Origin of the sequence: Geofilum rhodophaeum (assembly GCF_002210225.1) — a bacterium.
Classification (GTDB): Bacteria; Bacteroidota; Bacteroidia; order Bacteroidales; family Marinilabiliaceae; genus Geofilum; species Geofilum rhodophaeum.
The window spans coordinates 288,358-346,028 of sequence record NZ_MWUJ01000001.1; the positions used below are offsets into that span (position 1 = coordinate 288,358).

Consider the following 57,671-nt stretch of genomic DNA (forward strand, 5'->3'; position numbering starts at 1 on the left):
CATTGTCATTAATAAGCCTCCAGGCTTAGTGGTACACCCCGGATACGGCAACTATACCGGAACCTTGGTAAATGCCCTGGCCTGGCATTTTAAAGATCAGGAATGGTTCAATGCCGATGACCCCAGACCGGGACTGGTGCACCGAATCGACAAGGATACTTCAGGCCTACTGGTCGTGGCCAAAACCGAAACGGCTAAAATGAAACTGGCCCTGCAATTTTTCGAAAAGACCAGCACCCGTACTTACCAGGCCCTGGTATGGGGAACCCCCGACCCGGCAGAAGGGACCATAGAGGGACACATAGGACGCAGTCTTAAAGACCGCAAACAAATGACGGTATTTCCCCAGGGCGAATACGGTAAAGCGGCCATCACGCACTACCGAACACTCGAACAACTCGGCTATGTCAGTTTGGTCGAATGTCGCCTGGAGACCGGGCGCACCCATCAGATAAGAGCACATTTTAAATACCTGGGACACCCCCTTTTCAACGATGAGCGCTACGGCGGCCATCAAATCTTAAAAGGTACCACCTTCAGCAAATACAAGCAGTTTGTCGAAAACTGCTTCCAATTGTTGCCGCGACAAGCCCTGCACGCAAAAACGCTGGGCTTTACGCATCCCGACAGCGGTGCCTACATGGAATTCAATACCGATTTACCCCTTGATATGGCACAAGCCATTGAAAAATGGCGGGCCTATATTGTAGGCCGCGATCTCGAATAGAAGAACCCGTCAAAACGTCCCCACATGAGCAAAAAGAATATTGCAGTTGTATACGGAGGCTACTCCTCCGAAGAAGTTGTCAGCCGCAGAAGCGCCGAAGGCATTTGCAGCTTCCTGGACGCCGAACGCTACAACATTTACCCGCTTTATTTGGGCAGGGAGCACTGGGTGCTTAGAGTGGGGACTTCGGAATACCCGGTCAACAAGGCGGACTTCAGTGCAGAGGTCGACGGAAAAACCCTGCATTTTGACTGCGCCTACATCACCATTCACGGCACACCCGGAGAAGACGGTCTGCTCCAGGGCTATTTAAAGATGTTGAACATCCCCCACACCACCTGTGATGTACTGCCGGCCGCCCTCACCTTCAACAAATTTGCCTGCAACCACTACCTTAAAGGATTTGGTTTTCGCGTAGCCCAATCGGTTTTGCTTCACAAAGGAACAGCCTATGAACTGCAGGACATTGCTACCACCACCGGTTTCCCCTGCTTTGTTAAACCCAACGCAGGAGGCTCCAGTTTTGGCATCACCAAAGTCAAGGCCATGGAGCAACTGGAAGCGGCCATCCAAAAAGCCTTTTTAGAGAGTTCGGAAGTTGTTGTGGAACAATTTATAGAGGGAACAGAAGTGACTTGCGGACTGTTTAAGGCGGGAGGTAAAATAACCATTTTGCCTCTTACGGAAGTGATCAGTGCCAACGAATTTTTCGATTTTGAAGCCAAATACACCCCTGAAAAGGTGGAGGAAATCACTCCCGCCCGCATCAGTCAGGAATTGACTTCAGAAATACAGCAAAGCACCGCCTCCATTTACGAATTACTGGGTTGCAAGGGCATCGTCCGCATCGACTACATCATCAGCGACAACAAACCCTTTCTGCTCGAAGTAAATACAACGCCAGGGATGACTCCCACCAGTTTCATTCCTCAACAGATTGCCGCAGCAGGCCTTCAAATCAAGGATGTTTTCAGCCAAATACTGGAAGAAGCCATGTCGGCCAGCTGAGTACTGGGCACCAGGGCCACTCTTTAGGGTAAGACACAAAAAAAGTGTATCCTTTATTGGAGGGATACACTTTCTTTATAGTCGGCCCAAGGCCGAAGGTGCGCTTCACCATATTTACTTTCTAAATGCATAGCTGAATTCTTTGGACCCAGACACAATGTTTACTTTATACTCGCCGCGGGGCAATGCTTCCACATTGTACTTTCCTGAGTAAGTCAGGTTGGCAGGCAGATTTTGATTGTACAACACACGTCCATAGGAATCTTCCAAAGTAATCACAGCAGGGGATAAGGCGCGATTGAGGTGACTAACAAACAGATAATCCTCATTATTCCAGACTTTAAGCTCATTTTCAGATGCGGGAACCATCTCGCTTTTGGCTACATCAACAGTCCCGTTTTTAACAGCAAAGGGAAGCTCACTAACGACCCCGGCCTTACTACGCAAGCGCACTCTGTAGGTCCCATCAGTCAAGCGGGAAAAATCGAACACCTTACTGTAACGACCTGCCATGGCGTCCGGGCGACTCACATATACCGTCTCTCCCATATCATCCACAATAGCCAGTGACCGCACATTTGAATCCAATACCTCTGCGGCAACCAGGGTATAAGAGGTATTGTGATAAGGCAATACCACAATTTTACTGTCGGCACTTGCCGCTATACTGCCTGCGAAAAGTAATGCTCCAAGCATTACGCCTTTCAAACCAGTTTTCATTTTCATCTTCTTCTTTTTTTTAATTGATTAAATACAAAGTGCTTTTCCGGAATGCACAGTACAAATGTATAGGCAAAAACAAAGGTCCACAAACTTTAGGGGGCCACTTTAATTTTTATTGCACATACTTAACCAAGCCCCCTGTTTTATTAGGGGTTGTCAACAGTTTTTCACCAAATATTTTACAGGAACTTAACAATTGAAAGGGTTTTTCGGAGAACGACATACTTTTTAACTAAATCAGGACGCAATAGTCCTAATAACAAACAAAGCCCTGAGACTAAGCTTAAATGCGCTTCAAAGCGAACTGCTTAAACAATCTGACCTACCTGTGCGTTTAGCTTACATCAATCGTAAAACAACCCAAATAAATTAAGACATGGAAAAGAACAATGTAAATGTGACCTTCAAGGGCAATCCGGTAACCCTTTTGGGTAAAGCACCCAAAGTTGGCGATACCGCACCCGATTTTACCGCCCTCTCAGCATCCCTGGAGCCGGTTAAGCTGTCCGACTACGACGGCAAAGTAAAAGTCATTGCCGTATACCCTTCTATCGATACCGGCATCTGCGCCGCCCAAAACCGCCGCTTCAACAAGGAAGCCGACCAGCTCAAAGACGTGGTGGTGCTTTCTGTATCGGTGGACCTGCCCTTTGCCCAGGGCCGTTTTTGCGCGGCGGAAGGCCTGAACAACATCGTAACGCTGTCGGACCACAAAGACCTTGATTTCGGCAGCAAATACGGCTACCTCATCGAAGAACTGCGCCTGCTGGCTCGTGGCACCGTGATCATCGGCAAGGACAACAAGATTGCCTATGTAGAATACGTGCCCGAAATTGCTCAGGAGCCGGATTACGACAAAGCAATGGCTGTTGTAAAGGATTTGATGTAAGGCCTACAAGCAGCACCCCAATTCGGGGCCAACAAAACAAAAAGCACCCTTGTTTTTCAACAAGGGTGCTTTTTTATGTTGAACCGACAGTTGCCGGTTTCTGCTCTAGCGGGCAAACAACAACTCCCGGTACTTGGGCAAAGGCCACATTTCGTTGTCCACAATCAATTCCAACTTATCAATGTGGTAGCGCACATCCTCCAGATAGGGACGCACTTTGTTGCAGTAAAGCTCTGCCATTTTGTGCATATCCTCCTCCTTGTTGGCAACCTTGCGCTCATTCACCATTTCCGTAGTCTTCACCTTAATTTGGTGAATGTGGTCCGATATCTTCCGAATCAACTCCAGTCGATCGCCCACCAACTCCTGAAAATCTTCTCCCTCACCAAAAACATCTTTCAAACCCTGCACGTTTTTAATCAGGGTATTCATATAGGCCACACCGGTGGGCACAATGTGGTTGATGGAAATATCGCCCAGCACACGTGCTTCAATCTGAATCTTTTTGGTAAACTTTTCCAACTCCACCTCCACACGGGCTTCCAATTCTGTTTGATTAAACACATCATTATCGGAAAACACCTTAACGGCCTTCTTACTCAGATAGGCACTGAGCGCTTCGGGCACCGAGCTCACATTGCTGAGTCCGCGACGCGCCGCTTCTTCCACCCATTCCTGACTGTATCCATTGCCGTCGAAGCGAATATTCTTGGTCTCCTTAATGTATTTTTTAAGGGTCTGCAAAATGGCCTCGTCCTTTTTGGCACCCCGCTCAATCAGGGCATCCACCTCCTGCTTGAAGTCCTTCAACTGCTGCGCCACAACGGTATTCAACACAATCAAAGCCGAAGCACAGTTGGCCGAAGAACCTACGGCCCGGTACTCAAAGCGGTTGCCCGTAAAGGCAAAGGGTGAAGTCCGGTTGCGGTCGGTATTATCGAGCAAAATCTCAGGAATTTTACCAATATTCAATTTTATGGACGTCTTTTGATCCGGCGTCATTTTCTTGTCGGGTACCGACTCCTCCAACTCATCGAGTACCCGGTTGAGTTCGTGTCCCAGGAAAATGGAAATGATGGAAGGAGGCGCCTCGTTGGCCCCCAAACGGTGCGAGTTACTGGCCGTCATAATACTGGCCAAGAGCAAGTCCTGATGGGTATGCACGGCCTTCATCACATTCAAGAGAAAGGTAAGAAACTGCATATTGGTACGCGGGTTCTTACCGGGCGACAAGAGGTTGACGCCGGTATCGGTACTCAGCGACCAGTTGTTGTGCTTACCCGATCCGTTTACCCCCTTGTAAGGCTTCTCGTGGAAGAGCACCCGGAAATGGTGCTTGCGTGCCACCTTTTTCATCACATCCATCACCAGCTGGTTGTGGTCGTTGGCCAGGTTGGCCTCTTCAAATATTGGGGCTACCTCAAACTGGTTGGGGGCTACTTCGTTGTGGCGGGTCTTCAAGGGAATTCCCAACAAATAAGCCTCCCGCTCAAAATCTTCCATATAGGCAATCACCCTTTCGGGGATGGAGCTGAAGTAATGATCTTCGAGCTGCTGGTCCTTCGACGACGAGTGGCCCATCAGCGTCCGGTCGGTCAGCATAAGGTCGGGCCGCGCCATATACAAAGCCTCGTCCACCAAAAAATACTCCTGCTCCCAGCCCAGGTTGCTGCTCACCTTGGTCACGTTTTTATCGAAATACTGACAAACATCTACAGCAGCCTTATCCACGGCAGCCAAAGCCTTCAGCAAGGGCATTTTATAATCGAGCGCCTCACCGGTATAGGATACAAAAATGGTAGGCAGACAGAGGGTGGTACCCACAATAAAGGCAGGCGACGACACATCCCAGGCGGTATACCCCCGGGCCTCAAAGGTATTGCGGATACCACCCGAAGGGAAACTGGAAGCATCGGGCTCCTGCTGAACCAGTAATTTTCCAGAGAAACCTTCCACCACACCACCATTGCTGTCAATGTCGATAAAGGCATCGTGCTTTTCTGCCGTGGCATCGGTCAGTGGATGAAACCAGTGGGTGTAGTGCGTGGCGCCATTTTCAATGGCCCAGGCCTTCATTCCCAAAGCAATCTGATCGGCCATTTTCCGGTCGATGCGTGAGCCTTTTTCAATGGCCTCCATCACGTGCTCAAAAGCTTCCTTAGAAAGATATTTTTTCATCTTCCCCTTATCAAACACGTATTTTCCGAAATAGTCGGAAGTGAGTTTACCCAGCTCGTCAATGTACTTTGGCTTCCGGTTCAGAAGCTCCTTGAGTGCAAAAAATCTTAAAGTCGCCATACCTTGTTATTTTGAGAATTAGACAATACAAATATGCATATTTTTTAAAACACCCCTTCGTTTTTGATGTTAAAAAGTAAAAAATCATACATTTTTTACACCAACACCCCAAAAATTAAAGGGCAAAATAAAACAACACAAACAAAACTACTTTTTTACCAAAAAAGCATCCACCTGGGCAGCGGCCTCCCTGCCTTTAGCAATGGCGGTAACGACCAGACTGGCGCCATGGGCGGCATCACCGGCTGCAAAGACCCCTTTTCTGCTGGTGGCATAATCGGTACCTATCTTCACATTACCCCGGCCATCCAGCTCCAATCCCAGCTCCGTAATCAGGCCCTCATGCACCGGATGCACAAAACCCATCGAAAGCATCACCAGATCGGCTTCCAACACACGCACCGTGTCGGGGCGCTCCTCCATTTTCCACTGCCCGTCCACCTGCTTCCAGTCGACTTCAACGACTTCAACACCGGTGACTCTGCCCTGCTCGCCAACAAAGCGGCGGGTGGAGAGACTCCACATGCGCTCGCAGCCTTCATCGTGCGAGGAGGAAGTCTTCAGCACATTGGGCCAATAAGGCCAGGGATTACCCGAGCGACGCTTGGCCGGTGGCTGGGGCAAGATCTCGAGCTGCCCTACCCAGGCCGCCTTTTGCCGGTTGGCCGTACCCACACAATCGCTGCCGGTATCACCGCCACCAATCACCAGCACCCGCTTGCCCTTGGCATCAATGCGCTGTCCGTTGAAGCTCACCCCGCGGTTCACTTTATTCTGCTGCTTCAGGTATTCCATGGCAAAATGCACCCCACTCAGCTCACGTCCCTCTATGGCCAAATCGCGGGGCTGCATGGCACCAATGGCCACCACCACCGCATCGAACTGTTTTAAAAGAGCTTTCCCCGAAATCTGTTCGCCCACCGACGTATTGGTTTTAAAAACCACCCCCTCGGTCTCGAAAAGCCTTATGCGCCGATCAATCACCTTCTTGTTCAGTTTAAAATCAGGGATGCCGTAACGCAGCAAACCGCCCACAGCATCGTCGCGCTCAAAAACCGTTACACTATGCCCGGCCTGATTCAGACAATCGGCGGCAGAGAGTCCCGCCGGTCCCGATCCAATCACTGCCACCTTCTTACCACTGCGGGTTTTGGGCAAACGGGGCACAATGAGCCCCAAATCAAAAGCCTTTTCTACGGTGGATGCCTCGTTCTCGCGAATGGTTACGGCCTCATCATGAATGGCCAGCACACAGGACTTCTCGCAGGGAGCGGGACAAACTCGCCCGGTAAACTCGGGAAAGCTGTTGGTCGAGTGCAGAATTTTACTGGCCAGGGCATAATCCCCCTTGAACAAGGCATCTTGCCATTCGGGAATTTTACTGCCTACGGGACAGGCCCAGTGGCAGAAAGGAATGCCACAATCCATGCAACGTGAAGCCTGGTCGCGCCGATCCTGATCGTTCAAGACTTGTTCTACTTCTCCGTAATCGTCGACCCGCTCATTTACGGGACGGTTGCCGCTGACTTTGCGGGCCACTTCTATAAATCCTTTGGGATTTCCCATAACTCCTAGTTTTTTTTGATTAACACTACTTCCATGCGCAACAACGAACTACTCCCGCAAATAAGGGGCGTCTTCGGTCTCTGCCAGTTTCCGCTCCAAATCCTGCAACTTCTCCTGCTGCAACACCTTCTTATATTCCAGCGGAATCACCCGCACAAAGCGCGGCAGGTAGTAGTCCCAGTTCACCAATATCTCGCGGGCCTTTTCGCTGTTGGTATGCAGTAAATGCTTGCTCAACATGTGCTGCAACTCCTGCACGTCCTCATAGTCGTGCACCGGTCCAAGTTCCACCAGTCCCTTGTTGCAGAAATAATCGAAACGACCAAGTTCATCAAGAACGTAGGCGATGCCCCCACTCATGCCTGCAGCGAAGTTGCGGCCGGTGGGACCAATAACAGCTACCCGCCCACCGGTCATGTACTCACAACAATGGTCCCCCACGCCTTCCACCACGGCATGCGCTCCGGAGTTGCGCACGGCAAAACGTTCTCCGGCGACCCCATGCACATACAAATATCCACTGGTGGCGCCGTACAACACGGTATTACCAATAATGATGTTTTCATCGGGTTTGAAGCCCGAACCACGCGGCGGCACCACAATCAGCTTGCCTCCGGAAAGTCCCTTGCCAAGATAATCGTTGGCATCGCCCTCCAGGCGCAGGGTCACCCCCTTCACCACAAAAGCACCAAAACTTTGTCCCGCCGAACCCCGGAAGGTACAATTGATGGTGTCCTTGGGCAGGCCCTCCTCCCCGTAAACTTTGGAAACCTCTCCTGAGAGCATGGCCCCCACGGTGCGATCGGTATTGCCAATGGCGTGTGCCATCCACACCTTGGTCTTATTCTGCAAAGCAGGGCGCGCCTGCCTTATCAGTTCATGGTCGAGTACATTCTCCACAGCATGCTTTTGCAGAGTGGTTTGCCGCAAGGCAAACTTACGACCTTCCTTTGGAAAGTAGGTGAGGGCCGACAAGTCCAACCCACCGGTCTTCCAGTTCCCCACACTGGCATCCTGCTCCAACAGGTCGGCGCGACCAATGATTTCATCGAGCGACTTCACCCCCATGGCGGCCAGATGTTCCCTTACCTCCATGGCAATAAAAGTGAAGAAGTTAATCAGGTTCTTGTACTTGCCGATGAAACGCTTGCGCAGGGCCTCGTCCTGGGTGGCGATGCCGGCGGGACAGGTATTCAGGTGACACTTGCGCATCATTACGCAACCGAGCACCACCAGACCGGAGGTGGCGAAGCCGTACTCTTCGGCACCCATCAGGGCCATCTTTATCACATCCAGGCCGGTTTTCAGCTGACCGTCGGTTTGTATTTTAACGCGGCCCCGCAGGTTGTTCAGCACGAGGGTTTGCTGCACCTCGGTAAGGCCCAGTTCAACGGGCAGGCCGGCATGCTTAATGCTGCTGAGGGGACTGGCTCCGGTACCGCCTTCGGTGCCGCTGATTACAATCAAATCGGCATGGGCTTTGGCCACCCCGGCGGCCACAGTGCCCACCCCGCTCTCCGACACCAGCTTGACACTGATGCGGGCAGAGGGATTGGTGCATTTCAAGTCAAAAATCAGCTGCGCCAAATCCTCTATCGAATAAATATCGTGGTGGGGCGGTGGCGAAATCAGCGTAATACCCGGAGTAGAACTCCGCAAACGGGCAATGACCCCATCCACTTTGTAACCGGGCAGCTGTCCCCCCTCCCCGGGCTTAGCCCCCTGGGCAATTTTAATCTGCAACTCATCTGCATTCACCAGGTAATTGTTGGTCACCCCAAAGCGACCGCTGGCGACCTGCTTGATGGCACTGCGGGCCTTCGATTTGAAGCGACCGGCATCCTCTCCGCCCTCACCCGTATTGCTGCGACCACCAATGGCATTCATAGCCATAGCCAGGGCCTCATGCGCCTCCTTGGATATGGAACCGTAAGACATGGCTCCGGTGACAAAGCGCCGCATGATGGATTCCACAGGCTCCACCTCACTCAAATCAATGGGTTTGCCTTTTTTTACCTTCAAAAATCCACGCAGAAACAGCGGACCTCGATTGTCTTCATTCACCCGTTGCGCGTACTCCTTGTATTTGCCGTAATCGTTTTCCGAAGTGGACCATTGCAAGAGTCCAATGGTCTCGGGATTCCAGCCGTGCTTTTCACCATACTTACGGAAGGAATAAGCACCAAAACTTTCAAAAGGCCCCTCTTCCTGCAGCGGACTGTAGGCGGCTTCGTGGAAAAGGGCCGCCTCTCGGGCCAGCTCCTCAAAGCCTACCCCGCCAAGGCGCGAAGCGGTGCCCGTAAAATAGGGCGCGATGACCTCCCGGGCTACCCCGACAGCTTCAAAAATCTGGGCGCCATGATAACTGCGCACGGTGGAAATGCCCATTTTCGACAGCACTTTAAGCAAGCCCTTATTTACCGCCTTGATGTAGTTCTCACGCGCCACCTCATAATCCATCTTCAGTTTGCCCTGCTGCACCAATTCGTCGATGGCCGCAAAACACACATAGGGATTGATGACCGAAGCGCCATAACCGAGCAACAAAGCAAAATGCATCACCTCACGGACCTCTCCCGTCTCTACAATCAGACCGATTTGCATCCGCTTTTTAGCGCGTACCAAATGATGGTGTACCGCAGCCGTTGCCAACAAAGACGGTACTGGTGCCCGATCGGGCGCGATGTCGCGGTCGCTCAAAATCACATAATTATTACCTGCATCCACGGCAGCCTCAGCGGCCTTACACAAGCCATCCACGGCAGCCTTCAGCCCCTTGCCCCCTTCCTTCACCGCGAAGGTCATCGACAGGGTAACGTGAGTAAACTCCTCCCGTCTGAAATCCTTGATTTTGCCCAAGTCGGTGTTGGTCACCACGGGCGAAGCAAACTTAATGGAGCGGCACTGGTCGGGACTCTCAATAAGTAAATTCTTACTTACCGAACCAATGTAACTGGTCAGCGCCATCACCAGTCCCTCCCGAATGGGATCAATGGGGGGATTTGTTACCTGAGCAAACAACTGACGAAAATAAGAGAACAGGCGCTGGGGCTTTTCCGAGAGCGCGGCCATGGGCGTGTCGTTGCCCATCGAGCCCACCGGCTCGTTGGCCGCATTGGCCATAGGAAAAACAATCTGCTCCACATCCTCCTTATTGTAACCAAAAGTCTTCAGATAGGTGGTGAGTTCCTCACCGAGCGACGAGGACACTCTTTGCTTGACCGCAATATCGGCCATACTGATGCGGTTCTCCTTCAGCCAGTTCTCATAAGGATGGAGGCGCGACAACTGCGACTTGATTTCCTCATCGGGAATAATGATGCCCAGCTGGGTATCGACCAACAACAACTTCCCGGGGCGCAAACGCCCCTTGGTCACGATTTCCTCTGCCGGAAAGGTCTGCACCCCTACTTCCGACCCCATCACAATCATATCGTTGCGGGTAATCACGTAACGGGAGGGACGAAGACCGTTGCGATCAAGGGTGCCCCCAATGTAGCGCCCGTCTGAAAAAACAATGGAGGCGGGTCCGTCCCAAGGCTCCATAATGGTGCTGTGGTACTCGTAGTAGGCTTTGAGACTGGGGGGAATGGGGTTCTTGTCGTTCCACGACTCCGGAATGAGCATGGTCAGGGCATGCGGCAGCGTACGCCCGGTCATAAACAAAAACTCCAATACATTATCCAGCGAAGCCGAATCGCTCTTACCCGGCTCCACCACCGGAAAGAGCTTCTGCAAATCCTCCCCAAACAAATCGCTCTTAAGCAAACCTTCGCGGGCCTGCATCCACAAGCGGTTGCCCTTTATGGTGTTGATCTCTCCATTGTGGGCCATCATTCTGAAAGGCTGGGCCAAATCCCAGGTCGGGAAGGTATTGGTGCTGAAGCGTGAATGCACCAGCGCAATGGCACTCTGCAAGCCCGGCTCCTTCAAATCGAGGTAATACTCGCCCAACTGCTCCGGCGTGAGCATCCCCTTATATATGAATGTCTTGCTCGATAAGCTGGCAATATAAAAATGCTCCTTTTGCTTGAGCGTCGATTCGCGCACCTTACGCTCACAGACCTTACGGGCCACAAAAAGCTTGCGCTCCAACACATCCTGCTCGTAGTTGCCCTGTACAAACACCTGGCGGATCACCGGCTCATTGCTGCGGGCAATTTCGCCCAACACCTTGTTATTGACCGGCACGTCACGGTACCCTATTAACTCCAAACCTTCCTCTTCCAGTTGGGCATTAAACAGCGCAATGCAAGCCATACTTTCCCTTTCGGTCCTGGGCAAAAATATCAAACCCGAACCATATTTTCCGGGAGCTGGCAAATTAAAGCCAAAACCAGAAAAATAACTGTGGGGCAACTGCAGCAAAATACCGGCACCATCGCCCGACTTATTATCCGAACTCTCCGCCCCGCGGTGGGTCATATTCACCAACACCTCCAAGCCCCTTCTTACAATCTCATTGGAAGGCTGTCCCTTAATGTGGGCAACAAATCCAATTCCACAGTTGTCGTGCTCATTGGCCGGATCGTACATACCCTGCGCCTGGGGCAATCGTTGTCGCATCTTCATATTAAAATCGTTTACTGGCTCTGAAAACCTGGTTTAAAACTAAAACTCAATTCAAAAAACGAAAACGATACAAAATTACACAATTTTATTACACTTCATAACTTTTGGCTTTGGTTTTATGATGTTTTAAATATTATAACGTCAAATTTTCTTCAAAACACCAGACTGCTGTTACCCCAACCCACTTTTCTATACCGCATAAAACAAGGGCCTTGCACGGCAAAATGCAACAACAAATGCCTTCTTTCACCCCCCAACACAAAAGCATCAAAAAAAAATCAACACGAAAGCAAAAACAGATTTTTCAAAACATTTTATCGCTTTCACTTGTTTATTCATAACAATTCAATACTTTTGCCTTGTATTTGATTACTAAATAACATTTAAAACCAGTTTAAATCATCAAACCATGTGTGGATTTGCAGTTTATACAGGAGGGGATGTGAGTCAGAAACTCGACATGGCCCAGGATTTTACCAAAATTCAGTACCGCGGACCCGACAACACCCAAATCAAGGATTTTGGCCAACAAGGCTGGATGGGTTTTCACCGCTTAAAAATCATGGACCTCTCAGATGCCGGCAATCAACCCCTCAATTACCGTCATCTCCACCTGGTTTGCAACGGCGAAGTGTACAACTTCCGCAGCTTGAAGGATCGGTACAGCCCCAGCTTCCCCTTTCAATCAGAAAGCGATTGCGAAGTACTCCTGCCCCTGTTTCTTGAAAAAGGGATTGTGGGCATGGCGCGCGAACTCGATGCCGAATTTGTCTGCGTAATCTACGACAGTGAAGAAAAGAAATACTATGCGGCCCGCGATCCCATCGGCATCCGGCCTTTGTTTTATGGTTACGATGAGCGGGGACAAATCTGCTTTGCCAGCGAAATGAAGAGTCTGCACACCACCTGTGCCGAAGTACATCCCTTCCCGCCCGGGCACTGCTATGTAGAGGGACGCTTTGTGGCCTACTGCGATCCGGCTGAAGTGGAGACTTACCACAATGACGAACAGGGTGTCATTTTTGAGCGCATTCACGACCTTTTTACCCAGGCCGTGGCCAAGCGCATGGATGCGGATGCGCCGGTAGGTTTTTTATGCAGCGGGGGACTCGACTCCAGTCTGGTTTGCGCCATAGCTGCGCGCATGACGACAAAGCCTATAAAGACTTTTGCGGTGGGCATTGAAGATGGCCCCATCGACACCAAATACGCACGGATTGTAGCCGATTACCTTGGTACCGACCACACCGAAGTGCTTTTCAGCAAACAGCAAATTTTCGACGCGCTCAGCACACTCATCTACCGAACAGAAACCTGGGACATTACCACCATCAGGGCCTCGGTAGGCATGTATCTGCTCTGCGAATACATCGCACGGGAAACCGACATCAAAGTATTGCTTACCGGTGAAATCAGCGACGAACTCTTTGGCTATAAGTACACCGACTTCGCACCCAGTCCCACAGCTTTTCAGGAGGAAGCCCAAAAGCGCATTCGCGAACTGTACATGTACGACGTACTGCGGGCCGACCGATGCATATCTGCACACGGACTGGAGGCCAGGGTGCCCTTTGGCGATCTCGACTTCGTAAAATATGTCATGGCCATTGCTCCTGAAAAAAAGATGAACTACACCGGGATCGGAAAATACCTGCTGCGGAAAGCTTTTGAAGGGGACTACTTGCCGCACGACATCCTGTACCGCGAAAAAGCGGCTTTTTCGGATGCGGTTGGTCACAGCGTGGTCGACTACCTTAAAGCGCACGCAGAGGAACTTTACAGCGAAAAGGATCTGGCCGCAGCTGGAGAAAAATACCCGCACGCCACCCCCTTCTCCAAAGAAGCGCTGATGTACCGCGACATTTTTGAAAGCCACTTCCCCGGAAGGGGCGCATTGATTAAAGATTTTTGGATGCCAAACAAGAGCTGGGCCAACTGCAACGTCAACGACCCCAGCGCCCGTGTACTGCCCAACTACGGCAAAAGCGGAGAGTAAAAGCACGCCAAACCGTTCCTAAACCGAGAGGCCTGGAAAAGCGCACTTACCTGGTTGTGCGCCGCTCCGGGCCTCGCCTATTTTGTTCATCACCGGGGCAGCGTACATGCGTAGGAACAGCTGCTCCAAGACATGACGATCGCCTTCAATACCAGACAAACAAAGAGTTCTGTATCGCACAAAGTCTTCTGCCTGTGCCCCATTGTACTCCAGCCCCTTATACCTAGAGCTTGCGTGCAAGAGATCATAGGCCAAATAATTAAATGGAAACAAACGATAATCACGATAAACCTGCCGATCGATCTCCCGTGCGACCTTCTGCACCAACTCGTTGGCATCCTTTGCTCCTACAGCGCTTTCTTTTATAAAATTATTCAGGGGCTCACCAAAGGCCATGTGGATACGTCCCTTAGCCCCAATCAGTCCGGCAACTACACTCTCAAAATCTTCGCCGGGAGCCTTTTGGTAGTCCAGGCCACACGCCTTGTTGTACGTTTCCCGAACTTTTGTTCCGGCACAGGGCTCCAACTCATAGGAAACCGTTACCGGAACAATATTGAGTTGTTCCAGTCCCCGAGCCACCTCACCCTGGTGCATCGCAAACATCTTCAACAAGCCGGTTTGAGTTATGTCGTCGCCATCCTTTGTCCTTCCATCCCGTTGCGCAATCCAGATTGATTCTTTTTGATTTAAAATCACCTGATTAATGTAAGCCGAATGCAAGGCGGCATTTCGGTATTGCTGAATGCGTGAACCACCTCGGTAAAAGGTGAACATCTTGTTCAGCTTCCCCAGGTCGATGACAAACTGGCCCGACATCAGATTACTGCCAAAGGTTATTTGTGTGGTGGTATAGCCTTCACGAGAAAACACCCACTGCAGAAGGGCAGAGTCGAGCACTATATCCCGGTGATTGGCAACGAACAAATAGGCCTTGTCGCGGCGAAGGTGCTCCAAACCACTGAAAGTAAAGCCATCAGAAGTCTGCCGAATCAACTCGGAAACCACCCGGGCCGAGAACTGACGCTGAATTCCATCTACAGTGCGGATGTTCGCAAAGCGAGCCAACTCCTGCTCAAGAGCCTCTTCGCCAAACAAATAGCGATACATCCCGCGAAGCATAGGGTGCTTCATCAAACGCTCAACAGCCGGACGTACTTCGTCATCACAATACGGGCGGAGCGTCTCCATCATTTCGCTAATTTGAACCATGCTTTTTACGCTTATCGATGAAAGTAATTGGCTTGCGGCTCATTCCGGGGAAGCGCAGCTTCTCGAGCTCGGCAGGATCCAGTATTTCAATGGTTGGGGCCACCCGCAAGCGCGCACGAAACCGATCTTTAATGTGCTTAATAAAGTGCTCGTCGGGCTGGGCACAACCAATCTTCACACAAATATCGTCGGTGTCGATGCTGTTGGTCGACACTTCAATCAAATAATTCTGAACCCCTGGAATATCCATCAGGTTATCGTAAAGCGACTGAGGAAACAGGGTTGTTCCCTTGTACTTGATCATCTGATTTTTTCGACCAATGATGGGGCCCACACGAAGAGAATTACGACCGCAGGCGCAGGGCTCGGTGTAATGGTAACACATATCCCCGGTCTTGAAGCGAATCAGCGGCATCCCCTCCACACCAATGTTGGTAATGGTGACTTCGCCCAGCTCACCACTGGCCACATTCCTGCCTTGCTCATCCACAAATTCCACCACAATCATTTCAGGAATCAAATGCCCGCCCTTTCCTTCCGAACACTCGGTAAAGGCAGCACCCATTTCGGTGGAAGCATAGGTGGAATAAAGCTTCAGATCCCACTTTTCTTTTATTTGTCGACCCAGCTCGTTCAGATTCAAATCCTTATCACGAATGGGCTCGCCAATGCAAACCGCAGCCTTTACCGGTAGATCCTTATAAGCAATCTGATTTTCCTCCGCATAAGCAATCAAGCGAAGCAAAAAAGAAGGGATGGTTACCAGCACATTGGCCTGCGTTCTTTTAATGGTATCAAATTGCAGTTCGGGATTTCCTGGTCCAACACGCACAATGCCTGCACCCAACTTGCGCAAGCCCAAAAAATAAGCCAGACCGGCCATAAATCGGCGATCCAGGGTGACCATCAGCTGATAAATATCCTCGGGGTGTCCATCGGCACAGACAAAAGACAGGTATTCGTTAAGGGCCAAGCGATCCAGATCCTTATCGGTGGCCACAAAAGTCACCGGATCGCCCAAAGTACCCGATGTGGTAATGTAATCCACAATCTGCTCCGGCTTCACACATACAAAATCAAAATTTCGACGCTGCAAATCCTCCTTAGTGGTAAAGGGCAAGTACGCCAAATCCTCCACGGTAGTAATGTTGGACAAATCAATCCCGGAAAAGCGCTCCCGATAAAAGGCGGAATGCTGCATTACATAAGCTAAAATTTCGGGGATGCGGGCGTTCTGCCAGGCACTGATCTCTGCACGACTCCTTCTGGAAACTTCCTTGCACATTAGGGTAAAATGTTTTTATACTTAATTTGTTGATCTTCAAAATTATCAAAAATCCTGACAGCAGCACCGTCCTTAAGGTAGTGACTGAAGAAATCTTCGAGATAGGCATTAATGAGCCGAAGCGTCTCTGCTCCGTCGATGTCCCCAATCATCTTCTTTTTATCCTTCTCCTCAATCAAATCGAGCATAGAAACATCGCTGAAAGCAAAATGGCGTGCCCCCTTGATGGTGAGCTTATGGAAGGGCGCCGAAACTTGACTGTAAACCACAGAATTGCCAAGGTTCCATAAATGATAATGCTCGCTTTCCATCAACATAAACGGCTGCTCCAAAGGATGATCAATCAAATCGCCAAACTGAAAACAATCCAAATTGGCCCCGGCCTTTACTCGATCTGGGTTTTGAAGACTTACCTGACCGGCTACTGCTCCGCCCATGGAATGACCGAAAACCCCCAAACGTTGGGGATCTATTTGGGACAAAATACCGGGAGCGTCCGCCTGGCCTCCCACCGCCTTTAAATAATCAATCAACACTTCATTGTCCAGCGTCCAGCGCCGTATAACCCGATCAAAACGCTTTAATTTCCGCAAATTGTAGCGGGTAGCTGCTTCCACCTGCTCCTCAGTTTCTAAATCAAAACGCTTAAACTTTTCAATTAAGAAAAGCTGCAAATAAGCCAATTGCGCCTTTTTTCGTTTCAACCTGGCACTTTTTCGAATCGTTTGTTCTACATAGGGTTGCTCAAAGGGGTGATTGAGGGTACAAACCACAAAACCATGACTGGCCAGGTTCTCTACAATACTGGTATAGAAATCGGCCATCCCAAAATAAAAACCCGGATTAAAAATCACCACCGGGAAGGCCTCCTCGGCGTAAAGGGTGTGGGCCCCGGAATACGAATGGGTGATGGTTTTTTGCACCTGACCTACCAGCTCCCGATCCAATCCCACATCATGAAATATTCCGGAAATAACTTCGCTGGGAAAATCGCCCAAAAAATGATCATAGTTCGCAGCCTCAGCGCTGGCAACAGGATACCACAACTTGACATACAACTCTCTGGGTTTGCCGCCCAACACAAAAGTCTCCTTTCGTGTAGAATCGACCAAAAACAATTTGGTGGTGGCAATTTTGTAGCGACCTGTTGGTGCCGGCAGCAAGGATTCAAGGTCGTCTGCAACTACTGGAGGAATCCATACAAGCAAAAACACGAAAAACAACAATACTTTAAGCTTCATCCTATCAGGGTTCAGTTTTTTATACATCGCATTACTTGGTTTCATCATCCATCGCTGCAAGACGTGCTTCGATACGCTCCCGTTCGGACCTCCGGGCGACCTCTTTTTCAAGCGCCCTGAGGTAACATGCCCGTGCCTTGGCATGGTTTCCCCGGGCCCGCCAGAGTTCTCCCAACACAAACCAACTGTGATAATTTTCCGGGTTCAGTCGACTGTAGCGCTGCAACTGGTCCTCTGTCAGCAGTCCTGCCTCTCCCTGGCGCAAGCGCCTTTGAAAATCCCGGGTTTGGGCTTTGTAAGTTTGAAAGCGCTTAAAATCGGCACTGCCTAAAAAGGGATCCTCAGCCATAACTTCAAGCTTTTCGGGACTGCGCTGAAAATACCCGCCAGGATCGGAGAATAAGTCCCCCAAGTCGTAACACACATAAGCACCTAGTGCGTAGGGATTGGCAGCCACCCACATTTTTAGGGCTTCGGGTTGAAAAATCACGGAGTGATGGGCGATCAGCTGATTGACTGCCTTTTCGTTGCCCCAGCCCAAATTTAGTCCCTGCACCCCTTTCTGGTCGCGCAAAACAGCAGCAAAACTGGCGGGACTGTGTTGGGCCTTTTTGCCCAACAACTCCTTAACCCGCTCCATGCGGTAAGTACTGGACTCATCGGCCATCCCTTCCAAATTCAAGGCATTGTCTTTTAAGGCCTCGCTCTGAAAGTGATTGGTTAAGACAAGCTGATTGGTACCGCTTTCGTACAAGGCGGTTTCGTCGATGGACTTCTCAATGACCACTGCCTTGCGGTCCCTGGCCGAAACCACCAAAAAGGACTCCGCAACAAAGACCTCTGCCTCCTCAATGAGGGCATAGGCTTCGGCTATGGTGCCCGCATGCTGCAAGACCTCCCTGGCCAAAATGGAGACGGGTTTACGTGCAGCCAGTGGAATGCCCGAGTTGGCCGCATTCAAAGTTACCACCAGGCCCTCGCTGTTCATTCCAGAAATTACCCCAATCATACCAGCCCAGGAAATGGATGCAAAAGCATGGCCCGTTTCCGGAGCAAAAAAAGTCACCAACTTATTGGAAGCAAAATCGTCGCCCATCGAAAAATCCATATTTCGACCCACCAGCAAACTGCCGTCCTCTGAAGCCTCATCCTGAACAGCAAAGGCTGTGCAAGCCACCAGATTCATATTCTGAAGGGCATGACCAATATCGTGTGCGGCATGGTAATTCAACATACGCTCATAACCCGCTCCTATAAAATCAAAGGAGTCGGACGCAAAACGGGACACCCCGTAGATTTCCTGCTGCAAATCAAGGGGAATGTAGCTGTCTAGCTTGCGGTTGTACCAGGCCAGGAAGTACTTTAATTTATTGAGATAGGCATCAGAGGGAATCATTTCACGAATGCCCTCCACAAAGTACTGTTCTTGCAAGGCATTAAGACTGTCGGTCAGCAAGCCATTCTTATAGCCCATTTCAAAAGGCGCTCCCGCCACATAAAGCTCCCATATCCCATAGGCGTTCTTCTGCAGCCAACTGTCGCCATAGCGAAAGGCTTCCGGACCAAGCACTTCTTTATCACCAGAAAAGGCCCACTCCTCACCCATGAGGGGAGGATGCACCTTTGTAAGTCGATTAAAAACCACCATCAGCAACAAAACCGACAGAACCAGTCCCACCAAAACACGCAGTAAGCGTTTCAAGCTCTTTGGCCATTTCTTCATCTTATTCTTCCTTTCTTATTTCGGACAACAACAGGTTTACATCTACCTTGTTTGCACAAGCCAACAAGGCATTCATAGCCACCCCCATCACCCCGTGTATCCCAATACTCTGCCCACTTAAAAAGAAGTTGGGGACCCGGGTCACAGAAGGCATATAGGATCCAATTCCATTCTTATAATCCTTGGCAATACCGTACATCGAACCCTCCGGAATGCCGGTAAAATATCTGTAGGTAAGGGGACTGGAAGCAAACCAATCGTCAATGGCGGCCGGCAAATCAGAGAAAGCCATAGCTGCCAGGTCGAGCAGGCCTTCGCCCTTTTTCTGCTTAAAGTCCTTATACTCCGAATTGGTATTGTACGCACTTCCTGGCGTTTCCCATTGTGCCACCTCCTCATAATGCATAAAAGAAATGATGGTAGCACTCTCTGCAAAACCAGGACAATCAGGATCCTCCGTGGTATACATCATCAAGGACTTGGGCCAGTCCTCTTTCTGGTAAACGGCCCCCCAAACATCCCGTGTGCGGGAATAAAAGACATTGGAGTTCAGATGCCTGAATTCGCCCGGTTTCAGACTCGCATAGACGACAAAGGAGCCTATCGTATTGGGAAGCGACTTGAGGCGACGCACAAAAGGTGCTCGAAAAACGCCTGACTCAAAAAAATCAAGGGCTACCGAGGGGTGAATGGCTGCTATAAAATCTTCTGCAAAAAAACGTTGACCCTCCGAAGTTTGTGCATAACGCGCCCTGCCGTCCTCCATTTTAATATGCGCCACCTTACAATTGGTGACTACAGTCCCCTGCTGCTCCTCTATAATTTGCACCAGTGCGTTGGCCAGCTTAATGCTGCCGCCACGTATCTGCCAGGCACTCTGAATAAAAACACAAGATATTAAAGCATGGACGTAAAAGGGGGTTCGCCGAGGATCTCCGGCGTATAAACCGTTGTTCGAAAGCCAGACTGCCTTCAATTCCTCATTCTGGGTAAGTCCGTCAAGCACCTCCATCAGTCCGCGATCCGTAAAGGCACTTGGTGCCTGATCAGTCACTCCGCTTACCTCACGCAGGTTCAAAAAAGGATTGCTGTCCCAAACCGCCCTGATCTCCCGCACATAATTCACAACAGCCTCCCGCTCCGATGGGAAACGCCGCTCCAGCTCAGCCTGAAAGCCCTCAAAGCCCGAAACACTGCAATACCACTCCTTTCCCATACCGATGCGGTCAAAGCAGGCACGATCGAGGGAAACAAAATCAACCCGATCGATAACACCCAGGTACTTGAAAAGCTTATGGAGCACCTGACCCTTTTCCAAGGCCCCCACATAATGCAAGCCGGTATTAAACACCTTGCCGCCGCGCTCGAAGCTTTGAAGATTGCCCCCAACATGTTTTTGTTGCTCCAAAACCCCCACACGAAAGCCATGCTTCCCCAACAAAGCGGCACACATCAAGCCCGAAAAACCAGCGCCTATTACCACCACATCAAATTGCTTGTCAGCTGTTTTATCCATTCGTCCAATTCGTTATACAGGCTCACCTGCGCATTACAAAAGTCACATTGGAGGTGCCCAAATAAGCCTTATCCACAGCCGTGCACGACACCCCAAGTTTTTGTGCCAAGGCCATAATATCGCGGCCCGACAAATACGACAACTCGTTTTCGGTTCGGTTAAAGCGAAACAAGCGTGTCGACTGAAACTCCGTCCATCGGGTCATCAGCGTGCGCCGCTTCATATCTGTATCTGCATCACGCACCACCACCAGGCCGCCATCAGGAATCGCATTCAGGGCCTCCTCAATCAAGTCCAATTGCCGTTCCTTCGGAAGGTAGTGCAACACGTCGTTGAAAACATAGGCTTTGGCTGAAGGGAGCGGAGCTTTCGAGACATCAACTGCCCTATACTGAAGGCCCTCATCTCTTAATCCCAAATTTTGAGCAACTGCAATCTTTTCTTCATCGTAATCCAAACCCAGCACTTCTCTTTCCTTCGAGCGCAGGCGCAAAAGCTGACAAAGGAAACCATAACCACACCCCACATCCACAATCTTTCCCTCTTTTGGCAGCAACTGGTCGTAATAGGCGTAATCCTTTTCGAGCCCGATTTTAATTCGGGCATACCACTCTAAAACAGGCCCTTTGTATAAATACTGATTCAACAATAAGTTTCTAAAATAGGACGGACTGGCCCAGGCTTGCTCCAGCTCAGCCAAGGTGTCGCGATACTGTGCGCAAACCTTGCGAGACTGCTTTTTGTAGGTAACACCGGCAGAGGTTAGCTCGGGTTCGGGCCGTATCCGATCCAGCACCTGCAGTGTGATGGTACCCGGACGGAGCAGGAACTCTGTTTTGGGCAAACAATCGTAAGCCCCGTGCAATACCAAAGGCTGAATTTCTAGTCCCAGCTCATCGGCTACCCGAAAAGCACCTTGGTGAAAGCGTTGAATCCGGCCATCGGGGCTACGATGCCCCTCTGGAAAAATCAACACCGAATAGCCCTCTCGGACCTTTTGCTGAAGGCGGCCAAAACCCGCCTCCAGGCCCCGATAGGCGGGAAAATAATCGGCAAAACGAATCAAAGCGCCGTAAAACACATTATTGTAAACCCATTCATTGGTGAAAACAATGATCTTAGGATGCAACATTAAAAGCAAAACCAAGTCGAGGTGCGACTGGTGGTTGCTGATGAGCACCGACGGTTTTGAAAAATCCAGCTTTTCAAAACCCAGGTAGCGCTTTTTGATGGGAAAAACCAAGGTTACAATAGCCCTTGAGAACCGACTGATCAGCCAGGCCATAATGTACTTTTTACGACTCCGACTTAGGGGAAGCAACACAAGAAAAGGCAGCAGAGAGGTCATGATCAGGGCGCCCAATAAAAACACCACAAAAACCAAAAGAGAAAAGAGCAGATGCCGCAACACCACCGGCTGCTTTCGCTTTATTCCTTTTTTGGCAATCAGCCAGTTAAATAGAAAAGGCGTTAACACAAAGGTAATCACCAGGGCCGAACCAATTCCGATGATCGACACCAAGGCTATAGACCGAATGGCCGGGTGCTGGGCAAAGACCAACACGCCAAAACCACCCAAAGTGGTGAGTGCCGACATTAATACCGACAATTTGAATCGAACAAGAGGGACGGCGCCATACTTGTAATCATCGGCCAGTCCACTGACCAAAAATATGCTGTAGTCCAGGCCCAATCCAAAAATAAAACTGGAAATGATCACATTGAAAATATTGAAAGACAAACCCAGAAGTCCCATCCACCCCAAGGTCCATAACCAACTCAACAAAATTGGAATAAAAGTGACCAGCGCCAATTCAATGCGGCCGAAATAAAACAACAAAACCAAAAAAACCACGCCCATGGAGAGCAGGGACAGCTTGTTAAAATCTTCTTTTAGTATGTCGAGCAGCCTATTGATGAACAACTGCTGATCGTAAATTACCAGATCAGGTTCTGCTGCCAACCGCTCGAGCAACGCATGCTTTTCCCCTTCCGCCGCTTTTAATACGGTAGCCACATAATAGGTTTCGCCCGAGCGGGTTATGTAGTTACCGGTTAACTCGCCAAAGGCTTCCTGAAGAACTTCGGGTCGCTGCGTTTGGATGTCCCGTGCCACCAGGTCGGTAAAAGCAGTAAAGGCTTCGGACTTAATCTTATAGTGCCGGGCAGCCTCAGCCAAAGATGTTGTCAACTGCTGCTGTCGCAACGGGGTCCAAAAAGACCGCCATTGCGCCAATTTTTGAAGTTGAGTGGCCGTATCGGGAACCAGGCCCGCTACCGACACCAATGCCGTAGCGCTGCCTTCGGTTTGTAAAGCCTCAAAAAAAGCGGCCCGCTTACCTGCATGCTCCAGTGCTTCATTCAGGCTTTGACCATCAGAAAAAGCAAACACATTGCTGTTGGCCTGAGCACTGATGCGTTTTAAGGCCTGTTCGGCACGCCCCACCTCATCCGATTGATAATTAAGGGCAGCAATATCGCCATTGAAACGGAGCCGGGGGACAAAAACCGCCAGAAAAACACTGAAAATCAAGACTCCGAAAACCAAGTAAGGCCGAGTATGAAAAGGATAGGCGGCAACCCAACTGAAAAAGGAAGTCTTGGGCGTTTTTTGCTTTGGCTTAAGAAAGCGTGCCAGCTGCGGAAGAACAATTAAAGCGGCTGCTGCCGAGAACAAAATACCAAAGGTGGCGAAAAGACTCAACTGCTCCAGAGCCTCTGCCTTAAGAACAGAGATACAAAGCAAGGCCGAAGCCGTCGTTATACTGCTGATAACCACTGGAGCTGCGACCTTTCCCAAGGTCTCCTTAATCGACCCGGCCTCCTTAAAATGGGTAAAAACATGCAAGGCGTAATCGACCGAGATGCCCAACAAAATGGCCCCGACGCCCAACGAAATCACAGAAACCTCACCACGCAGCAGCGATAAGAAAAGTAAGCCTCCTACAGCCCCAATAACAACGGGCACAAATAAAAAGAGTAAAACCCGCAGCTGACGAAAATAAAACCAAAACAGTAAGGTTAAAAAGACCAGGGAAATGCCTACTGTAACAACAATATCGGTCTTCACTTGCCGGGCATTTTCCACAGCCACCACCGTACCTCCATAAACCTGAACCCCCACCGGCTCAAATTGCCCATCGACCAGCTCACCCAAGTCCAGGAGCCCCTGTACCAAAGTCGCATTTTCGCGCGTATTGGAGGCGGGATAAGCCGGATCTATAAAGAGCAGCAGATTTCGGTGATCACGGGTAAAGATGTGCCCGTTGTAGATTTCAAAATTCTCATCCACATTAAAAGCAGAAAGTTGCTTTACCTGTTGAGCCACTATCCCCAGAGGATCCTTAAAGAAGAAACGTCCGGTAGCAAAACCAGCCGGTGAAATCAGGCTTCGATAACCGGCCTCTACCCGGGCCATAATACTGGAGTCGTTCAACAAGCCCTCCAGATACACATAATCTTTGTCGGACAAATAAAAAGGCAAATGCGCCTGTACTACATCAAATACCGCCAGGGCTTGTTGCTGGTCCGCCGCAAACTCCACCCCCTCAATCAGCCCTTGAAAGTGCGACAGGGAATCAGAAAAGGCCCGTCCGGCTTCGAGCAACTTTAAAGGATCTGTCTTGGCCGAATCGCACAGCGAAAAAGTTACCACAATCCGATCGGCCAACTCCGAACTGTTAAAAACATCGCTGATGGCATTAATCCGCTCATCGCGAGGAATAATGGAACTGGCATCTTCTTTAAACCCCACCCGAAGCAGCAAAACGAGCGAAAACACCACCAGCAAAAACAGTCCCCCCACAAAAAAACGCAGACGTCCGGAAAGAAAGGTATATAAGCGAACAAACAAGGCTCCCATTTACTTAGACTTTCTTAAAATGAGCAACAAATAGGAAAAAAAAGCGGCTGCAGTTCCGGCCAGCACGGAAAACCCAACGGCACCAACTAAGTACTGCAGCAGGTTATCACCAATGGCAGCCAGAGACAAATCAAAATTAACTTGCCAGGAACCAGCACCGAGCATATAACTGCCCGTTACATAACTCAAATACAAAATAAGGGGAATCATGGGGGGAATACTGATGTTGGCAGCTACAAAGAAAAGCCCCTTGTGCAAAGAAAACCAATGTGCCAAAACAAAACCAACCAGCAACTGATAGCCCCAAATGGGGAAGATGCCCATAAAAACACCAAAGCCTACAGACAGGGCTGTTTTTTTGGGGGACAGCTGAGACAGCGATTGTCGCAGCTCCCGCCAAAGATCCCGCAAATTCTTTTTCCGGTAAACATTAAATACCCGACGCGGATGATGGTAAAAGAAGGCCATCAGCACCAATACGGTATTCAAAACACTGATTCTGAAAAAATCCTTAAAAGGCCTGAAGTGAGAAACACGCTCCTCTGCCACCGGATAGAAGACATCAATTGGGGCGGCCAATAACTCCACCCCCTTCCAGGCACTGCGCACCATTACTTCTATTTCAAACTCATAGCGACTGGTAAAAAAAGAAGTTTTGTGCAAGGCCTCCAGTGGGTAAAGACGGTAGCCCGACTGCGTATCGGGCAGGTCAAGACCGGTTTCTACCTTAAACCAAAAATTGGAGAATTTATTGGCAAAAGAGCTCTGCTTGTTCATATTCTCCTGGTTGAGGTTGCGCGCACCCACAATGAGGGCGTTGGGATGTTGCTCCAACATCTCCAGAAACACCGCCAGATCCTTGGCATAATGCTGGCCATCTGAATCAATGCTGATGGCGTAGCGGTAGCCCTTTTGCCAGGCAAAGCGAAAACCGCTCTTCAAGGCATGCCCCTTACCCCGATTTTTGGGATAACTGAGCACCTGCACCCCGGGGAATTGCGCCAAAACCGACAGGGTAGCATCGGTACTGCCGTCGTTAACCACTACAATGTCGTTGCAATAGCGGCCCACATCCTGCAAAACAGCCCCCAAAAACTGAGCGTTGTTGTAGGTAGGAATCAATACACAACATTGGTGTTGCACAAACAAGTTGGCCAGAGACCTAGTTGATTCGGTAACTTCCATTGAGCTTCAGCACTTTTCGTTGTTCAACCAATATTTCGGCATTTACTGCAAGGACTTCACCTTCCTGTTTTCCAAACTTTATCTTAACCACCAGCACCTTATCCTCCTCTGGATTGTGCATGGATAAAAATTTGACATCGCGCGCATGCTCCAGTTCCACCGGTCGCTGCAATACTTCGGACAATAAGTCGGCTACCAGAAGCATCTGGCAAACCCCGGGCGTAACAGGTGCCTGCGGAAAATGTCCCCTATATAAGGGGTGTGTGGCGTTAAAGACCACCTTCGCCTCTAAGTGCGTCTCCCCCACTGCGGTGAGTTCGTACGAATACAAATTCTTCGTCGTCATAATCCCTTATATTTAACCAAGTTCATTTCAACACGCAAAGGCAGGCCCCTGTGCCCGAAATGAATGTTTTGGACCTGTTGTGCCTCATTCCGCTCCAGCTTCATTCGTACGTGCGGAAACAAACCGCGTCGCCACACCGCCTCCTTCACCTCAAAACCCTGTTGAAAGCGATAAACGAAAGTGCCCCCATGGTGCCTGAACTTTAATTTTTCACCCAACACCCATTGCTGCGAATCGAGGCCGGGGACCTGAGAAAAATCCTGCAACAAGAGCCTGAAATCATTAAAAAGAACTTTTAACAAGCGTGGATCCTGAAGAAAATCCTTCCCGGAAACGACTGTAAACTCATCATCCCGGTAACGGACATCGAGCAGGGTTAAACCAAACTCCGACATAAATACAGTATGAATAGACCCGTCGGAAGGCAAGCGCTTAATCAGTATCAAGCCCGAAAAGCGATGCGCTTTAAAGCCTATGCGCGCCTGATACAAATAGGAATCGTAAGCCGCGCCCAAAACACCGGACGGACCGGCACTGAGGCTGTCGGGGGGACCGGCATGCAAGCTGAGCCAACAGGCACTAGCGAACATCAAAAACAGCATCCTCAATCGGCTCATTCATTTTTCGGTTTACAAATGAAATCTGGGTAAAATCCGTTTCGCTTTCCCTAATAATGACCTTTAGGGCCAAGAGGCTTTCCTTATCCAAATACACCTCGCTTTGCTGAATAAACTGTTTCAATTGCGCATCTCGGGGCTGCATCACCAGCAAATAATCCCGGGCGCCTTCATAAACCTGGAGATCAAAACGCTGATCACCCATAACACTGCCTTTAGCTATGCTGATGATCAAATCGTTTAAAAGCTTAAAGGCAGGATTGGATTTCACGTCGAACACCTTGACCTCTCCCTGATCCTTGATGAAGAACCGGCCGTCTTTGATCACAATAAGGTAATGAAAAGGACTGTCGTAAGCCCAACGCAGACTATTGTCGTCGCGGTACCAAAAAGCCCCCTTGCTCTCAACCACTTCATCGAGATAGGCCAACTTTTTTTCCTGAACAAAAGAACTGCTGATGGATCGAACCGTGGCGGCACTTCCACGAAATTCCTGCTCCAGAGCAGAGGCATCCTCCACCAGCGTATAGCCGGCTGGCTGAGCCGCCACCCGGCCTATTGCCAGAGAAAAGACGAAAACAAGACAGAGCAAACACTTCATATTGGCTGTTTTTTAGCACCCTCAGCCCAAAAGGCATCAAGGGTTAATGACTGTAAATTATGTTGTGCCAACCAGGGCAATAAAAGCTTAAGCACCGGCACCACTGGCACTGAGGTGTCGTGCAACAAAACCACATCGCCTCCTTTGAGGCGACGGGTAATCCGTTTAAAAACGACCTCAGGAGCTTCTCCTCGGGTGTCGAATGAACGTACCGACCATCCTGCAACATCCATACCACTGCCTTTTAAGGCCTTAGCCAAAAGAGGATTGGTCACTCCAAAAGGAGGTCTGAAAAAACGACAGGTCCGACCACTTACCCTTTCGATCTCGGTCTGGGTCTGCATGATTTCTTTCCTCATCTGTGCTGGTCGCAACAAGGGAAACCACGAACGGTGCGCCCAAGTGTGATTCCCCAATTGGTGCCCCTCTGCCAACAAGCGCAAAAGCAACTTGTACTGGCCTTCCATGCGACTGCCCACCACAAAAAAAGTAGCCTTTGCGCCATAGTCTTTCAGAAGGTCCAGCACCTCCTCACTTTGTGCACAGGGACCATCGTCAAAGGTCAGGGCCACAGCACCTGTTTGCCTGGAGTTGCTGCAATGAGCCTTTACGTAAATGCCCGAACAAATATCGGCCGAAGCCCACAGGGTAAAAGTCACAAAGGCCAAGCCCAGTACCCAACTGAGCACCGGCTGCAGAACTGCGGACCAGGGCCAAAAAACCAGGAACAAACCCACAGCCAGGAAGCCAAGAAGCCACCACAACCCTTTATGACTTATGCAACAGAACAAACGATGTGCCCTCCTTTTGTGTATGATTAAGTACTAATGCGTAATGCAGCTGCTTGTCGGCCACCGACGACAGCCCATCACCGGCCGGCACCCCCTGTGATTTCAACGCCCGCTCTGCGAAAAACAATCCCTGCGCAGCGGCGGTTTGTGCCTCCCCGGTCCATTGCTTGTAGCGCAAGACCAAGGCCTGCGGCAACATGGCTTCCACTTCTTTATAAACGCCCTGAGCAGGGGCACTTCCCCTTTCCCCGGAGACCAATACATCAATAGCCCCGGGTGCCACTTGCTGCTCTTCTAAAAAATCTTGCAGGTTCTGCGCCAATGCAGCGGCCTCCTCCTGGTCAAAAACCAATCTCATCCCGGCCAGCTCCACCGCTGCGTCTTGCGCCTGCGTATCCAGCAGAAAAAAGGTGGCCCCCTCTCCATAAAAGAAGCGGTCTGACAAGCAGCCTTCCTGCTGCATCAGGGCCCTGGTTTCGTCGTTGAACTCATCCACCCCGCCCACCAGCACCTGACGGACTTCCTGCTCCTTCATCAACATCCACGCGTCGAGCAAGGCCGTCTCAAAGGACAAGGCCTTTTGGGTAAAAGTCATGTTGTACCCCTTGCAGGACAACAACAAGGCAATTTGTCCCGCTATGGTATTGTGGGTCGATTGTATAAAAGGGGTCGGATTCAATAAACTCTCCTCATTTTCCACCAACTGACTCAAAAAACGGGTGGTATCTTCCAGACAGCCCCAGCCTGTACCCACCACTATGGCGTCCGGTCGATCCACCCCGCCACGCTGCAAGCAGGAAGCAGCGGAGGCTACCCCGGCACGCAACACCATACTCAGGCGCCGCAGCGAAGGTCCCTTAATGTACTGTTTGTAATCCGGATGGAGCATGGGGCGAACAGCATCTCCTTCATCGCGGAGTGTGCCCTCCCAAAAGCCCTTTTGATTAAAGGTCTCGCGACAGCTGATGGCTTCCGATGATTGAATGAATATCTGCATAGCTTATTTGGAGAAGATGAGGGTGGAACAATTGCCGCCAAATCCGAAGGAATTAGACAAAACGTGCTGTATGCCAGGGGAGGCTTTCAGCTCGGTAAGCGGCTGCAAGTCCAAATCTGGTATGGGCGTCTTAAAATTGAGTCCGGGAAACAAGAGGCCCTGCTCCAGCGCCAAAACAGAGCATACCGCCTCAATGCCTGCAGCTGCACCAAGGGTGTGTCCGGTATAAGCTTTGGTGGAAGCAAAGGGCGGGACTTGCGCCCCAAAAACCCGCTTCAAGGCCTTGCCTTCGGACAAGTCGTTGTTGGCTGTGCCTGTGCCGTGGGCATTGATGTAGTCGATGTCGCCGGCCTGCAAACCTGCTTTACGCAAGGCCGCTTCCATAGCGGCTGTGGCCCCATCACCCTCGGGCGAGGAGGCGGTCTGATGAAAAGCGTCGTTGCTGTTGGCAAAGCCGCTCAGGCGCCCATAAACTTTGGCCTTGCGTTCTGCCGCCGACTCGGCCGATTCCAGCACCAGAAAACCGGCCCCTTCACCAAGATTGAGTCCTTTGCGATGCTCGTCAAAGGGTCGACACCATTCCTGATCGAGTATCATCAAGGCATTAAAACCATTGAGGGTAAAAACGGAAAGAGCATCCACTCCACCGGCTACCACCTTATCGGCCAGCCCGTTTTGTATTAAACGAAAGCCATGCATCAGCGCATTGGCGGCCGAGGAGCAGGCTGTAGACAAAGTGGTGCGGTAACCCAGCAATTGCAGATAGGCGGCGACCAAATTGGTGGCGTCGCCACTGGGATGCGTGTGAATAAAGGAGGCATCCTGATCACGCCGGGCAAAACCGCGCTCGGTTTTATCCATTCCGCCCACCGTGGTTGCCGACACCAATGCCAGGCGACCTCGATCACCGTCCCACAGATCCAGACCGGCATCCCTGCAGGCTTCTCCTGCGGCTGCCAGCGCCAACAGACTGGTGCGACTGTGTTTAGAGGCCTCCTCAGGGTCCACCTCCAGCATTTTCATCAAATCCGCATTGCTCAGTTTCACCTCTCCCAGCATAAAGTCGCTTTTACGACGACTGGCCAGGTGTTCCGCTGGTCCTATACCCGATCGCCCGGCTTTGAGGGCGGCCAGGTTTTCGGCAACCGAGTTCCCGATGGCCGAGATAATCCCGAGTCCGCTTACCACAATCTGCTGCGCCATAAACCTTTTTCTGCTAATGGGTGTTTGCCTCGATAAAATCTGCCAAGGCAGCAATGGATTGCATCGCATCCTTGCCCTTGGCCGGATCGGCGATCTTAATACCGTATTCTTTTTCCAACAAAACAATGATTTCCAATGCATCAATGGAATCCAGTCCCAGTCCATCCCCAAAAAGGGGTGCAGCGCTGTCGATGTCGTCGGGTTCCACATCCTCCAGGTTCAGTTGCTCAATCAACTGCACTTTCAATTTTTCCTGTAGTTCTTTATTCATAGCATAATTATTAACGGTTATAAAACTTCTCGCTCCAACAAATTCAAACTGGCCAAATATTCGCCATCTGGCGCAAAATCGATCCAGCCACACAAACAACAATCTACCGTGCCTCCCTGCAACAACAAATCGGCATACGAGCGCAGGAAGGGCTCATTGTAATCTTCCTGAATCCACATCAATTCTTCCCCCTGAATTTTGTGTCGAATGCACAATTCGCCGGTTACAATATTGGGAAGGGTGTACACAAAAAGAGCGGGACTGGGAATTTCGGCCATACTTTCCTGATAAAGGCTGTCGGCCTGAAGAGAAGCCGAACGGCAAGCCAGCACAATGGCGGTGCGACCAGGGTCTGCGGGCAGCTTATGGTCTTGAAGCAAGACTTCGGCCGTTAAAAATCCCAACTTACACATATCCGACATCTTGTAAAACTTGGGATAGGCCATTGCTCTGTCGCGATACAGCGCCCGGGCAAAACCGGCAAAACCGTCCTCGCCTTCATAACGGAATACCACGTTCCCGTCGACCGATACAGTTTCCTTGGCCGTATGCACTTTCCTTAATGTTTTCACAAGCTCTCCTTTTTAAATAACACCGCGGCATTGCTGCCTCCGAAACCCGAAGCCAGCTTTAAAACCGTTTGCAAGGGCCGCTCAAAATTGACCGCAGCCACATTGATCGCCTCCGACACCCCGTGTTGCTCATAACCAAGTGTCCCCACCACCACATTGCGCTTCAAGGCCTCCAGAGAAACCATACTTTCAATTAAGCCAGCAGCACCCAGGGTGTGGCCGAAAAAACTTTTAAGGCTGTTGACCGGTACATGAGCCAATCCGGCCCGTGAGATGGCCACCGCCTCCATATTGTCGTTGTAAGGGGTAGCTGTTCCATGGGCCGAAATAAAATCGACTGTCTCTAACCCTACCGTATTGCGAATGGCCGCCAACAAGCCTTCGCCTGTTCGGGAGGGACCAGAAATGTGGTTGGCATCGTTGTGCATGGCACCACCCAACAAACAGATCCCTTCCTTTTGCCCTTTGGGCTTATCCACACTCAAAACCATTGCGGCTGCAGCCTCTCCCAAATTAAGCCCGTCGCGTCGGGCATCAAAGGGCCTGCATCGTTCGGGACTCAGCGACTTGAAGGACTGAAAGCCGGAAACGATGAAGCGCGAAAGCACATCGGCCCCCACCACAACAGCATGCCGGTAGGCACCGCTGAGCAGCATCCGCTGTGCGGCCACCATGGCAGCAACACCCGAAATACAGGCGTTAGAAATAATTAACGGGGCATTTGCGGCATTAAAATGATTGGCCACCAGACGGGCCGAATGCCAAAGATTCAGTTCAAGAGAAGCAGGGTCGCTTGCGTCCAGCAAATCAATATTCCCCTTGGTGCTGGAAAAAATAAGCAGGGTCGCCGGATCGCTCAGACGAACGGCACTGTTTTGCAGCGCCTGCTGCAAAGCCACCAGGAGCATCTTTTCAAAACGACTACCCACAAAGGCCGGAGCCACCTTTTCTGTCGCCTCCTCCAACCTGTTGGCATCGACCTTTGAAAGCATTACGGGTTCTGCTGAGTAAGGGCCCTCCACATCACAGGCCAGGCCCGATTGGCCTTGCCAAACCCGGGTAAAGACTTCCTCTACCGAAAACCCCAGTGCTGAGACAATGCTTCCGCTTTCCACATAAACTGCCATGTTTTCCTTTTCTATTTTAAACCAATCCCTTGCTTTCCTTCCATTGCTGGAAAAAAGCCGGAATGTTTAATTCCATATTGCCGTCCAGGTCAAGAAAAACCTGAACCGTGCGCGCCTTGAGCACCACTTCCTGGTCCGACTTTCTATAAATCCGATAATCAAAAATGAGCTTAGCGGCCTCGCTATTCACAAAGCGGGTCTCAATTTCCACCTCCTCTCCATACTTAACCGGCCGAAGATAACTCAACTCCATTTTAACAATGGGCGTTGTATATCCCATGGCGTAAATCTCGTTGTATCCTACCCCATGCTCCAGGCCAAAAGCCTCCCTGCCATCCTCCAGGTACTTCACGTAATTGCCGTGCCATACAATGGCCATAGCATCCACCTCGCTAAAGCGAACCCTTATTGTCGTTCTGTTTACCAGGGGGCTATTCTCCATTTTAAACTTCCTCCAGAAATATTTTCATTTCACACTCGGCGAGCGTCTGGCCATTTTGAACGATCTCCCCCCGAATGATGTCCACATTAAACACCTTGTCGACCACTGCCACATGGGTTTCAATGCGTGAACCTACCAAGGGCAGGGTCCCGACCTTAAAGTTTTTAACCGCGCCAATAAATCCACGCCTTACAGGCTCCTGTCTGCTCATGGCCTCATGACCACTTAATGCCGCTGCACTTTGTGCAATATTCTCCAACAGACCATAGGCCGTAAAACGGTCCCCGTGTACCAAGAGGTTATCGGCCCCGATAAGGGTGGAGGTGACAATGCCTTTTCCTGCTACTTCCACCACCTCGCCAACCATCACAAAAGGATCGGCTTGTGGAATCAGGGTCTTTATATCTGGGGCTTGCGCTTTCATGCTATCGTTGTTTTGTCCCCTTAAGCCTTCAGCTTACATTGGAAAAGTGTGTGACTAACCCCTACATCCTCAAAACTATTCACCACTTCCAATCCCGCCTTGTCAATTAAGGCGAGCATGTCGTCCGAATGGTACATTTGGCTGCAACCGTTGGCAATATTGGTAAAATAGAGCGAGGTGGCATGCAAACTGTAGGTCGAGGCCTCAAACTTTTGCTTGTCCCAGTAGGTTTCCATAATGAACAAGGAACCCTTCGCATCCAAAGCTGCCGCAGCTCTCCGGAGTAAGGCCAGCACATCTTCCTGCGAAAAACAATCCAGAAACTGACTCATCCAAATGACATCGGCCCCTTTCGGAAAGGGAATGGAATGATCCAGCAAATTGAGGGGCACGCCTGTGATCCTGTCCTGAAAACCATGCTGCGCTATGTTCTCATAAGCCTTTTTCAACTGACCCGGCAAATCAAGAATCTGCACCTCCACATCGGACTTAAATTCGGCACAACGTATGGAAAACTTACCGGTATTGCCGCCCACATCCAACACCTTCTTCACCCCTTCGGTAAGCACCAGGGGCAGCACCTCGGGAAAGGCATAGTCAGAATAGAAATGATCAAAGGCAAACCAGCTTTCCTGCGCCTTTTCGGGCAGTTCCGAAAGCGCCTCATAAACCGTATCCCAATCACCAAACACCTTTAAACCGGTAGGCTTGCCCTCCTTAATGGAGTCCTCCAAACTAAACATACCCAAATAGTTAACATCGTGGGTAAAATCCATATTGACCCGTGTCAGTTCATCGGAAAGAATGTGCCATCCGGTTTTGGTTATCTGGAAAAGGCCTTCTTCTACTTTAACCAGCTCGAGACTTAAACCCGCTTCCAGGAGCACTTTTACGCCATACACCGACAAATTCAGTTCTTTAGCCACATCGGCTATCCGGATGCCCTGCTTGCGTTTGCTTTTGATGAGCTCCAGTATCCCCAAGTCGCGCAAAGCCTTGGCCGCCTGAAACATAATGGGCCCAAAAGCTATCTTTTGGGCATCGTACTTGGCTTGCAAGGCCGTCTTATCGTCCGATCCGTAGGTCCATTCCATAATTATATTTTCAAGTTAAGTTTATCACAGGTTTTCCTCCTCTTCCCAAAAGGGAAAATAGTTGAACCATTGGTCCGGATACTTCCGCACCATGCGCTCCAGTTCATCGACATAGGTCCGAACCATGGCAGCCAGTTCAATCTGCCTTGTTTTAACACGTGCCGGATAGGCAAAAGTCCTGGGGCTCGAGGCATAAAAATGATAATGCGTGGAACCTTCCTTCATCGTAAAGACAAAGGATACCGGCACCTTAAATTTACTGGCCATATATAAGGGACCTACCGGAAAACGGGCTTCCTTACCTAAAAAAGGCAGACCAACCACCCCATTTCCCTCCACAAAACGATCGCCGTGCATGACCACCAGTTCATTGCGCCCCAGAGCAGCTTTAATGGCCTCCAGATGAGAGAAGTCAGAACTGATGGGTATAACCTGAAAGTTCCTTACCACATGGTGAGCTGCCAGTAGAGCTTTTATTCTTTCGTGTTCCGCATCCAACATGAGTACATTGACCTTGGTTTGCAAACGGTCCAGTAAGTTGCCGGCCACCTCCCAATTGCCCATATGTGCACCTATCAGCAAACCACCCTTTCCACCGGCCACCATGGTCCTCAGGTGCTCCTCCCCATCAAAATCAAAAGTAAAACCAGGTTGGGGCTTCACCAAAAAAGCAATCTTATCAATAAGCACCTGGCCCAAAAGCACATAATTACGAAAAACACTCCGCTGAAGCTTCCAGGTCCTTTGGTTTTGAATACGCTTGAAGTAATAAACAATGGATGGATTACGGGCAAAGAAAAAATAATAAAGGGCCACCAGCCGTAAAAAGCCATAGACCACCTTCCGGTGACTGTATTGGATCAATAGGATAAAGAACTTATAGCCAAAGGTTCCTCCTCGTGTTTTTCCAGACCATTTAGTCATGCCGGCGTATCAAAATACTGGTTTACACCCTGGATGCGATAAAATCATACATATCGTCCAGGGTCTTCACATTGAGCATATCTTCCCGCGTGGCCTTGAATCCAAACTCCTGCTCAATAATTACCACAATATCTACAAAATCGAGACTTTCAATCCCCAAATCCTGAATCAACAAGGCCTGCGGAACCAAAGCACTTTCCGAAATCTCAAACTCCTCAGCCAAAAACTGATTGATTATTCTTACAATCTCCGCTCTCTGCATATACTTCTATTTTCGAAATTTTGATACTATTAAGGTGGAATTGGTGCCGCCAAAACCAAAGGAATTGGACAGAACGGTATTCAACTCCATTTCAAGGGTTTCGGGAACCACATTAAGTTGAGCAAGGGCCTCATCGGGAGCAGAAAAATTCAGGTTGGGTGCAACAAAACCGCGCTCCATCATCAACAAAGAATAAATAATTTCACTGGCGCCCCCCATCCACATTTCATGGCCAGTCATCCCTTTGGTCGAACTGACGGGGGTATTACAGGCACCAAACACCTCCAAAAGAGCCTTCCCCTCGTTCAAATCACCCACCGGAGTAGAGGTTGCGTGGGCATTCACATAATCAATATCGGAAGCCTGCATTCCTGCGGCCTTCAATGCCTTAACCAGGGAGGCCTTAGGCCCCTCCACATTGGGAACTGAAATGTGTTCTCCGTTGGAAGAAAAACCGTAGCCTTTAATCTCCCCTAATATTGGCGCTCCCCGTTTCAGGGCCGACTCGAGACTTTCCACAACCACTGTGGCCGCACCACCACTGGGAACCAAACCGTCGCGTTCCCTGTCAAAAGGTCTGGAGGCTGCGGCAGGTTCATCCTGGCGAATAGAAAAGGCACCCAGTCCGTCGAAACTGCCCATCGATTCGGCATTGATCTCCTGGGCCCCGCCACAAATAATAATGTCCTGAAACCCTCCGGATATCAACAAATGGGCAAGACCAATAGCGTGCGAACTGCTGGCGCAGGCCCCACTAATGGTTAAATTTATACCGCGAAGTTTAAGGATGACCGACAAATTCATACTTACTGTAGAATTCATCGACTGGAAAATAGAGCCCGAACCAATCAGCGAAGTGTCGCGCTTATCACGCATGACATCAATGGCTTCTATTACAGGAATGGAGGAGCTGTCGTTTCCATATAGGATCCCGACTTCATGACTTTTCAGAAAATCCAGATCAATTTTGGCATTTCCGAGCGCCTCCATCGTAGCCATATAAGCATATTCGCCCTGAACAGGCAGGCCTACCCGCTCCCTCCTGGAAAGCAAGCCTTTTAAATTTGGCCTATCAAGCATCCCGCTTAGCGCTGAGCGAAAACCAAATTCTTTGCGCCGCTCATCAATACCAATCCCAGATCTCCCACTGTACAAAGAATCTGCAACACTGTTCAGGTCCAGTCCGATTGTGGAATAAATTCCAGCACCAGAAATAACAACTCTTCTCACTCTGAATTTTTAGGGTTTTCAAGTTTTTCATCAGGGGGCCTTCCTGTCTCACTCCCAATAAAAACGAGGCCGAAAGGCAGACAAAACTACTAATAAAAACCAATAATACAAACGATTTAAAAGCGAAAGACCGCCCCCACTTTGAGCCCAAAGGATGCGGGTAAAGACCCGGTTTCATTGGCATCCAAATGAGACAAACGATGAAAGGCCTCCACCCGGAAAAGCTGAAGGATGTTTTCGATTCCGTAAGACAGCTCCAAATAGGGGTGTTCCCAATCCAAAACCTGAAAACGACTGTAAGCTGTTCCCTCAGCATTAAAAGCAGGCAACAAACCTTCGGGATGAGTTTGCTCATCGTAAAACCCATTACTTTCGTTCGCGAGGCGCCCTGCTGCAAGGCTTAGCGTAGCCACCGTTCGCAAATGCAAACGCCTGACCAATGGCACTTTATCCAAAAAGAAACCATCCTGACGGAAGGTCAGAAAGAGGGTGGCCGACTCGTCGGCCACAAACTCTCCATAGCGCATCATATTAAAGGTCTTCTCGGTCCTGAAAACAGATTCATTTGCAGGCAACACCGTCAACAGGGGCCAGGGAAGTCGCCCGTGAATCTTGGTGAAACCCAGGTCGTAGGACAAACTGCCCAGGCTTCCCAACAAGATTTGCTGCTCTACACCCAGCGACCATCGGTGGTAACGAAAAGCTCCCCCGGTCCATCCCTCCAATCCCAAATCGTAAGCACCTCGCAAAGTCGGCAAATTGTTAAAAGCAACCGGAAGGCGCACATTCTTGTCGGTAAAAAAAGTGGCACCCGGCCGATAGCGCCAGCCGAGGCCCAACTCGGCGAGCTGCATGGCAGACTGGATTTGACTGCGGGCATCGTCGGCATAATAAGCAAAATTAAAATCGGAGCCAATGGGTTGGTGGTGCTTAAGCTTAAGCGAAAGCTGCTGCGTAAAGCCCCTGAAAAGATCTCTCTCGAGCCACAATCGACCCAACTTCACCCTGCTCAGGCGATTGGTCCCCCCAAAAGAATGGGCAAAGGAACTGTACAGTCCCTCCGAAAGAAAATCGTCCTCAGCCCCCAGACGCTCCACATCGTGCATCAGTTGCAGCCCCGCCCTGGTCCACGACTCCCGATGGAGAAAACGCTCCAATTTAAGACCGTACTTAAAATCCCTGTCGTAGGTCCCGTAAGCCAAGTGCCCCTGCACCATCCAGTCCCTGCTCCAGTTCTGGTTGGACTTAAAGCCCAAACGAAATCGATGTCCCTCTACCTCGTTAAAATTATAAAACAGCAAATAAGGGCCCAGTTCCCAGGCGCCCAGATTGTAATAGCCCTTGACCGACATATTGACCAAGCCGGCTAAAAAACGAATACGCCCTACATCCCGCATCCCATCGATGCGCTCCAGCACCGCAAGATCCATGGTATCCAGGGGCACCGGACGCAGCTGGTCCCAATCGCCCAGGTCTCCTTCACGCTCTTCTTTTGGCAGACTCAGCGAACGATCGAAGAATCCGACTTCATGATGACTTATGTTGAAATTATTGTAGACTATCCCGGTATGGACAAAGATGTTGACGGCATCTGCCAAAACCCTGGTACCGGAAGGATACCACACGCCTCCTTCAACCGGCTTAAAATCCTGCTGAAGGCGAATGCGATCTACAAAATTAAGGTTCGCCTCTTTCCCCAATTCGAGCGACAAGCGCTTAAGAGCAAAGGTCGAGTCGTTGACCCAAACCGTACCGCTGAAAACAAGATCACCCGCCCGGCGCGGAACCACCCGCAATTCGTAAGCATAATGTCCGTCGAGATAAAGGGAGTCGACCAGGTAATATTTATAGTAAAACAGTCCCGAAGTAGAGAGCGGTGACACAAAGTTTCGGTCGAAAATACGAACGTGGTTGTTGTAGAAATTAAAATTGCTGCTTTTTTGAATGAGCTGGGTCACAACATCGGCATCTTCATCAGCGAGACTTCGCGTTTGCGTGGCCTTGAGCTCCGTCTTCGAACGCTGCGGGCTCCTTAGAAAGTTTTCTGTAACCAGCGTTTCGCTCATAAACACCGGCAAAAGAGACACCGACGCCGAATCTGCCTGGAGGCCAAAACGACGAAAGGCTTGATTACCAGCCCCCCCTTCGGCGTCATCCCTTCCCATCGACCGCAGGAATACCTTTGTTTTGCTGTAGGCATCCACGGAAAACTGGGGCAGGCGATCGGGATTGTTTTGGGCCTTGTTGGCCCACACCTTGCGCAAAATGGCATGAGCGGGATTCTCTCCCGGTGTTATGCGCACCTCCGAAAGAGCCAGAGATAAGGGCTGGAGATTAAACTGAAGCGCTTGAAACACCCCCCTGGCCAAAGCTTTGCTTTGACTTTGATAGCCGAGACTACTGACTGCCAAACTATCGGCATCGACTGCGATGTTGAGTCGAAAAAAACCTTCTAAATCCGTTGTGGTCCCAATTGTGTGCCCGGGTAGGGACACATTGGCGAAGGCTATCGGCTCCAGCGTTGAGGCATCAAGCACCCTTCCTTCAATACCCTTTTGCTGAGCCAGGAAGGGCGAAGCCAACAACAACAAAACGAAAGGCAGAATGGTCTTACTCAGCAACCGCACACCAAAACTACTCAATAATCAGGGTAACTGTTCTTCGTCCGGGTTTATTGCACCTGGCCCTGACCTTTACTTTATCGCCCGACTTCAATGCACCAATCTCATACACAAAGCGAGCCTTCTCCTCCGAACATTGCTCCTCCGCTTTAATGGTCTTCACCTTTTTTCCATTCAGTGAAATATCCACCTGCTTAATGTAGTGACTCTTAACATCACCTACCGGATGCACAGCCTCGACCACCAACTCCCGGCTTTCCGAATCGTATTTCAAATCTACCTGCTTGGGAGGATGTGCCCATGCGAAAAGGGGAACCACCAATAATAATGCGACAAAAATCTTCTTCATGGCTTAATGATTTTTTGTTGTAAGTTACTTGGAAAGATACTTGGAACGCCAACGCTTAAAATCCTTTTTCTGAATCTGCTTCAACACATCATAAATACTCCCGGCCCAATAGTTTCGAATTCCAAAACCGGCGGCACGTCCCGTCATCTTCTCACACAAAAGCACTTCCCTACTGGCAATGTCAAAGAAGGTGATGTACATACTTCCCTGCACAGTGCCCTTGTTGAAACAGGTCACAACAAAAACGAGTCCAAGCCCCTCCGTCACGCTTCCCGTATCGTAAGCTTTAATCAGGTCTGCCACCAAGGCCTCCGGGGCTTCCATATCGGGACAAGAAGAGACCAACAAACCTTCCGGGACCATCTGCTCGTTGACCCGGGCAGCGGTTTCAATCGCATAAATAACCTGCTCCTTCTTAAAGGTTTTGGCGAAGTCATACTTCCCCGGCTCACTTACCATCAGATTGTTCCAGGCAGGAATCCACTTCTCAACAATTTCGGTTTCGCTGCCTTGCTCATTAAGGATCTGCACAAATTTAGCCTGCGAGAAGTCGAGGCCAAACCAAACCACATCCCCCTTCTCAAAAACATCGGAAAGCTGCTTCTGAGCCGCCAGGCCTGAACCCAGGGCAAGCACAAAAATCAAAAAAAGACACTTCTTCATAGGGCGCATTTTAAAAAACAACATCCCCCAATTTCCAAAAAACACCGGAAGAAATCAAGTAAAATCCTAACTATAAAGCCCGCCATTGACCGATATTACCTCTCCGGTGATGTAGGACGACTTTTCGGAGGCCAAAAAGGCCACCACTTCAGCCACTTCTTCCGGTCTTCCGAAACGATTGAGCGGAACCATGCGCTTCATGCCGGCCTCATCAAAATGCTCCGTCATCTCCGTTTTTATAAAACCCGGAGCCACAGCATTCACCCGAACATTTTTCTTCCCCACCTCCATCGCCAGCGACTTGGTGGCAGCAATCACCCCGCCTTTGGTAGCGGCATAATTCACCTGACCCGACTGTCCTTTTTGACCCGATAAGGACACCATGTTGATGATGCGCCCCTGGCGCCGCAGCAACATGGTCTGCAGAAGCATTCGGGTCACAAAAAAGAAGCTGTTTAAATTGGTATTCAAAACCGAAGCCCAATCTTCAACCGGCATAAAGACCATTAAATTGTCCTTGGTAATGCCGGCATTGTTTACCAGCACATCAATGGGACGCTCGGGATGCGCTTGTAACCATCCGCCCAACACACGCTCCACCTCTGCTGCCGACCCCACATCAAAGCAGAGTAACTCTCCACTCCCTCCGGCCTGCTCAATCTCCTTCAGGGCAGCCTCCGCCTCCTGCTGATTACTTCGGTAGTTCATCAACACATGATAGCCTTCGGCAGCCAATTTTATGCTGACGGCTCTTCCTATGCCTCTTGAGGCGCCTGTAATCAATGCAATCTGCTCCATCATTTGGGTCTTTCCGGTATTGCTACTTATTAAAATGAAAACTTATTGTTGTACAGAAAATCACGCACACGGGCAATTTCCTCATATTTGGGTGTATCCTCCACAAACAAAGGGACTAAGGTCCTAATTTTTTGAAACACCTCTGCCGTGCTGCGCGAAAGCCGATCCTGAATTTTCAAATAATCAATGGCCTGTATCAGAGCGATCATATGAATGGCCTGAACCTGATAGGCATTCTCCACCACCGTAGCAGTCATCAATGCCGAGTTGGTTCCCATACTCACAATGTCCTGATTGTCATTATTCGTGGTGATACTGTGTACATACATCGAGTTAGAAAGCATCTGATTTTCGGCAACGGTTGATGTCGCCGTAAACTGAACCCCCTGCATACCCAGATTCAAACCCAGCGTGCCAAAATTCACAAAAGGAGGCAGGATATTGTTCAATTTGGGATTAAACAAATAAGCCAACTGCCGTTCCGACAGCATCGACATTTTTGTAACAGCCAACTTCAATTTATCCATTTCCAGGGAAATGTAATCGCCATGGAAATTACCTCCGTGGTAAACGTTCTCCCGTTCGTGATCGATGATGGGGTTGTCGCTGACCGAATTAACTTCGTTCTCCACCACCTCCTTGGCATTCTCGATGGTATCAAAAATGGGACCCAGCACCTGGGTAACACAACGCAGTGAATAATACTCCTGAACCTTACGGTCGAACTCAACCACCTTGGCATCCTGCTCATCTTTGTAAAAGTGCTCCTCCCGGCGTGAGATCATTTTACTCGAACGCAAAATATCGGTCAACTTATCGGCCACCGCCAACTGTCCCTTATGCCGCTTAACCCCGTTCAACTCCCGAGAGAAATAATCGTCAAATGAGCCCACAATCTCATTCATCATAGCCGAAGAACAGAGCGTCCAATCGAAAAGCTGACGCGACTTCAGCACATTGATAGAGCCAATGCCGGTCATCACCGAAGTCCCGTTAATCAGAGACAGGCCCTCCCGTGTTTTGACCTGTATGGGCTCCAACCCCAGTTCGGCAAAGACTTCAGCAGTTTTTCTTAGCGCTCCCTTGTAAGACACCAGACCTTCTCCCAAAAGCGCCAGGGCCAAATGCGACAATTGCACCAAATCGCCGCTGGCGCCAACGCCGCCATGGCGGGGGATAAAGGGATATACCTCCTTGTTAATCATATCCTTCAACAAAAGGATGGTAGATGGGTGGATGCCTGAGCGCCCCTTGGATATGGCACACAAACGAACCAACATCGAGGCACGCACACTTTGGTCGTCGAGCTTTTCCCCGGCTCCGGCTGCGTGACTTCGAATCAGGTTGTACTGCAGACTAATTTGATCCTCATCCTGCACTTTATATTGGGCCATGGGGCCAAAGCCCGTATTAACCCCGTAAATGATCTTATCCTTGGCAAACTTTCTTAAAAAATCATAGGATGCTTCCACATGGGCAAGGGTTTTGGGGTCCAACTCAATTGGCTCCTTGTGCAAAACCACGGCCTCAACATCTTCAATACTCAGGTCATCAAATGAACTAATTGTTCTCATCAGTATAAATAAAAAGTGGGTAAAAATTCAGTGTAAACAAGTCAAAAAAAGCAGGCCTGTCAGGGGGAAGACTCGTTAACGGCCCCCTCTCTTTTCAAAAGAATCAGGCTGTGTTGGAAGTTTTTATAATGATTGTAAATCAATACCGTTTGAGCCAGTCCTTGTCCCTTCCGGAGCACCATTTCATCAGGAACTTCCTTGCCCTGCAGCGCATCAAAGGCCATCTTCAGCGCAAAGCCCGTTGCAGTAGGATACTCGCCCACCCAAGGTTTAAAAGCCCACCAGGCCGAATGCGAAAAACAAGCCTCTGCAACCTGATAATAACCAGCATCACCTTCTGCGTCGCCGTTGACACCGAGCAGCACCGCATCCACCTCTCCGGCCTCCAAACCGTTCCTACGCAAAAGTTGCTCGCACAAGTGCTGCATTTCACCGGCTTCGGGAGCGGTCCGCGTAAGCACATCGGCCACCCTGACAGCGCCCGGATGCGCCTCCGCATCAAGGATAAAGAGGGCTGCCCCCTCTCCGGCGACTGTTCCTCTGGTGCCGGAATTCAACAACTCGCCATTGGAAAGGACTTCCTCCTTGTAGTTCCCGGCGGCCCATTCTATGTTAAAATTGTATGCAGATATTTCTTCTACACTACCCACCAACAGCCGCCCCGCTTTCCCTTCCTCAAAAAGCATCAGCGCATCAATCAGCGCATTCTCAAAAGAAAGGCCCCGGTTCACATGCGTGACGTTGTAAGCGGTACATCCACTCATCAGAGCCAGCTGTCCCGCCAGCGCGTTGGGAGTGCTTTGAATAAAATTGGTTGGGGTAAGCGTTCCTTCGTCATAGTCAACAATCTGATTCAAGAACTGAATGCAACCCTCCAAACCACCTTCAGAAGTTCCTATTAAAATCCCATCTACGGGGCCATGATTTTCGAGCAGCACGGCTCCACAACCCACGCCCATCCGTAAGGCCTTGCCCATTCTTCGCAGCTGTGCAGGTTTAATACTTCCCGAATAGTCCGGTTCCAAGGCCTGATACTTTAAGCCCTCCAGAACCCTTAACTGCTGCATCCATTCGGGTTCAGAAAAAGTAGCTTGCGGCGAAATAACCAACGCGTCGTAAATATACATTTCAAGCCTTTTCAAAAATTAAAGAAGTACAGTTGCCACTGAAACCATATGAATTGGACATAACATATTGCAAAGAGGCTTGCCTACTGGATGCAAGCGGATGTAAACCCAATCCATCAATCGGGGTTTCAAAATTCAGACTACCATACATTTCGCCATGCATCAGGGCCAAAATTGAATAGATGGCTTCCAGCGCGCCGGCTGCACCAAGCGTGTGCCCCACATAGCTTTTTGTTGAGGCAAAGGGAGGTACTTTTTCGAAAAAAGAAGCAAACCCCGTCAGTTCCACCTGGTCGTTGTTTAGGGTGCCTGTACCATGGGCATTGATGTAGTCGATTTGAGCCGGAATTAAGCCTGCTTCTTCAACCGCCATCTGCATGGCGCGCAAAACACCCGTGGCCTGATCCGACATGGAAGAAGTATGAAAGGCATCATTGGCATTGCCCCAGCCTGCTAGTTTGGCGTAAACTGGTCGGGAGCCGGCCAGTTCGGCCAACTCCAGCACCAAAAATCCGGCCCCTTCTCCGAGATTAAGCCCTTTACGTTGGGCATCAAAGGGGCGACATTTTTCTTCAGAGAGAATTTGAAGCGAATTAAAACCATTCACTGTGTACTTCGAGAGACTGTCCACTCCGCCCACAATCACACGACGCGCTCTCCCTGTCCTGATCAAACGAACACCGTTCATTATAGCATTGGCGGAGGAGGAACAAGCGGTATTAATGACATCCACCAGTCCCTTGATTCCATACCTTTTAACCAACTGCATGGCATGTGCCGATGCACTGTACGACTCCAGAAAAGCCTGGGTATCCGACTGCAGATTGGAATCCTTATACAGCTGGTTGGTCATACACATGCCACCTACCGTACTCGCTGAAATTAAAGCCGTACTGCTGTCGGCCAGCTCAGCTGGCGACAAACGGGCATCGGCAACGGCCTGGGCAAAAGCAAGCACAGCCAGGGCATCGGTTCTGGTATGGCCCTCTGAGGCTGAAAGTCCGGCCCTGTCGAGCAAAACCTCATCGTCCTGGTCAACCTCTCCAAAATAAAGGAGGGAAGCATAGCGCGACTTAAAACGGCGGGCCTTATTCAAAGCATCCCTCCCCTGCCACAGCGCCTGACGATTGGCCTCAACGGTTAAGCCCAGCGGACTCACACAACCCATTCCAGTAACAACTACATCGGTAGGCATCCTTCTAAACTCCTATTTTTTCACCTCCATAATGTATGTTGCCATAGCCTCTATGCTCGACAGTATTTTTCGTCCATCGGCAGGATTCGTTATCTTAATGCCGTACTCCCGCTCCAACATAACAATCAGCTCCAAAGAGTCGATCGAGTCCAGGGCCAACCCATCCCCAAACAAAGGCATATCGTCGGTGATGTCCTCGGGCGTATAATCCAAAATGTTCAAATACTTCACCAAATGAACTTTCAATTCGCTTTTAAGTGCTTCTTTATTCATTAGAGTAGGTTTATATTAATCTGTTTCTATGTAAGTGCAAAAAAGTGATAAGCTGACAAATAAAGGAAAAAACGAGCAGAATACCGAGCGGCAGCCACAATTCAGACCACTCTCCCCCTCTTAGAAAAAGGGCGTAAAATGCCTCCAAAGACCAATTCAGGGGGGATATCATACTGATCATCTTCATGTATTCGGGCATTACAAAAGTGGGCACCCATACCCCACCGATGGCTGCAAAAATAATAATGGAGATGGCACCAAAACCATTCGACTGCTCTTGCGTACGCGACAAAGCCCCCAACATTAGGGCATAACTGACTGCCGAAAACACACTCACCAAAACCACAGCTAAAATTCCGGGAACGTTGTTGGGCAGAAGCAATGGAGGTAGGTTAAGAAAGGGGAACAACAGCATAGCCACCCCAAAAACAAATACCACCTGCAATAAACCCACGCCCATGTATACAAACTGTTTGCTCAGCATAACCCACCAAAAACTGGAAGGCATGGATTTCAGGCGCAGAAAACTGCCGGTAGCTTTTTCGAGCACCAAATTTGAGCCCAGGGAAATCACCATGAAGAACATGGCAAAGATGGTCCAGGCAGGAACATTGTGTTGGGTGCTGTTGGGAATCAAATGCTGATCCTTGGGCAGAACCCGCTCAATTTTAATACGATTACTGCCCAAGGCTTCTTTTACCGAAGCCGGCAATTCCTCAAAACCCATTTCGGCATACAAACTTTCGAGCATACGCGATACTTCCATTACATTCAAATGCGTGTTGAGCATGTTGACCACAGAAAGCACGTAATTGTCCTGCAGCACCGGGTCGTTCATAAAGTAAACCGAAGGAGCTTCGCTTTCCCCCACAGCCAGGGTTTCTGAAAACCCGGCTTCTCCCATAATCATGGCACTCAGTCCCGCCGCATGCTCCCCAAAGCGACTCGAGAAATCCTCGCGCAAATACAAGCCGGTCAGCGTCTTCCCGGAAGCCACACTTTCCTGAAAATCAGCAAAACTGCAGTCCTCTTCCAAACGAAGGTCAAACATCCCGGAAGCCGCCAACAGCTCTACCAGTGTTGCCCCTTCTGCTCCCTCGTCCTTATTGACCACCAACATCGAGATCTTATTCTCATTAACCACTTTAAAGGCACTGTCCTGGATAATGGTAATGATCAAGACCAACAACAGAGGCATTGCAAACATCAAGGCCAACCCGGTTTTATCGTTCACCAACAGCAGCAATTCCTTCTTTATGGAAATAAAACTCTTATACATGATCGCGAAACTCCTTTCCCGTAAGTTTGATCAACAAGTGCGTAAGATCAGCTGCCGCGTGTTCGCGGAGCAAGGGACCAATTTCATCCAGCGCGATAACCCTCCCTCGGTCTATCACGGCAATTCGATCACAAAAGCGCTCAGCTTCATCCAAATGATGCGAAGTGTACACGATAGACGTCCCCGACTCATTAAGCGTGTTTAAAAATTCCAAAATGGCTGTCCTACTTTGAATATCCACACCCACAGTTGGTTCATCCAGAAACAGAATGCCAGGTTCATGCATAACCCCCACTATCAGGTTGAGCCTTCTTTTCATCCCTCCGGAAAAAGTCTTCACCGGCTTATTGGCCACCTGAGAAAGTCCCAGTAAACCAAACAAGTGCGCCGCGCGCTCCCGAACCTGAAAAGCCGACATATTAAACAAGGCACCGAAATACTCCACATTTTGGAAGGCGGTAAGTCCCTCATAGAGTGCCAGATCCTGTGGTACAAAACCGATGTGTTGCTTAATGTCTGAAAAGCTGACCTCCCGGTCTTTTATAAAATACCGAACCTGACCTTCGGTAGCCGGTATGATCTGACAGAGTATCGAAATCAGGGTGGTTTTGCCTGCCCCGTTGGGACCAAAAATACCGAAGCGCTCGCCCTGATGAATGTTAAAAGACACCTCCTTTAAGCTGGGCTCCCCGGCTTTGGGGTAAAGCTTGCCGAGTCCTTCTATGGAAATCAAGGTTGACATTATTTACCCTCCTTCCATTTGACCTTTGCCAGGCGTTGAAAACCTTGTTTTTCTATGTCGGAAATCTCATAAAATAAAGCAGCAATCTCATTAAAGCGCTCCTGCCCGGTATGCCGTCCCTTAAAAACCCCTGCCATTAAAACGGCCGACTGCCGCCACAAATCACCCGCACGGGTAAAATCATCAGAGGCCAGGCTCAACTTTTCACTCTGTAACAAATCCGCAGCCTGCTCCAAAAAAGCCGCATACAAAAAGCGAAAGCCTCCTCCTCCGGTCCCAATTTCTTCCTGCATGCGAACAATATGCCCCAGGTAACGCCCCGCTTTCTTCAGGCCCAATTGCTCCCGCCACTTTTCAATTTTCTTTCCGGTATATTTTATGCCACTCACTCCGGCAAAGGCTCCGGGGATGTACAGCATGTCTCGTACATTTCGTTTGATGCCCCTTTGGACGGCCTTCTGAAGCAAGGCCTCATCGGTCTTCTCCCGTCGACTGGCAGCGTCGACATAATAAACATGCCCTTTGGGTGCATACAAGCCCTGGGCATAGCGCGCTTTCAGGAGCTCCGGAGCCGAAAGGGTCACCGGGGCTTCCATCACGGTATCGCTGATGCGATAAACCCCTTGCTCTTTTCCCAATACCACAATATTGTGCGCATTGAAGTGAAAGCGATATTCCACAGGAAGGTACGAGAGATTGAACACCCCTACCTGACAGCCGACCCTGCGTCCCTGCTCCAGCAACTTATCCAAATAAGCTTCGGCAGCAGCAGGCTGGGAAAAACGCCGGGATACGTAATCCACGTCCAACAAGCGACAGCTTCGCTTAAATATTGCTCCGGGCATGGTTCTAAAAGTGATGGCGGGACCATTGTTCAGCTTTAAAACGGGAAGGTGAATGTAAAACAGTCCCGAGCCGATACCAAAAGCGAGGGGTTCGTTCATAAACGCCAGGCCGTGGTCCCTCAACAGATTAACCACCACCCCGTTTTCACAGTGGGCCGACTGAATGTGTTCCGCTTGTTGTTGCATTATAACTTATGGTTCTTTAGGTCCTCCACACTGCAATTAAAGGCCTCAGCGTAACGTGCCCATCCTTTTGCGCCCAAAAACCGATAACCCAAAGGCCGGAGATGGAACCAAACCAGGATGCGCCCAAACCCAGAATAATTGCTCAATATCGAAAGATTCATCAAATTCTTTTTCATGAAGAAATACAAAGGACTTCTTTTCCCGACCCTGACCAGGGTACGGGCTTCCTCCAATTGCTCTTCCACCTCGTCCCAGGCATGCTCCAGCGCCTGCGCCTTCACCTCCCAACCCGAACTCAGACTGGTCACAAACTTCCCGTCCTCATCTTTCACGTAACAAAGCTCCCGGGTATAGCCTTGCAGGGCACTGGCATCCTGTGGCACCTCTTCCTTCTTCATTGTCTGTACAATCAATAATGAACGGTTAACAAACAAAAGGCATAAGAGAAGCGAGCACTTTCAGGAACAGCCAACAATATTTGCTGTCCCTCCTTAAGGCGACCACTGTGCAAAAGCTCCTCCAACATTACATAAATAGACCCTGCACCAATATTCCCCTTGGTCTTTAAATTCACAAACCACTTATCGTAAGGAATTTCAATGTCGTTGTCCTTTAAAAAAGCATAAATCTTATCTTGAAAAAAGTGGCTCGACATGTGCGGCAGAAAATAATCTACCTTGCTGACATCGATGTTCTTCTTCTCCAACAGCTGCTTTAAGAAAGCAAAACCCTTCGACACAATATTCTCACTCAAGAGCTTAACATCTTGCTTGATACTCAGCACCGAATTCTGAACCACTTCCTGGATGGACATATCCTGATAGCCAATCAGCTTACCGCTTTCATCCTTTTCCGCCCCCATATACATGCAGGTCTCCAATTCATTGGCAAAGGAGCACATTTCAATCCACTCAACCTTCAACGAGGGACCGTCTCCTTTTTTCTCAGCTTCAACAAGAAAGGCACCTGCGCCATCAGAAAGCATCCACCGCAAAAAGTCTTTTTCAAAAGCCACATAAGGATTGGCTTCAATCCGCTCAAGATATTTAATTTCTTCTTCAAAAAAAGTAGCCCGCATATGTGACGACATCCGTTCCGAACCCGTGCATACCGCCTTGCTTTTATCTTCGGCTTTTACCGACAGGTAGGCGTGTTTGAAAGATTGCATCCCCGAGCAGCAGGCCCCTGCGTTGGATATAACCTCTACTCCCGCGAACTCAGGCAACAATCCGTGCACCAATACTGCGTGGGAGGGCAGCAGGGCATCGGGACTGGTAGTTCCGCAGGCCAACAGCTCTACGTCTTCCATCTCCCGGGGATCAACGAATAGTCTTCGTACGGCCTCAGCAACCATCTCAGCATTAGAATGCGTAGGCCGCCCCTCTTTATCCAAGGCATAATAACGTTGCTCAATTTTATTACTTCGAAGCACTACCCGCTTCGATTTTGATTTCGCTCCTCCAATAAACCCCAGGTAGCTTTCCATTTCCTCATTGCTTACCGGCTCATTGGGTAAAAATGCAGAAACGGAATTGATGTATACGTCGGCCATAATTAGTTCAGGTAAAACAAGCTGTTACAGATTACTAAAATCATTCATCAAAAGCTGCTGCCGCTTCTTTTTAAAACGCGGGAACAGAAAGGGCAGAAAAAGCACATTATAAACCAGCAGCACAATGGGCGCTACCAGAAACAAAGCAAAAAACAAATAATATTTAAAGGCTGTAATGCCCAGCCTTCTTTTCCGGCTGCCCGGGGCAAGCCCAGCCAGCAGACCGGCCCAGATCCGAAACATCATCTTACCACGCTTTTCTATAAAAAGGATGTTGGGCGATAACCTAAGGCGCCCGGTGGCCACAAAGTCGGCCTGCACCTCTTCCAAACGCTGCTCTTCCAAACAGCTTTTCAGCAGGCGACCAAAGTCCGCGGTGCCTTCAATATCTTTCGGCGCTACACCTGGAGGTGGAAAAATGCCCCACATTTTATCCTTTTTCCCGGTAACCATCCAATACAAAATAGTCACCGCACTGATGAGATTATTGGTCTTGTCGACCAAGGGCACATTGCCCACGACCCGCCCACCAGCAGCCTCAATCATCCGGGTGACACTGCTCTGGGCGTTGATCCACATATTGCGCGAACCGATAAGGGTAAGCACCGGCTTACCTTTAGCCAAACGCTTAAAATCCGGCGATTGCAAAAGTGCGGTAACCGGTATGGCCGGCGAGAGAAACCAAGGCTGGTGTCCCACTACAATCAAATCATAAGGACCTTCCACCTCATCAAGCGGGGCCAAAGGTGCTCCCTTCTCCAAAACGGAGTCGGGCATGGCATCGAAAAACTCGTCAGAAGTCCAGGGGAAAGGGAAGGCTTTAAGGGGTTTCACTTCCTTAAAATCAACCTGATAATCCGACAGCGGTTGCATAAAGCTTTGGAGAATCTCCCGCAACTGTCCGGACTGAGTAAAATACAAAACCAATATTCTCATTACTTATCTACTAGCGCAACTTAGTGCCGTTGCAGGTACAACTCAACTTCCTTCTTTAATTCCGGCTCCATCACATCCAATGCCTCCAACACCATGCCTTTATCCACTTCCAGCTCCCCGCTATAGTTTAAAAATGCAGGGGCCTGCTCCTGTATAATCATTCGGACAAAGCGAAACTCCACCTCCTTGGGCCACTTTTCAATTTCCTGCTCCAAGAGCTCACGACCCTGTTTAAAAGAAGCCAACTTTTGAGCAGGCACTTTTTGAAAATCAGCCAGACGAATGTATAGCGCGCCCAAATACACCTGGTCTTGAGAAGAGGGGGACTCCAGAGACTCCAGTTCTGCTGCCAGCGAACGAACAGAGTCGGTGGATGAGCTCCTTATGACATCATAAAATGCCTCATTAATCTGACTGCTCAGCGCGCTGAACTGCATCAGGAAGAAAAAAAACAGGCTTACGAACAGTACACTCCTTCTCATCAACAGACTTTTTTATACAAACTCCTAAAAGAGCCGAAAAATAGCAAAAAAGTCCCAGACCCCCAGCCCCATCCATCAAATACCTCAAGTCTTCGGCCAAAGACCTGTCCTTTTGAAACGCCATTTTGAAGAAAAGAGACCGTATGTAAAAAAAGAGGGGCACAGGCCCCTCTTTTCAACACAATAAATATCCGCACTGGGCAAAGCACTTATTCAATTAAGATTTTGCACTTCCAAAATAATCATAAAACAAAGCGATGGTCTCTATCCCATTAAAAAACTGCTCCAGGGGGAAGTTTTCGTTGGGACTGTGGATGGCATCGGCCTCCAGACCAAAGCCCATCAGCACGGACTTGATACCCAAAATATCTTCGAAGCTGGAAATGATGGGAATGCTGCCTCCGCTGCGTACCGGAACCGGCTGCTTGCCGTAAACTTTTTCATAAGCCTGCTCAGCTGCCTTGTAGGCCGGAATATCGATGGGACAAACATAGCCCTGACCGCCGTGAAGTGGCGTGACTTTCACTTGCACCGAGGCAGGCGCCAGCTGCTCCAGGTGCTCCTTAAACAAAAGCGCAATTTTTTCGTGGTCCTGGTTCGGCACCAAACGGGTCGACACCTTGGCAAAAGCCTTTGAAGGCAGCACCGTTTTGGCCCCTTCACCGGTATAGCCACCCCAAATGCCGCAAATGTCGAATGAGGGACGAATGCCCGTGCGCTCGTTGGTGCTGAAGCCCGCTTCTCCAGCCAGCTCCTTCACGCCAATGGCCGACTTGTAGGCCGACTCGTTGAAAGGCGCCTTGGCCATCAAGGCACGTTCCTCAGCGCTCACCTCCACCACATCGTCGTAAAAGCCGGGAATGGTGATGTGTCCCTGCGCATCGGTCATGCCGGCCAGCAACTTACTCAACACATTAATGGGATTGGCCACGGCACCACCGAAGAGCCCGCTGTGCAAATCCCGGTTGGGACCGCTGACCTCCACCTCCCAATAAGCCAGTCCACGCAGACCCGTAGTAATGGAAGGAATATCCCTTGCTATGATGGAGGTGTCTGAAACCAGGATCACATCGGCCTTAAGCAGCTCCTTGTTGGCCGCACAAAAGGCCGGGAGACTGGGAGAACCAATTTCTTCCTCCCCCTCAATTAAGAACTTGACGTTACATTTTAACAAATCGTTCTTTACCAGGTATTCGAAGGCCTTAGCGTGCATAAAAGACTGACCCTTGTCGTCGTCGGCCCCCCGGGCAAAGATTTTCCCATCACGAATTTCCGGCTCAAAAGGATCGCTGTGCCAAAGGTTTACGGGATCTACCGGCATCACATCCATGTGCCCGTAAACCAGCACCGTAGGCAAAGAAGGATCCAGCAGTTTTTCCCCATAAGTCACCGGATTTCCAGCCGTCTCCATAACTTCTGCCCGATCGGCTCCGGCTTGCAACAACTTCTCCTTCCACCATTCTGCAGCCCGGTACATATCGGGCTTATGTTGGCTTTCCGAGCTGATCGAAGGTATGCGGATCAACTCAAATAATTCATCCAGGAAGCGCTGTTTGTTCGCTTCAATATAAGTCTTCAAATTCTCCATAGTCTCAGCATAAAAAATTCACTCTTCACAACCATACACACAATCGTTACAGGTAGCCAAGCGCACACAACCCTTGTCCTTCAGAATGCCAACCAGACAAGCCACCACAGCCTCCCGGCTGTCTGTGTCCTGACAAAGCGGATTTTCGGTAAAGTGCACAAAAAACGCCTCCAAATCGGCATCGGTGGGCCGCGTGATGGCGCCACTCACCTGCTCCCCATCGAGTTCCAACACCATCATAGCCGTAATACCATTGTCGAGTAACAGCACATATTGTTCATAAGCCTCAAACACCTGCTCCTCTACCGAAGGCATTGATTGCTTGCGACTTCCACAAGAAGACAGGATTAAAAACAGCCCCACTACCAAGCCACCTGCTCGCAGGCCTCCACGCAATACTTGCTCCATTACCTCTGTATTAGCTGATTTTACAAGACTACAAGATACCAAACATAAAAAAAACAATCAAAAAAAAGACGGTGTCTTTTTTTTGATTGTTTTTCCCGAGACGTCCTGGCCCCCTACGCCATGTTGTGGAAGACGTTGGTCACATCCTCATCGTCCTCAAACTTGGCCAAAAGCTTTTCGATGTCTGCCTGCTGCTCCTCAGTAAGTGTTTTGGTATCGTGCGGGATACGCTCAAACTCAGCGTTCAGAATCTCAAACTCATTCTCCTCAAGATATTTCTGAATGGGTCCGAAGCCTTCAAACTCCCCGTAAATCATAGTATTATCGTCCTCTACAAAAACCTCCTGCACCCCATAATCAATCAACTCCAGCTCCAACTCTTCGGGGTCCAGCCCTTCCTTGGTCACCACTTTAAAGCTGCACTTGTGGTCGAACATATAATCCACACTGCCCGAGGTCCCCAAAGAACCATTGTTCTTATTAAAATAACTGCGCACATTGGCCACAGTACGGGTTGGGTTATCGGTGGCCGTTTCTACAATTACAGCAATACCATAAGGACCATAGCCTTCGTACACCACTTCCTTGTAGTCCTCCTGGTCCTTCGAAGTCGCCTTTTTAATCGCCCGCTCGACGTTCTCCTTAGGCATATTGGCCGCCTTGGCATTCTGCATCAATACCCTCAGACGGGGGTTGGCCACCGGATCGGGGCCACTGCTCTTCACTGCAATAGCTATTTCTCGGCCAATTTTGGTGAAAGTCTTGGCCATATTGCCCCAGCGCTTCAGCTTACGGGCTTTTCTGTATTCAAACGCGCGTCCCATGTTCTGCTATTTTAATTTGGGCTACAAATTTATTATAAATCCTTTTGCATCATAACATCTCACTGCATTCCAGGCGAAAAAAATCACTCCTCCCCTTTCTCCCCTTCCCGCAACAACTTGTCGGCTTCCTCCATTTCATCGTAAAAAGCCTGTCCGTACTTTCGAACCAGCGCCTCCTTCAAAAAACGATAAATGGGCAGGCCCTTCTCAGCCCCCAGCACGCGGGCAGGTCCGCAAATGGGCCACTGGTGGTAGTTCAGTGCCTCAAAGTCGCTGTACTTGGTTACCCTGATGGGATACAAGTGGCACGACACCGGCTTCTTAAACGAAATCAAACCCTCATTATAGGCCTTCTCAATGCTGCACTTGCACACCCCCTTTTCGTCGTAGTAGGCATACACACATTCTCTGCCATTGATGATCGGCGTCACCTTGTCGCCGTCGCCATCTACCTCCCAGGTACCCACCCGCTCAATTTCCTTAAGCGCAGCCGGTCCCAGCATGGGCTTAATCACCGGAAAAATTTCTTCCAGAATCCGGGTTTCTTCCTCCTCCAAAGGTGCACCCGATTCACCTTCCACACAACAAGCCCCCATGCATTTGGGCAGATCACAAATAAAGTGTCGCTCAAAAACATCCAGGCTGATCAACTTATCGTCTATCTGAACCATCTTACTTCAAAAAAAATGCAGCAACTCCAAGTTCGGAATTGCTGCACAAATTTATCTCATTTTTCTGATTAAGCCAGCTTAATCAGACTCTTTCCTGTCATTTCCTCAGGCTGCTCCACACCCATAAGCGTTAAAACAGAAGGCGCCACATCGGCCAAAATACCATCCTGCACCTCCCCCTTACGCTCGGTCACCCAAATAAAAGGCACCGGATTCAAAGAATGCGCCGTATTGGGCGAACCATCGGCATTCATCGCATTGTCGGCATTGCCGTGGTCGGCAATGATGATGGCTTCGTAGCCGTTCTCACGCGCCGTTTCCACCACCTCTTTGAGACATTCATCTACCGCTTTTACAGCCTTCAAAATAGCCTGTGCATCGCCGGTATGTCCCACCATATCGCCATTGGCAAAATTCAGGGCAATAAAATCGAATTTCTGCTTCTTCAACTCTGCCACCATCTTATCCTTCACCTCATAGGCGCTCATTTCGGGCTGCAAGTCGTAAGTCGCTACCTTGGGCGAATTTACCAAAATGCGCTCCTCACCGGCAAAAACCGCTTCACGTCCACCCGAAAAGAAAAAGGTCACGTGGGCATACTTCTCTGTTTCAGCCATACGCAGCTGCTTCAAACCTTTTGCAGCCACCACTTCGCCAAGGGTGTTGTTTACATTGTCCTTATCGAACAACACATGCATCCCTTTAAAAGTAGCATCGTAAGGCGTCATGGTGCAGTAATACAAGGGCAGCGTCTTCATGCCGTGCTCAGGCATATCCTCCTGGGTCAATACTACGGTAATTTCACGGGCCCGGTCGTTGCGGAAGTTGAAGAAAATGATCACATCGCCTTCCTGAATGGTGCCAAGAGGCTTGCCCTGGGCATCCACACGAACAATGGGCTTAATAAACTCATCGGTCACATCCTGATCGTACGAGGCTTGAATGGCAGCCACCATATCCTGCGCAGCTTCCCCTTCACCCTTTACCATCAAATCGTAGGCCAGCTTAATGCGCTCCCAGCGCTTGTCGCGGTCCATGGCATAATAACGTCCGATAACCGAAGCTACCTCGGCATTGTTGCCCTTGATATGCTCGAGCAGCTCGCTCATGTAGCCCTTGCCGCTCTTAGGATCGGTATCGCGACCATCCATAAAGGCATGCACAAAAACATTAGCAATACCGGCTTCGGTAGCCAGGTCGGTCAGCTTATACAAATGGTCCTGACTGCTGTGCACACCACCCTTGGAAACCAGGCCCAGGAAATGCACCTGCTTACCCTGCTCTTTGGCATAGGCCAAAGCCTTTACCAGCTCAGGGTTCTGAGCGATGGAATTGTCGCGGATGGCCAGATTAATCTTCACCAAATCCTGATAAACCACGCGTCCGGCACCAATATTCAGGTGCCCCACTTCCGAGTTACCCATTTGGCCGTCGGGCAGGCCCACATTTTCGCCGGATGCCTGCAACTGAGCGTTGGGGTATTTGGCTACCAGACTGTCGAAGTAAGGGGTGTCGCCCTTGTAAACCAGGTCGGCCTCATTTTTGGCACCGTAGCCCCAGCCGTCCAATATTACCAATAACGTCTTTTTGCTCATAAAGTAAAGTGTATGTAGATTTTCAATTATTAAACATGCCTGTCGGTGCAAAGTTCAACCCTTAAGCTGAGCGCAACTCTGCAAAAATACCGAAAATTGCTCAATATCAAAGCACTCAAGTGTTAATACATCTAAACCGGTCAAAAACAAAAAAGCCGGCTCACGGCCGGCTTTTTTTTGTGGTACCACCTGGAATCGAACCAGGGACACACGGATTTTCAGTCCGTTGCTCTACCAACTGAGCTATGGTACCAGAGGTTATTTTTATAATAAGGGAGCAAAAATAACAAACCTCCGCAATCATTTAACCCTTAAAATCCTTGCCGACCATACCCTTTCAAAATATCGTCAACAAAAACAGTCCCCTCGTGAGCGACTGGTGGTACCACCTGGAATCGAACCAGGGACACACGGATTTTCAGTCCGTTGCTCTACCAACTGAGCTATGGTACCTTGCGAAAACGCGGTGCAAATATACGTAAAGATTTTGTTCCTCAAAATGCCGAAGTCAAAAATATTCCCAGGCCGCCCCAGGCCGCTTCCACACAGACTCCTTAGGCATCAAAAAGTCAAGCGCTTAGCGCGCTTCAAAAAAAAACAGCAAGTTTCGCCAGCTGGTGACAGCTGTGCCGGCCTGCGATTCGTTTATTCCCTTTTGTTTTATACTTTTGCAACCTATACCGAAGCGCAACACATGGAAATAAACACACATACTTTCTCTAATGGCATCCGGCTGATTCATCATCCCCTGGATTCGCCCGTAGGGCATTGCGGCATCCTCATCAACACCGGATCGCGCGACGAAGAAGAGCACGAGCACGGCATGGCCCACTTTATTGAGCACGTCATTTTTAAAGGCACCCGAAAAAGAAAAACCTACCACATTCTGAGTCGCATCGACGATGTGGGCGGCGAGCTCAACGCCTATACCACTAAGGAAGAGACTTGCGTCTACGCTTCTTACCTGAGTCAGGACTTCGAAAGGGCCCTTGAATTGTTGCACGACATTACCTTTCACTCCACCTTTCCCGAACGCGAACTGGAAAAGGAAAAGGAAGTCATCATTGACGAAATCAATTCCTACAAAGACAACCCTTCGGAGTTGATTATCGATGATTTTGAGGAATTGGTTTTCGCCGGCGACCCTATGGGCCGAAACATTCTGGGCACTCCGGAACGCCTGGCCGGCTTTGGGCAGAGCGACATCCAAAAATTCATGCGCAACAATTACCACACCGACCAGATGGTAATTTGTGTGG

General features: G+C 49.8%; 51 protein-coding genes and 2 tRNA genes (2 of these 53 only partly in view). 5 read left to right on the forward strand and 48 right to left on the reverse strand.

Annotation, left to right across the window (positions count from 1 at the left end; genetic code table 11):
* Together B4W65_RS00955 and B4W65_RS00960 are read left to right on the forward strand one after the other, a co-directional pair.
* Positions 1 to 727: the 3' portion of an RluA family pseudouridine synthase gene (locus B4W65_RS00955; protein ID WP_088653233.1), read on the forward strand. 320 nt of this gene lie to the left of the window's left edge; 727 of the gene's 1,047 nt are visible here — the last part of the coding sequence; the start codon falls outside the window, past its left edge; the stop codon is at positions 725 to 727.
* A gap of 24 nt (positions 728 to 751) precedes the next feature.
* The gene (locus B4W65_RS00960; protein ID WP_088653234.1) at positions 752 to 1,735 is read left to right on the forward strand and encodes a D-alanine--D-alanine ligase; all 984 of its coding nucleotides are present in this window, start codon (positions 752 to 754) and stop codon (positions 1,733 to 1,735) included.
* Positions 1,736 to 1,849: 114 nt separating this feature from the next.
* On the opposite strand, the gene B4W65_RS00965 is transcribed toward B4W65_RS00960, so the two are convergent.
* Positions 1,850 to 2,461, reverse strand: coding sequence for a hypothetical protein (locus B4W65_RS00965; protein WP_088653235.1), 612 nt, complete (start codon positions 2,459 to 2,461; stop codon positions 1,850 to 1,852).
* Between the two features lie 373 nt (positions 2,462 to 2,834).
* Between B4W65_RS00965 and tpx the strand changes: the two genes are divergently transcribed.
* Positions 2,835 to 3,347, forward strand: a complete 513-nt coding sequence (tpx, locus tag B4W65_RS00970) for a thiol peroxidase (RefSeq protein WP_088653236.1) — start codon at positions 2,835 to 2,837, stop codon at positions 3,345 to 3,347.
* 105 nt (positions 3,348 to 3,452) lie between these two features.
* Here tpx and B4W65_RS00975 read toward each other — a convergent pair whose 3' ends face one another.
* The 3 genes from B4W65_RS00975 to gltB all read right to left on the reverse strand — a co-directional run bounded on the left by B4W65_RS00975 (position 3,453) and on the right by gltB (position 11,783).
* A complete protein-coding gene (locus B4W65_RS00975; RefSeq protein ID WP_088653237.1) occupies positions 3,453 to 5,645 on the reverse strand; it encodes a glutamine synthetase III family protein in 2,193 nt (730 codons plus the stop codon).
* A gap of 147 nt (positions 5,646 to 5,792) precedes the next feature.
* Positions 5,793 to 7,211: a glutamate synthase subunit beta gene (locus B4W65_RS00980; protein WP_088653238.1), complete on the reverse strand. Its 1,419-nt coding sequence runs from the start codon at positions 7,209 to 7,211 to the stop codon at positions 5,793 to 5,795.
* 48 nt (positions 7,212 to 7,259) lie between these two features.
* Positions 7,260 to 11,783 (reverse strand): glutamate synthase large subunit, encoded by a 4,524-nt coding sequence (gene gltB, locus B4W65_RS00985; RefSeq protein ID WP_240509435.1) that lies wholly within the window; start codon positions 11,781 to 11,783, stop codon positions 7,260 to 7,262.
* A gap of 409 nt (positions 11,784 to 12,192) precedes the next feature.
* On the opposite strand from gltB, the gene asnB reads away from it, so the two are divergent.
* Positions 12,193 to 13,779: an asparagine synthase B gene (gene asnB, locus B4W65_RS00990; protein WP_088653239.1), complete on the forward strand. Its 1,587-nt coding sequence runs from the start codon at positions 12,193 to 12,195 to the stop codon at positions 13,777 to 13,779.
* Positions 13,780 to 13,797: 18 nt separating this feature from the next.
* On the opposite strand, the gene B4W65_RS00995 is transcribed toward asnB, so the two are convergent.
* The 44 genes from B4W65_RS00995 to B4W65_RS01210 all read right to left on the reverse strand — a co-directional run bounded on the left by B4W65_RS00995 (position 13,798) and on the right by B4W65_RS01210 (position 56,865).
* Positions 13,798 to 14,991, reverse strand: coding sequence for a 1-acyl-sn-glycerol-3-phosphate acyltransferase (locus B4W65_RS00995; protein ID WP_088653240.1), 1,194 nt, complete (start codon positions 14,989 to 14,991; stop codon positions 13,798 to 13,800).
* Positions 14,978 to 16,276 (reverse strand): phenylacetate--CoA ligase family protein, encoded by a 1,299-nt coding sequence (locus tag B4W65_RS01000; RefSeq protein WP_088653241.1) that lies wholly within the window; start codon positions 16,274 to 16,276, stop codon positions 14,978 to 14,980. Before B4W65_RS01000 ends, B4W65_RS00995 begins: the two co-directional genes overlap by 14 nt.
* Complete coding sequence (locus B4W65_RS01005; RefSeq protein ID WP_158522746.1) at positions 16,276 to 17,517, reverse strand: alpha/beta hydrolase family protein; 1,242 nt, start codon at positions 17,515 to 17,517, stop codon at positions 16,276 to 16,278. Before B4W65_RS01005 ends, B4W65_RS01000 begins: the two co-directional genes overlap by 1 nt.
* 31 nt (positions 17,518 to 17,548) lie before the next feature.
* Positions 17,549 to 19,240, reverse strand: coding sequence for a C45 family peptidase (locus B4W65_RS01010; RefSeq protein ID WP_088653243.1), 1,692 nt, complete (start codon positions 19,238 to 19,240; stop codon positions 17,549 to 17,551).
* A 1-nt stretch (position 19,241) separates the two neighbouring features.
* Complete coding sequence (locus tag B4W65_RS01015; RefSeq protein ID WP_088653244.1) at positions 19,242 to 20,756, reverse strand: phytoene desaturase family protein; 1,515 nt, start codon at positions 20,754 to 20,756, stop codon at positions 19,242 to 19,244.
* 22 nt (positions 20,757 to 20,778) lie between these two features.
* Positions 20,779 to 24,618 carry a trifunctional MMPL family transporter/lysophospholipid acyltransferase/class I SAM-dependent methyltransferase gene (locus B4W65_RS01020; protein ID WP_088653245.1) on the reverse strand — a complete coding sequence of 1,280 codons (3,840 nt, stop codon included), beginning with the start codon at positions 24,616 to 24,618 and terminating at the stop codon, positions 20,779 to 20,781.
* Positions 24,619 to 25,803, reverse strand: a complete 1,185-nt coding sequence (locus B4W65_RS01025) for a DUF2062 domain-containing protein (RefSeq protein WP_088653246.1) — start codon at positions 25,801 to 25,803, stop codon at positions 24,619 to 24,621.
* On the reverse strand, positions 25,781 to 26,149 hold the full coding sequence (locus B4W65_RS01030) for a hotdog family protein (protein WP_088653247.1): 369 nt from the start codon (positions 26,147 to 26,149) through the stop codon (positions 25,781 to 25,783). The genes B4W65_RS01025 and B4W65_RS01030 overlap by 23 nt, the downstream gene beginning before the upstream one ends.
* Positions 26,146 to 26,766 (reverse strand): hypothetical protein, encoded by a 621-nt coding sequence (locus B4W65_RS01035; RefSeq protein WP_146697678.1) that lies wholly within the window; start codon positions 26,764 to 26,766, stop codon positions 26,146 to 26,148. The genes B4W65_RS01030 and B4W65_RS01035 overlap by 4 nt, the downstream gene beginning before the upstream one ends.
* Positions 26,729 to 27,367 carry a LolA family protein gene (locus B4W65_RS01040; protein ID WP_088653249.1) on the reverse strand — a complete coding sequence of 213 codons (639 nt, stop codon included), beginning with the start codon at positions 27,365 to 27,367 and terminating at the stop codon, positions 26,729 to 26,731. The genes B4W65_RS01035 and B4W65_RS01040 overlap by 38 nt, the downstream gene beginning before the upstream one ends.
* A complete protein-coding gene (locus tag B4W65_RS01045; protein ID WP_158522747.1) occupies positions 27,364 to 28,131 on the reverse strand; it encodes a polysaccharide deacetylase family protein in 768 nt (255 codons plus the stop codon). Before B4W65_RS01045 ends, B4W65_RS01040 begins: the two co-directional genes overlap by 4 nt.
* 4 nt (positions 28,132 to 28,135) lie before the next feature.
* The gene (locus tag B4W65_RS01050; RefSeq protein ID WP_088653251.1) at positions 28,136 to 29,155 is read right to left on the reverse strand and encodes a beta-ketoacyl synthase chain length factor; all 1,020 of its coding nucleotides are present in this window, start codon (positions 29,153 to 29,155) and stop codon (positions 28,136 to 28,138) included.
* 3 nt (positions 29,156 to 29,158) lie between these two features.
* Positions 29,159 to 30,358: a beta-ketoacyl-[acyl-carrier-protein] synthase family protein gene (locus B4W65_RS01055; RefSeq protein WP_088653252.1), complete on the reverse strand. Its 1,200-nt coding sequence runs from the start codon at positions 30,356 to 30,358 to the stop codon at positions 29,159 to 29,161.
* 13 nt (positions 30,359 to 30,371) lie between these two features.
* Positions 30,372 to 30,629 (reverse strand): phosphopantetheine-binding protein, encoded by a 258-nt coding sequence (locus tag B4W65_RS01060; protein WP_088653253.1) that lies wholly within the window; start codon positions 30,627 to 30,629, stop codon positions 30,372 to 30,374.
* A gap of 17 nt (positions 30,630 to 30,646) precedes the next feature.
* A complete protein-coding gene (locus tag B4W65_RS01065) occupies positions 30,647 to 31,201 on the reverse strand; it encodes a 3-oxoacyl-ACP synthase (RefSeq protein ID WP_146697679.1) in 555 nt (184 codons plus the stop codon).
* Positions 31,198 to 32,328: a beta-ketoacyl-[acyl-carrier-protein] synthase family protein gene (locus B4W65_RS01070; protein WP_088653255.1), complete on the reverse strand. Its 1,131-nt coding sequence runs from the start codon at positions 32,326 to 32,328 to the stop codon at positions 31,198 to 31,200. The genes B4W65_RS01065 and B4W65_RS01070 overlap by 4 nt, the downstream gene beginning before the upstream one ends.
* 16 nt (positions 32,329 to 32,344) lie before the next feature.
* Complete coding sequence (locus B4W65_RS01075; protein ID WP_088653256.1) at positions 32,345 to 32,770, reverse strand: acyl-CoA thioesterase; 426 nt, start codon at positions 32,768 to 32,770, stop codon at positions 32,345 to 32,347.
* Between the two features lies 1 nt (position 32,771).
* The gene (locus B4W65_RS01080; protein WP_088653257.1) at positions 32,772 to 33,194 is read right to left on the reverse strand and encodes a 3-hydroxyacyl-ACP dehydratase; all 423 of its coding nucleotides are present in this window, start codon (positions 33,192 to 33,194) and stop codon (positions 32,772 to 32,774) included.
* A gap of 20 nt (positions 33,195 to 33,214) precedes the next feature.
* Entirely contained in the window at positions 33,215 to 34,288 is a 1,074-nt protein-coding gene (locus B4W65_RS01085) for a class I SAM-dependent methyltransferase (RefSeq protein ID WP_088653258.1), read from the reverse strand.
* Between the two features lie 24 nt (positions 34,289 to 34,312).
* Positions 34,313 to 35,212 (reverse strand): LpxL/LpxP family acyltransferase, encoded by a 900-nt coding sequence (locus tag B4W65_RS01090; protein WP_088653259.1) that lies wholly within the window; start codon positions 35,210 to 35,212, stop codon positions 34,313 to 34,315.
* 22 nt (positions 35,213 to 35,234) lie between these two features.
* A complete protein-coding gene (locus B4W65_RS01095) occupies positions 35,235 to 35,474 on the reverse strand; it encodes an acyl carrier protein (protein ID WP_088653260.1) in 240 nt (79 codons plus the stop codon).
* Positions 35,475 to 35,480: 6 nt separating this feature from the next.
* Entirely contained in the window at positions 35,481 to 36,704 is a 1,224-nt protein-coding gene (locus tag B4W65_RS01100; RefSeq protein ID WP_088653261.1) for a beta-ketoacyl-[acyl-carrier-protein] synthase family protein, read from the reverse strand.
* A 116-nt stretch (positions 36,705 to 36,820) separates the two neighbouring features.
* Entirely contained in the window at positions 36,821 to 39,331 is a 2,511-nt protein-coding gene (locus B4W65_RS01105) for a DUF5686 and carboxypeptidase-like regulatory domain-containing protein (RefSeq protein ID WP_158522748.1), read from the reverse strand.
* A gap of 7 nt (positions 39,332 to 39,338) precedes the next feature.
* Positions 39,339 to 39,674 (reverse strand): hypothetical protein, encoded by a 336-nt coding sequence (locus B4W65_RS01110; RefSeq protein ID WP_088653263.1) that lies wholly within the window; start codon positions 39,672 to 39,674, stop codon positions 39,339 to 39,341.
* Between the two features lie 24 nt (positions 39,675 to 39,698).
* Positions 39,699 to 40,337: a hypothetical protein gene (locus B4W65_RS01115; RefSeq protein ID WP_088653264.1), complete on the reverse strand. Its 639-nt coding sequence runs from the start codon at positions 40,335 to 40,337 to the stop codon at positions 39,699 to 39,701.
* Positions 40,338 to 40,403: 66 nt separating this feature from the next.
* Complete coding sequence (gene fabG / locus B4W65_RS01120; RefSeq protein WP_205741189.1) at positions 40,404 to 41,138, reverse strand: 3-oxoacyl-ACP reductase FabG; 735 nt, start codon at positions 41,136 to 41,138, stop codon at positions 40,404 to 40,406.
* Between the two features lie 26 nt (positions 41,139 to 41,164).
* Complete coding sequence (locus B4W65_RS01125) at positions 41,165 to 42,709, reverse strand: HAL/PAL/TAL family ammonia-lyase (protein WP_088653266.1); 1,545 nt, start codon at positions 42,707 to 42,709, stop codon at positions 41,165 to 41,167.
* Positions 42,710 to 42,768: 59 nt separating this feature from the next.
* A complete protein-coding gene (locus tag B4W65_RS01130; protein ID WP_088653267.1) occupies positions 42,769 to 43,836 on the reverse strand; it encodes a beta-ketoacyl synthase chain length factor in 1,068 nt (355 codons plus the stop codon).
* A gap of 1 nt (position 43,837) precedes the next feature.
* Positions 43,838 to 45,031 carry a beta-ketoacyl-[acyl-carrier-protein] synthase family protein gene (locus tag B4W65_RS01135; protein ID WP_088653268.1) on the reverse strand — a complete coding sequence of 398 codons (1,194 nt, stop codon included), beginning with the start codon at positions 45,029 to 45,031 and terminating at the stop codon, positions 43,838 to 43,840.
* Positions 45,032 to 45,043: 12 nt separating this feature from the next.
* On the reverse strand, positions 45,044 to 45,304 hold the full coding sequence (locus B4W65_RS01140) for a phosphopantetheine-binding protein (RefSeq protein ID WP_088653269.1): 261 nt from the start codon (positions 45,302 to 45,304) through the stop codon (positions 45,044 to 45,046).
* A 10-nt stretch (positions 45,305 to 45,314) separates the two neighbouring features.
* Positions 45,315 to 46,583, reverse strand: a complete 1,269-nt coding sequence (locus tag B4W65_RS01145) for an ABC transporter permease (protein WP_088653270.1) — start codon at positions 46,581 to 46,583, stop codon at positions 45,315 to 45,317.
* Complete coding sequence (locus B4W65_RS01150; protein WP_088653271.1) at positions 46,576 to 47,325, reverse strand: ABC transporter ATP-binding protein; 750 nt, start codon at positions 47,323 to 47,325, stop codon at positions 46,576 to 46,578. Before B4W65_RS01150 ends, B4W65_RS01145 begins: the two co-directional genes overlap by 8 nt.
* Positions 47,325 to 48,356 carry a BtrH N-terminal domain-containing protein gene (locus B4W65_RS01155; protein WP_088653272.1) on the reverse strand — a complete coding sequence of 344 codons (1,032 nt, stop codon included), beginning with the start codon at positions 48,354 to 48,356 and terminating at the stop codon, positions 47,325 to 47,327. The genes B4W65_RS01150 and B4W65_RS01155 overlap by 1 nt, the downstream gene beginning before the upstream one ends.
* On the reverse strand, positions 48,356 to 48,754 hold the full coding sequence (locus B4W65_RS01160; protein WP_088653273.1) for a hypothetical protein: 399 nt from the start codon (positions 48,752 to 48,754) through the stop codon (positions 48,356 to 48,358). Before B4W65_RS01160 ends, B4W65_RS01155 begins: the two co-directional genes overlap by 1 nt.
* Before the next feature lie 11 nt (positions 48,755 to 48,765).
* Positions 48,766 to 49,908 (reverse strand): beta-ketoacyl-ACP synthase III, encoded by a 1,143-nt coding sequence (locus B4W65_RS01165; protein WP_088653274.1) that lies wholly within the window; start codon positions 49,906 to 49,908, stop codon positions 48,766 to 48,768.
* 24 nt (positions 49,909 to 49,932) lie between these two features.
* A complete protein-coding gene (locus B4W65_RS01170; RefSeq protein ID WP_088653275.1) occupies positions 49,933 to 50,844 on the reverse strand; it encodes a hypothetical protein in 912 nt (303 codons plus the stop codon).
* Positions 50,845 to 50,864: 20 nt separating this feature from the next.
* Entirely contained in the window at positions 50,865 to 51,326 is a 462-nt protein-coding gene (locus B4W65_RS01175; protein ID WP_088653276.1) for a hypothetical protein, read from the reverse strand.
* Positions 51,327 to 51,543: 217 nt separating this feature from the next.
* Positions 51,544 to 52,914, reverse strand: a complete 1,371-nt coding sequence (locus B4W65_RS01180; RefSeq protein ID WP_088653277.1) for a dipeptidase — start codon at positions 52,912 to 52,914, stop codon at positions 51,544 to 51,546.
* Positions 52,915 to 52,932: 18 nt separating this feature from the next.
* Positions 52,933 to 53,322, reverse strand: a complete 390-nt coding sequence (locus B4W65_RS01185; protein WP_088653278.1) for a hypothetical protein — start codon at positions 53,320 to 53,322, stop codon at positions 52,933 to 52,935.
* Positions 53,323 to 53,435: 113 nt separating this feature from the next.
* Complete coding sequence (locus B4W65_RS01190) at positions 53,436 to 54,146, reverse strand: YebC/PmpR family DNA-binding transcriptional regulator (protein ID WP_088653279.1); 711 nt, start codon at positions 54,144 to 54,146, stop codon at positions 53,436 to 53,438.
* A gap of 83 nt (positions 54,147 to 54,229) precedes the next feature.
* Complete coding sequence (locus tag B4W65_RS01195) at positions 54,230 to 54,817, reverse strand: DUF3109 family protein (RefSeq protein WP_088653280.1); 588 nt, start codon at positions 54,815 to 54,817, stop codon at positions 54,230 to 54,232.
* Between the two features lie 68 nt (positions 54,818 to 54,885).
* Positions 54,886 to 56,412 carry a 2,3-bisphosphoglycerate-independent phosphoglycerate mutase gene (gene gpmI / locus B4W65_RS01200; protein WP_088653281.1) on the reverse strand — a complete coding sequence of 509 codons (1,527 nt, stop codon included), beginning with the start codon at positions 56,410 to 56,412 and terminating at the stop codon, positions 54,886 to 54,888.
* A 180-nt stretch (positions 56,413 to 56,592) separates the two neighbouring features.
* Positions 56,593 to 56,665 (reverse strand) — tRNA-Phe (locus tag B4W65_RS01205).
* A gap of 124 nt (positions 56,666 to 56,789) precedes the next feature.
* Positions 56,790 to 56,865, reverse strand: a tRNA-Phe gene (locus B4W65_RS01210).
* Between the two features lie 241 nt (positions 56,866 to 57,106).
* Between B4W65_RS01210 and B4W65_RS01215 the strand changes: the two genes are divergently transcribed.
* Positions 57,107 to 57,671, forward strand: the start of a protein-coding gene (locus B4W65_RS01215; RefSeq protein ID WP_088653282.1) for a M16 family metallopeptidase. Its footprint extends 662 nt past the window's final position; the window shows 565 of its 1,227 coding nt (coding positions 1-565); its start codon is at positions 57,107 to 57,109; its stop codon lies off the right edge, out of view.

What these genes read in the sequence shown, in the direction of transcription:
- B4W65_RS01055 (WP_088653252.1), bottom strand. Translation starts at nt 30,358, where the DNA reads ATGGCGCAGCAGATTGTGGTAAGCGGACTCGGGATTATCTCGGCCATC.
- B4W65_RS01015 (WP_088653244.1), bottom strand. Translation starts at nt 20,756, where the DNA reads ATGGATAAAACAGCTGACAAGCAATTTGATGTGGTGGTAATAGGCGCT.
- B4W65_RS01195 (WP_088653280.1), bottom strand. Translation starts at nt 54,817, where the DNA reads ATGGTTCAGATAGACGATAAGTTGATCAGCCTGGATGTTTTTGAGCGA.
- B4W65_RS01155 (WP_088653272.1), bottom strand. Translation starts at nt 48,356, where the DNA reads ATGCAACAACAAGCGGAACACATTCAGTCGGCCCACTGTGAAAACGGG.
- B4W65_RS01050 (WP_088653251.1), bottom strand. Translation starts at nt 29,155, where the DNA reads ATGCAGATATTCATTCAATCATCGGAAGCCATCAGCTGTCGCGAGACC.
- B4W65_RS01010 (WP_088653243.1), bottom strand. Translation starts at nt 19,240, where the DNA reads ATGAAGAAATGGCCAAAGAGCTTGAAACGCTTACTGCGTGTTTTGGTG.
- B4W65_RS01185 (WP_088653278.1), bottom strand. Translation starts at nt 53,322, where the DNA reads ATGGAGCAAGTATTGCGTGGAGGCCTGCGAGCAGGTGGCTTGGTAGTG.
- B4W65_RS01130 (WP_088653267.1), bottom strand. Translation starts at nt 43,836, where the DNA reads ATGTATATTTACGACGCGTTGGTTATTTCGCCGCAAGCTACTTTTTCT.
- B4W65_RS01125 (WP_088653266.1), bottom strand. Translation starts at nt 42,709, where the DNA reads ATGAGAACAATTAGTTCATTTGATGACCTGAGTATTGAAGATGTTGAG.
- B4W65_RS01160 (WP_088653273.1), bottom strand. Translation starts at nt 48,754, where the DNA reads ATGAAGAAGGAAGAGGTGCCACAGGATGCCAGTGCCCTGCAAGGCTAT.
- B4W65_RS01170 (WP_088653275.1), bottom strand. Translation starts at nt 50,844, where the DNA reads ATGAGAATATTGGTTTTGTATTTTACTCAGTCCGGACAGTTGCGGGAG.
- B4W65_RS01070 (WP_088653255.1), bottom strand. Translation starts at nt 32,328, where the DNA reads ATGGCAGTTTATGTGGAAAGCGGAAGCATTGTCTCAGCACTGGGGTTT.
- B4W65_RS01040 (WP_088653249.1), bottom strand. Translation starts at nt 27,367, where the DNA reads ATGAAGTGTTTGCTCTGTCTTGTTTTCGTCTTTTCTCTGGCAATAGGC.
- B4W65_RS01035 (WP_146697678.1), bottom strand. Translation starts at nt 26,766, where the DNA reads ATGAGCCGATTGAGGATGCTGTTTTTGATGTTCGCTAGTGCCTGTTGG.
- B4W65_RS01150 (WP_088653271.1), bottom strand. Translation starts at nt 47,325, where the DNA reads ATGTCAACCTTGATTTCCATAGAAGGACTCGGCAAGCTTTACCCCAAA.
- asnB (WP_088653239.1), top strand. Translation starts at nt 12,193, where the DNA reads ATGTGTGGATTTGCAGTTTATACAGGAGGGGATGTGAGTCAGAAACTC.
- fabG (WP_205741189.1), bottom strand. Translation starts at nt 41,138, where the DNA reads ATGATGGAGCAGATTGCATTGATTACAGGCGCCTCAAGAGGCATAGGA.
- B4W65_RS01110 (WP_088653263.1), bottom strand. Translation starts at nt 39,674, where the DNA reads ATGAAGAAGATTTTTGTCGCATTATTATTGGTGGTTCCCCTTTTCGCA.
- B4W65_RS01190 (WP_088653279.1), bottom strand. Translation starts at nt 54,146, where the DNA reads ATGGGACGCGCGTTTGAATACAGAAAAGCCCGTAAGCTGAAGCGCTGG.
- B4W65_RS01025 (WP_088653246.1), bottom strand. Translation starts at nt 25,803, where the DNA reads ATGGAAGTTACCGAATCAACTAGGTCTCTGGCCAACTTGTTTGTGCAA.
- B4W65_RS00975 (WP_088653237.1), bottom strand. Translation starts at nt 5,645, where the DNA reads ATGGCGACTTTAAGATTTTTTGCACTCAAGGAGCTTCTGAACCGGAAG.
- B4W65_RS01115 (WP_088653264.1), bottom strand. Translation starts at nt 40,337, where the DNA reads ATGAAGAAGTGTCTTTTTTTGATTTTTGTGCTTGCCCTGGGTTCAGGC.
- B4W65_RS01135 (WP_088653268.1), bottom strand. Translation starts at nt 45,031, where the DNA reads ATGCCTACCGATGTAGTTGTTACTGGAATGGGTTGTGTGAGTCCGCTG.
- B4W65_RS00960 (WP_088653234.1), top strand. Translation starts at nt 752, where the DNA reads ATGAGCAAAAAGAATATTGCAGTTGTATACGGAGGCTACTCCTCCGAA.
- B4W65_RS01005 (WP_158522746.1), bottom strand. Translation starts at nt 17,517, where the DNA reads ATGAAGCTTAAAGTATTGTTGTTTTTCGTGTTTTTGCTTGTATGGATT.
- B4W65_RS01145 (WP_088653270.1), bottom strand. Translation starts at nt 46,583, where the DNA reads ATGTATAAGAGTTTTATTTCCATAAAGAAGGAATTGCTGCTGTTGGTG.
- B4W65_RS01165 (WP_088653274.1), bottom strand. Translation starts at nt 49,908, where the DNA reads ATGGCCGACGTATACATCAATTCCGTTTCTGCATTTTTACCCAATGAG.
- B4W65_RS01080 (WP_088653257.1), bottom strand. Translation starts at nt 33,194, where the DNA reads ATGAAAGCGCAAGCCCCAGATATAAAGACCCTGATTCCACAAGCCGAT.
- B4W65_RS01180 (WP_088653277.1), bottom strand. Translation starts at nt 52,914, where the DNA reads ATGGAGAATTTGAAGACTTATATTGAAGCGAACAAACAGCGCTTCCTG.
- B4W65_RS01075 (WP_088653256.1), bottom strand. Translation starts at nt 32,770, where the DNA reads ATGGAGAATAGCCCCCTGGTAAACAGAACGACAATAAGGGTTCGCTTT.
- B4W65_RS01000 (WP_088653241.1), bottom strand. Translation starts at nt 16,276, where the DNA reads ATGTGCAAGGAAGTTTCCAGAAGGAGTCGTGCAGAGATCAGTGCCTGG.
- gltB (WP_240509435.1), bottom strand. Translation starts at nt 11,783, where the DNA reads ATGAAGATGCGACAACGATTGCCCCAGGCGCAGGGTATGTACGATCCG.
- B4W65_RS00995 (WP_088653240.1), bottom strand. Translation starts at nt 14,991, where the DNA reads ATGGTTCAAATTAGCGAAATGATGGAGACGCTCCGCCCGTATTGTGAT.
- B4W65_RS01030 (WP_088653247.1), bottom strand. Translation starts at nt 26,149, where the DNA reads ATGACGACGAAGAATTTGTATTCGTACGAACTCACCGCAGTGGGGGAG.
- B4W65_RS01060 (WP_088653253.1), bottom strand. Translation starts at nt 30,629, where the DNA reads ATGAATAAAGAACTACAGGAAAAATTGAAAGTGCAGTTGATTGAGCAA.
- B4W65_RS01085 (WP_088653258.1), bottom strand. Translation starts at nt 34,288, where the DNA reads ATGGAATGGACCTACGGATCGGACGATAAGACGGCCTTGCAAGCCAAG.
- B4W65_RS00965 (WP_088653235.1), bottom strand. Translation starts at nt 2,461, where the DNA reads ATGAAAATGAAAACTGGTTTGAAAGGCGTAATGCTTGGAGCATTACTT.
- B4W65_RS01095 (WP_088653260.1), bottom strand. Translation starts at nt 35,474, where the DNA reads ATGCAGAGAGCGGAGATTGTAAGAATAATCAATCAGTTTTTGGCTGAG.
- B4W65_RS01140 (WP_088653269.1), bottom strand. Translation starts at nt 45,304, where the DNA reads ATGAATAAAGAAGCACTTAAAAGCGAATTGAAAGTTCATTTGGTGAAG.
- B4W65_RS01175 (WP_088653276.1), bottom strand. Translation starts at nt 51,326, where the DNA reads ATGAGAAGGAGTGTACTGTTCGTAAGCCTGTTTTTTTTCTTCCTGATG.
- gpmI (WP_088653281.1), bottom strand. Translation starts at nt 56,412, where the DNA reads ATGAGCAAAAAGACGTTATTGGTAATATTGGACGGCTGGGGCTACGGT.
- tpx (WP_088653236.1), top strand. Translation starts at nt 2,835, where the DNA reads ATGGAAAAGAACAATGTAAATGTGACCTTCAAGGGCAATCCGGTAACC.
- B4W65_RS01020 (WP_088653245.1), bottom strand. Translation starts at nt 24,618, where the DNA reads ATGGGAGCCTTGTTTGTTCGCTTATATACCTTTCTTTCCGGACGTCTG.
- B4W65_RS01090 (WP_088653259.1), bottom strand. Translation starts at nt 35,212, where the DNA reads ATGACTAAATGGTCTGGAAAAACACGAGGAGGAACCTTTGGCTATAAG.
- B4W65_RS00980 (WP_088653238.1), bottom strand. Translation starts at nt 7,211, where the DNA reads ATGGGAAATCCCAAAGGATTTATAGAAGTGGCCCGCAAAGTCAGCGGC.